This window comes from Streptococcus sp. OMI750 (assembly GCF_047463895.1).
Lineage (GTDB): Bacteria > Bacillota > Bacilli > Lactobacillales > Streptococcaceae > Streptococcus.
The window spans coordinates 230,687-287,932 of the sequence record NZ_JASHCZ010000002.1 but is presented as its reverse complement, the minus strand read 5'-3'; the positions used below and the strand labels follow the sequence as shown (position 1 = coordinate 287,932).

The following is a 57,246-nucleotide window of genomic DNA, read 5'->3' as shown; positions in this document are numbered from 1 at the left end:
AGATCAAGAGCGATTGGCTAAAGCTCAAATGAAAGAAGGGGGAGTGAAGCAGTTGCAAATTATAGATGCCGGAGATGGATCCTCCCAAAGCATTGATGAAAATTAAGGATAGGAGAAGTTTCCCAAAGTTGTGAACTTCTTCATCTGCAAAGATAGTGGTGACATTGCGATAGATGTCTCGACATTCTTGAAGGAAAGAAACTTTCTTACTCGAATCCACTTGAATCGGTTCGTGGGTCAGTTGACTGCGTCGGATGAAAAGACAAGTGGAAGACAGGAGAAAGGTCAGGGCATTGATCGAAGCAACAAGTGCAAAGTTATGGTGACTGATAGCTAAAAGCCAGACTCCCAGCGCTTGACCTGAAATGGAACAAACCATACTAAGCAGTTGATTGAAGGAATAGGCTTCCATCAGATCCTCGCTAGGGATGTTCTTCTGCATAATGGGAAGTTGCAATCCCCCGCGATAATCACTTAAACAATCTGACACAATATTCAAGAAGCAAACGATCGAAAAGGCCAGGTAACCCAGAATCTTCGTCATCAGTGCAATGATGACGAAAAGGATAGCTTGCAGAAAGCCCATTCGGATCAGCCAGTCAGCTTTTTTAGCGGTGTGATCGGCCTTCATTCCGATGAAAATGGTGAAAAGACCTGGGATGAAAACAATGAGATTGGCGATCCCAACTGCCAGACTAGGGTGAGGCATGCTAGCCGCGAAGACCACAAAGACAAGGTTGTAAATCGCAGCACCAATGGTATTCAAAAAACGTGAAAGACTGAGTAAGGCAAAGATATGATTGCGAAATAAGAGTTTCATAAGCTTTCCTCCTTATGCTTAGCAGATAAAATAACTTCTCTTAAATGTTGCAAGGTCTGCTTGAGAAGAGACAGTTTCTCTTCTTCCGTCAGTTCTAATTTTTCCTCTTTAACATAAAAACTAGTCTGTTTAAGGAAATAATGAAGGAGATGATTCTTTAGTCTGCTTATCATGCTGGGACCTCTTTCTTTTCTTGATGATCCTATTGTAACCCCTAAAAGCAAGAAAAATTACATGTTGCATATTTTCAACAAAAAGAGGCTGGGACAAAAGTCCTAGCCTCTTAATTGTTTTTGGATTGTCGAGCAAGACGCAGTGGTTGAGTGGGCTCTACTACGCTGATTTCATCAGCTTTTACGGCCCTACTCAACTGTGCGGAGGTGGGACGACGAAATCGAATTCTAGATTTCTGTCCCACTCTCTTTTCAGGCTTCCTTAATCAGTTCTTGCAGGCCCTGTTTGTAGTAGTTGGCACTGTCCTTACAATCCAGAATAGAGAGGACCTGAATGGCCTGTTCCATCTTTTCAAGACCAGTTTCTTTTTCTCCCTTTCGATAAAGAAATTCCCCTTTGGCATAGAGATAAACCGTCCGAAGGTAGGCTTCGTTTTCAGAGTAAAAGTGGTCCTTGATCAGCTGATCAAAATAAGATGCATCTTCAAATTTATTTGAACTAATGGACAGAAAGAAACCATTGAGAAATATAGAATTGAGGGCAGGACGAGAAGAGTCTAGGAGAAGCTTGAAATCATCTCTTTGGACCAACTCCTCTGTATACTGTCGATAGAGCTGACTAGAGAAAAGTGGAGAGGTCAGTGAAAAAAGGCTTAACTCAAAATTTCCCCAGACCATGACAGAGAAGAGGTAGTCATAGAGGAAATCTAGTTCCTCTTGGCTAGCAGCCAACTCCACCTCAGGATAGAAGGCAAGCATTTGAGCCTTGAGAATAATGCTGGCTAAGAAGTCTTCTTTTTTGTGATCTTTCTGATAGGCTAGCTGGTAGCTTTGGTACAAGGCTTGATCATGTTCCAAGCTCATGTTTTCATAGTGCTCTTTCAACAATTTGGGAATAAAGGAGTGCTGGTCGATCCCTGCTAGATGGGAAAACTCACTGAGGCTGGTTTTGATTTGTTGAAGGGCATGAAAAAACCGTTGCGTAGTGAGGTCATTTTCCCCTCTTTCAAATCGAGATAGCATGGAGCGCGAAAATTCGCCTCCAGTTGCTTCCTCTAAAGAGATGTGGCGACTTTCACGTATTTGCCGAAAAACTGCTCCGATTTCTTTCATGCCTTCTCCTCTTTTAGCTGGTATTTTTCAACCAATTGCTCAACAGTCTTCCCCTTGCTTAACCAATCGACCAGACGATCTAATCGACGAATTTCCTGCATCAAAGGATCTTGAATTGTTTCAATTTGCACGTCACAAACTTTCCCAGTAATCAGTGTTCGATTGGGGTGATAGGCGGGAGCTTGGCGAAAGAAATCTCCGTAGCTTCCATCACGCCTTTTCCATTCTTTTAGTTCCGCCAGAGAATAGCCTGTTAATCGCGAGGTAATTTGGTCAAGGCTGGTCTCTGCTCCACCCTTTCGTAAGACTTTTTGGACTAAAGCTGTATATACAGTTGAAAATGGTAAATCGTAAACTCTTGCCATCAGATCTCCTTTATCTTTTTTCATGATTATAACAAATTTTTGAGGAGACTTCTTGGTTGAGGGACAGCTTCATGATATACTAATAGTATCTAGAAGATTTGAGGACAAAAGAATGAACTTATACACACAAGAAATCCGTAAAAACCCTAAAGGACTAGCTTTTGATCAAGAATTGGATTTGCTAAAGGAATTGCAAAAGCGCAATCCAGAAATTCTTGATTTAAAGGATGTGACAGCGACAGGGCGAGTAGCCTATGATACAGGTCTCTATGTCTTGGATTACCAATTGACCTATACCATCGTCCTTGCCTCTAGCCGCAGCATGGAACCCGTTGAGCTTCAAGAGAGCTATCCTGTGACAGAGGTGTTCGCTGAGGACGTACAGTCAGAGGCAGATATCGAAGCTCTTGAGGAAGATCTGATCCTTCCCATTGAAGGGGGCAGAATTGATCTGAGTGAAAGCGTGGCAGATAATATCCTGCTCAATATTCCTCTTAAGGTTCTCACTCCGGAAGAAGAGTCCGGACAAGGCTTTATCGAGGGCAATGATTGGAAAATCATGACAGAGGAAGAGTACCAGGAAGCTCAAGCTCTTAAGAAGGAAGAAAATAGTCCCTTTGCTGGTCTCCAAGGTTTATTTGAGGAAGAATAGGCTAGAGATGACATATTAAAAATCTAAACATAAATACAGGTCTTTTCTTTGAGGAAAGGCCTTCTTTTGGTATACTAGGATTTATAAACAACAGAGGGGAGACCTCTGAAAAAGGAGAAAAGTATGGATACATTATTTATTCCAGGCTGGTTGATAACAGGTCTCATTGTTACTGTCATTATTGTAGTTTTGCTTGTAAAAGGCTACGTGAACGCTAAACCAAACGAAGTTGTTGTTATTACAGGTCTTCGGAAGCAACGCCATTTGCGTGGTAAAGCTGGTTTTATGATTCCCTTCGTAGAACAACGTTCTTACCTTGATATTGAGCAATTCTCTACAGATGTTCGGACATCTGAAGCAGTCCCAACACTTGACTTCATTAACGTCCGTGCCGATGCAGCTGTTAAGTTGAAAATCGGGACAACCGATGAGATGATTGCGCGTGCTGCAGAAAACTTCTTGAACTGGAATACGACGGATATTTCTAACTCTGTTCAAGATGTCTTGGAAGGGAACTTGCGGGAAGTCATCGGTCAAATGGAGCTCCGTAAGATGGTCAATGACCGTCAAGAGTTTGCTTCAAAGGTGCAAGACAACGTAGCGCCAGACTTAGCTAAAATGGGTCTGGAAGTCATCGCCTTTACGGTTCAATCCTTCTCAGATGAAGGGGGAGTCATCGATAATCTCGGTATCGAAAATGTTGAAACCATCAAGAAGGATGCCTTGATTGCTAAAGCCAAAGCAGAACGCGAACGCAAAGAAGTAGAAGCGGAACAAGATAAGCTAGCCAACGACAAACGCGTCGCAGCCGATCTTGAAATTGCGCAAAAACAAAATGAGTTGAAACTCAAACAAGCAGCCCTTAAACAAGAAGCAGATATTGCTCAAGCCAAGGCAGATGCTGCGAAGGGGATTGAGGCGGAAGTGCAACGTCGTGAACAAGAGCGTGTAGCAGCGGAAGCCAACATCATGAAACAAGAGAAAGAAGCGGAAGTTAAGGAACGCGAAGTTAAGGTTCGTGAGCAAGAATTGGATGCCAACATCCGTAAGCAAGCCGAAGCTGAAAAGTATGCACGTCAACAAGCAGCGGAAGCTGAATTGATTGAACGCCAACGCAAGGCCGAAGCTGAACTCTTCGAAACTCAAAAAGAAGCCGAAGCTCGTAAAGCCCAAGCTGAAGCAGAGAAATTTGCTCAATTGCAAGAGGCAGAAGCCATCGAAGCCAAAGGTCGTGCCGAAGCTGAAGCCATTCGCTTGAAACTAGAAGCCGAAGCCAAAGGTTTGGACCAAAAAGCCGAAGCGATGAAGAAAATGCAAGAAGCAGCCATTACCGAAATGGTGGTGGACAAGTTGCCTGAAATTGCGCGTGCTGTTGCTGAACCATTGACCAAGGTGGATAAGATTACCATGTATGGTGAAGGAAACGCCTCTAAGATGGTGGGCGATATCATGCAAAGTATCGATCAAGTCTCTCAAGGAGCTGGATTCGATATTCGTCAATTGTTAGCAGGAGCTCTTGGGGTCAATATGACAGTCAATAAACTTAAAGAAGGAGAACAACCTGTCATTGAAGCCTCTGAAATAGCTTCTAAAGAAGATTAATACGATCAACAGGAAGTGTCTGAGAACGGTATCTCGGGCACTTTTGTTTTTAAGATCAAATGATATGTCTGCTCTTCCCTTCTTTTGGAGAAGGAGATAAGCTATTTTCTGCTTTCTTTTAAGGACGAAAAATGGTAGAATATAGGCAAACTATAAAGAGGAGTGTCACATGACTAAAGCAAACTTTGGTGTTGTTGGTATGGCCGTAATGGGTCGTAACCTTGCCCTTAATATTGAATCTCGTGGCTATACAGTTGCCATTTATAACCGTAGTAAAGAAAAAACAGAAGATGTTGTTGCTTGCCATCCTGATAAGAACTTTGTGCCAAGCTATGATATCGAAAGCTTCGTAAACTCAATCGAAAAACCACGTCGTATCATGCTCATGGTTCAAGCAGGACCTGGTACAGACGCAACCATCCAAGCCCTTCTTCCACACTTGGACAAAGGTGATATCTTGATTGACGGAGGAAACACGTTCTACAAAGATACTATCCGTCGTAACGAAGAATTGGCAAACTCTGGTATCAACTTTATTGGTACAGGTGTTTCTGGTGGTGAAAAAGGTGCCCTTGAAGGTCCTTCTATCATGCCTGGTGGACAAAAAGAAGCTTATGAATTGGTAGCAGATGTTCTTGAAGAAATCTCTGCAAAAGCACCAGAAGATGGAAAACCATGTGTGACTTACATCGGTCCTGATGGAGCTGGTCACTATGTGAAAATGGTCCACAATGGTATTGAGTATGGGGACATGCAATTGATCGCAGAAAGCTATGATTTGATGCAACACTTGCTTGGCCTTTCAGCTCAAGACATGGCTGAAATCTTTACGGAGTGGAACAAGGGCGAATTGGATAGCTACTTGATCGAAATCACTGCGGATATCCTTGGACGCAAAGACGACGAAGGTCAAGATGGTCCAATCGTTGACTACATCTTGGATGCTGCAGGAAACAAGGGAACAGGTAAATGGACTAGCCAATCAGCTCTTGACCTTGGTGTGCCATTGTCACTCATCACTGAGTCAGTATTTGCACGTTACATTTCTACTTATAAAGAAGAACGTGTACACGCTAGCAAGGTGCTTCCAAAACCAGCTGCTTTCAAATTTGAAGGAGACAAGGCTGAATTGATTGAAAAGATCCGCCAAGCCCTTTATTTCTCAAAAATCATCTCTTACGCACAAGGTTTTGCCCAATTGCGTGTCGCTTCTAAAGAAAATAACTGGAACTTGCCATTTGCAGATATCGCATCTATCTGGCGCGATGGATGTATCATCCGTTCTCGTTTCTTGCAAAAGATTACAGATGCTTACAACCGCGATGCAGATCTTGCTAACCTTCTTTTGGATGAGTACTTCTTAGATGTAACAGCTAAGTACCAACAATCTGTTCGTGATATCGTAGCTCTTGCTGTTCAAGCAGGTGTACCAGTACCAACCTTCTCAGCAGCCATCACTTACTTTGATAGCTACCGTTCAGCGGATCTTCCAGCGAACTTGATCCAAGCGCAACGTGACTACTTTGGTGCCCACACTTACCAACGGAAAGACAAAGAAGGTACCTTCCACTATTCTTGGTACGACGAAAAATAATCTTGGCTTATGGTCAAACGAGTCCTACTAGTAGAAAATGAGAAGCAAATCGCTCGCTTCATTAATTTGGAACTTCAAAAAGAAGGCTATCAAGTTGATGTGGTCGAGGATGGGAAAACGGGTCTGACCTTGATTGCTACCACCAAATATGATCTGATCTTGTTCAATTATGATTTGTCAGACATGTCTGGTGAAGCCTTTGCTCAGGAGATCAGTCAGATTCGCCCTGCTTCGGTTTTGATTGTTTTGGATAGTCGGGAAAAGATTGCCGAACACGAAGAGAGTATTGAGCGGTTTGCCGTTTCCTATATGGTCAAACCCTTTGTGATCAGTGATTTAGTCGATAAAATCACAGCTATATTTAGAGGTCGTGATTATATTGACCAACACTGTAGCCAGATGAAAATTCCAACCTCTTATCGGAATTTGCGGATCGATGTCGAACACCACACCGTCTATCGAGGAAAAGACATGATTAGTCTGACGCGAAGAGAATACGATCTTCTAGCGACTCTGATGGGAAACAAGGGAGTGGTGACTCGTGAGCAATTGCTAGAGAGCGTTTGGAAGTACGAGAGTAAGGGGGAGACCAATATTGTCGACGTCTATATCCGTTATCTTCGTGGGAAAATAGATCTCCCAGGACAAAAGAGCTATATTAAGACCGTTCGTGGGATTGGCTATGCCATGCAAGACGAACTAGAATGAAACATTCGAATCCTTTAAGGGTTCGAATGTTTTTATGTTTCAAAGAAATCGTTTGCGTTAAAAATTATCGAAAAAAGAAAGATTGCGAAAGATTTTGTGTTTGAAATTTAATATAAAGAGAAAAAATTCAAGAAAAATGTTATGTAAGGCTTTACATTTTTGAAAAATATGGTATACTAGAATCAAATTAAGCGCAAACGTTTTCTTAAAAACAAAGCCTTAAACAATATAAGGAGGTTGAATGATGAACAAAGGATCATTCAAAAGTTTATTTAGCTTTGAATTCTGGCAGAAGTTCGGTAAGGCCTTGATGGTCGTTATCGCTGTAATGCCAGCGGCTGGGTTGATGATTTCAATCGGGAAATCAATCCCTATGATCAACCCGAATTTATCTCCACTTGTTATTACAGGTGGGATTCTCGAACAAATCGGTTGGGGGGTTATCGGAAACCTTCACATCCTGTTTGCACTCGCTATCGGTGGTAGCTGGGCCAAGGAACGTGCAGGGGGTGCCTTTGCAGCTGGTCTCTCTTTCATCTTAATTAACCGTATTACAGGTGCCGTTTTTGGAGTGACATCTGCAATGTTGGCTGATAAAGAAGCTACCGTTCACACAATTTTAGGCGGTTCTGTTAAAGTTGCGGATTATTTCATTAGTGTCCTTGAAGCTCCTGCTCTGAATATGGGTGTCTTTGTAGGGATTATCTCTGGTTTTGTTGGAGCGACTGCCTTCAATAAATACTACAACTACCGTAAACTTCCAGAAGCCCTTTCTTTCTTTAACGGGAAGCGCTTTGTCCCATTCGTTGTTATCGTTCGTTCAGCTCTTACAGCCTTGGTTTTGGCAGCCTTGTGGCCAGTGGTTCAATCAGGAATTAATGGATTCGGTGTCTGGATCGCCAACTCACAATCAACAGCTCCAGTATTGGCACCATTCTTGTTTGGTACCTTGGAACGTCTTCTCTTGCCGTTTGGTCTTCACCACATGTTGACCATTCCAATCAACTATACTCAATTGGGTGGTAGCTACCAAGTTCTTACAGGTGCTGCCAAAGGAACAACTGTATTTGGACAAGATCCACTTTGGTTAGCTTGGGTAACAGACCTTGTTAACTTGAAGAAGGCAGATCCTAGCCAATACCAACACTTGCTTCATGCATACGTACCAGCTCGTTTCAAAGTTGGTCAAATGATTGGATCATTTGGTATCTTGATGGGGATTGTGGTGGCTATCTACCGCAATGTGGACCCAGATAAAAAAGAAAAATACAAAGGGATGCTTGTTGCAACTGCTCTTGCAACCTTCTTGACAGGTGTTACAGAACCAATTGAATACATGTTCATGTTCATTGCAACACCTTTATACCTAATCTATGCCTTTGTTCAAGGAGCTGCCTTTGCAATGGCTGACTTGGTTAACCTTCGTGTCCACTCATTCGGTTCAATCGAATTCTTGACACGTACCCCAATGGCCATCAACGCTGGTTTGGCATTAGATATCTTTAACTTTGTATGGGTAACTGTCCTCTTTGGATGTATCATGTACTTCATTGCCAACTTCATGATTAAGAAATTCAACTATGCGACTCCAGGACGCAATGGTAACTACGAGCAAAATGATGATGCAGCTTCAGGAGAAGGTGAAGCATCTGGTACGGCTACTAGCTCAGCTAGCTCACAAGTCATCAACATCATCAACCTTCTTGGTGGACGTGCCAATATCGTAGATGTTGACGCATGTATGACTCGTCTCCGTGTGACTGTGAAAGACGCAGAAAAAGTTGGAACAGAAGAACAATGGAAAGCTGAAGGTGCAATGGGTCTTGTCATGAAAGGACAAGGGGTTCAAGCCATCTACGGTCCAAAAGCAGACGTCTTGAAGTCAGACATCCAAGACGTACTTGACTCAGGTGAAGTCATTCCTGAAACACTTCCTAGCCAAATGACAGCTGTTCAAAAGGCAGAAGCAACCTTCAAAGGTGTGACGGATGAAGTTCATTCAGTTGCGGATGGTCAAGTCATCAATATTGAAGATGTGAAAGACCCAGTCTTCTCACAAAAAATGATGGGTGACGGATTTGCAGTTGAGCCTGAAAATGGTCATATCGTTTCACCAGTGGCTGGTAAAATTACGAGCGTCTTCCCAACTAAACATGCCCTTGGTTTGTTGACAGATAATGGTTTGGAAGTCTTGGTTCACATTGGTCTAGATACTGTTAGTCTAGAAGGAAAACCATTTGAGGTTAAAGTATCTGAAGGCCAAACAGTGGCTGCAGGAGACCTTTTAGTAGAAGCAGATCTTGATGCGATTCGTGAAGCAGGTCGTGAAACATCTACAGTTGTTGTTTTCACAAATGCAGATGCCATTAAATCAGTTAAGGTCGAACATACAGGCAAATTGGCAGCCAATGCTCCAGTTGCAACAGTAGAATTATAAAGACTACGGCAAAGAAAATGAGGTTGGGGCAGTGCACCCGACCTCTTGCCGTTTCTTGTTTTAAGTAAAAGGAGAAATCAGGGGATGAAATTTTTAACATTAAATTCCCATAGTTGGATGGAGGAGAATGCTCAGCAAAAGTTTGAGACTCTCAAAGAGCAAATTTTAGAAGCTCAATACGATGTGATTTGCTTTCAAGAAGTCAACCAAGAGATGGCTACAGAGGAAATTGCAACCGACGAGTATTATCAAGCCTTGCCATCTTCCGTAGCTATTCACAAGGATCACTTTGTTCGCGTATTGGTTGAGGAGTTGGCTGCTCAAGGTCTTCACTATTACTGGACTTGGGCTTACAACCATATTGGCTATGATCACCTTAATGAAGGGGTAGCTGTTCTTTCACGTCAACCATTAAAGGCAGATGAGATTTTGGTCTCTAATATGGACGATCCAACAGACTACCATACCCGTCGGGTGGCTGTTGCTCACACGAGTGTGGATGGAAAAGAGATCGCTGTTGCTAGTGTCCATCTTTCTTGGTGGGACAAAGGTTTCCAATTTGAGTGGCCACGGATTGAGCAGTATTTTAGCCAAGTAGGCAACCCCTTTATTCTAGCTGGCGATTTCAATAATCCTGCTGGTCAAGAAGGCTATGAAACCATTTTATCAAGTTCTCTAGAGCTACAAGATAGCTTTATTGAAGCCAAAGAAACCAAGGGCACCTATACGGTAGGTCCTGGTATCGATGGCTGGACGGACAATCAAATACCATTGCGGATCGATTATGTCTTTGCAAGTCCGGAATGGGAGATCGAGCGTCTTCACGTCATTTTTGACGGTCAAAACAAACCACATGTCAGTGATCACTATGGTTTAGAAGCAGAATTATCACTTTAAAATGAATTGAGAGTCGATAGGAAAACGATTTTGTTCGAATCGTTCGTCGACTCTTTTTTAATTTTTACATTAGAGGTTGCCATCGGAGCTTCTCTTGTTCTTCTGCTTTCTTTACGATTGATTTTATGGTAAAATGAAGTGTTAAAACAGTTCAAGGAGGTAGCAAATGCGTTGTCCAAAATGTGGTGGAAGTAAGTCTAGTGTGGTGGATAGTCGACAAGCTGAAGACGGGAACACCATACGTCGTCGTCGTGAATGCGAAGAATGCCATTATCGCTTTACTACCTACGAAAGAGTAGAAGAACGAACGCTAGTGGTTGTCAAAAAGGATGGAACGCGCGAGCAATTTTCTCGTGATAAGATCTTTAATGGCATTATCCGTTCGGCTCAAAAACGTCCTGTATCGAGTGATGAAATCGAAGAAATTGTAAACCGGATTGAACAAAAGGTTCGTAGCCAAAGTGATAATGAAATTAACAGTGAGTATATTGGTTCTTTGGTCATGGATGAGTTAGCAGATCTGGATGAGATTACCTATGTTCGTTTTGCCAGTGTTTACCGGAGTTTCAAGGATGTCGGTGAGTTAGAGACGCTCTTGAAGCAAATTACGAAAGGAACCAAGAAGAAAAAGGAAAAATAGATGAAGCCCAATACTCCTTTTGTATTTTTAAAAAATAATATTCTTCCGCCGGCAGGGGCTGCTTTGGAGCAGTATTACCTGCCTATTTTGGAGATGGAAACAGTAACGGTGTATCGCTATTTGCTGGCATCGTATGATCAAGGTGAAAAGCAACATTTGCTTGCACAGATTCTAAACCACATCGATATGGGATTCCCTCAATTGTTATTGGCTTTTGATCGCTTGATTGCCATGGGCTTGATTGATCTCTTTGAGGAGGAAGATGGTCTCACTATCCAGATGCATGCCCCCCTTGAAGCAGAGCAATTTTTTTCAAATGCCGTCTATAAACGCTTGCTGGAAAGAAAGATTGGAGAGAAGGCAGTGGAAGAGCTGCTGCCAGCACGCTCTTTAGGAACTAGACGGCAAGTGTCCTTTTCTCAAGTATTTGGACTAGATGCTGGTGAGGTGACAGTTGTTGCCAGTAAAAAACAGCAGTTTGATATGGACATGTTTAAACGCATGATGGGCCGAGACGGTCTTCGTTTTGCGGATGAAGGGGAAGCGACTCTGGCCCTTTTTGCCATTGCAGAGGAGCAACAATGGACCTGGTATGAAACCTATCTCTTAGCAAAAGAAACGGCAGTAGACCGCACCATTTCTCCAAAAAGAATGAAGCAAAAGCTAGCCCAAGCTAATCAGGAACAACCACGCCTGTCCTATAGCCGTCAGGAAGAAACCATCTTGAGGGAAGCCAAGCAAAAATCTAGCCTGCAATTCTTGGCGGAGATAAAGAAGGCCCGCAAGGCGACCATTACGCAGAGCGAACGCAAGACCCTTTCCAAGTTAGCGGATCTAGGCTTACTGGATGAAGTGATCAATATCATCTTGTTGCTGACCTTTAATAAAACCCAGTCAGCTAATCTCAATGAAAAGTATGCTTTGAAAGTGGGAAATGACTTTTCTTACCAAGGGGTCAACAGTGCGGAAATGGCGATTTTAAAAGTCCGAGAACGCCAGGAGCAGGCTAAGTCTCAAGGAAATAAGGGGACGACAACTGCTCCTGCCAAAGGCAAGCCAAGCAATGTTCCTAAGTGGAGTCAACCGAACTATCAAAATCAAACCAGTCAAAAAGAAAAAGTGGATCTTGCAAAAGAGAAACAACGCCTATTAGAAAAATTAAATCAAGGAGGTGATTAGATGGAAAGTGTAGGTCAAACCCTGTCCCACATGAATCGTGCCCGTCAATTTAACTATGAGGATTTGGTGGCACAGATTTTGGCAGACCAAGAAGTCGCTGCCTTTATTCAAGCTCAGTCTTTGTCTGAGCAGGAAATTCGACGGAGTATTTCAAAATTTAATCAATACATCAGCGAGCGAAACCGTTTTTTACTTGCTGATCCGGATTATATTGCCAAAGGCTATAAACCGATCCTCACCATGAATGAAGGTTATGCAGATGTGGCCTATGAGGAGACACCAGAGTTAATCGAAGCCCAAAAACGGGCTGCGATCAACCAACGTCTCAACTTGATCAATCTCCCTTCAACCTTAAAAGAAGCGAGTCTAGCCAAGGTAGAGCTCGATGATAAGGGACGATTTGTGGCCTTTGAGGAATTGGCTAATTTTGTAGCTCACTATCCTGACTATCAAAAGGGGATCTACCTCTATGGTGATTTTGGAGTAGGAAAGAGCTACATGATGGCGGCTTTGGCCCATGATTTATCAGAAAAACGCCAGGCCTCTACCACTCTACTACATTTCCCAAGTTTTGCTATCGATGTCAAAAATGCCATCAGTTCGGGCTTGGTCAAAGAAACTGTAGATCAGGTGAAAAAAGCCGAAATTTTAATTCTCGATGATATCGGTGCGGAACAGATGTCAGCCTGGGTACGAGACGAAATCTTACAAGTGATTCTGCAGCACCGGATGCAGGAAAATCTTCCGACCTTCTTTACCTCTAATTTTAATTTTGAAGAATTGGAGCGCCATTTTGCAACATCACGCAATGGTGATGAAACCTGGCAGGCCAAACGCGTGATGGAGCGCGTGAAATTTTTAGCTAAGGAAATCCACTTGGAAGGAGTGAATCGTCGATGAATGATACCATCCGTTTAATGCAGTCTCATTTTTCTGTTCGCCGCTTTAAGGAAGAACCGATTAAAGAAGCCGATCTCAAGGAAATCTTATCAGCTGGTCAAATGGCTTCAAGTTGGAAAAACTTTCAGTCTTATTCTGTGATTGTGGTCAAAAGCAAGGAAAAGAAAGAGGCTCTTTACGACTTGCTTCCCCAAGAAGCGATTCGCCAATCAGACGTCTTTCTTCTCTTTGTTGGGGATTTAAACCGTGCTGAAAAAGCTGTCAAACTTCATGAGCAGGATTTCCATCCTGAAGGGGTGGACAACTTACTGATCACCTCAGTGGACGCGGCTCTAGCAGCTCAAAATACGCTATTAGCAGCTGAAAGTCTCGGCTATGGTGGAGTCATTATCGGCATGTTGCGCTACTGTTCAGAAGAAGTCTCAGAACTTTTCCGTCTGCCAGATTATACCTATCCTGTTTTTGGGATTGCTCTTGGAGTACCTAATCAGCAGCATGCGGTGAAACCACGATTACCCTTGGAGCAGATTGCTTTTGAAGAAGAATACCAAGAACAAGACCTATCGGTTGTGACTGCCTATGACAAGGTTCAGGCAGATTATGCTGGAGCGCGTGCAACAGATAGCTGGAGCGAGCGCCTTGCTGCTCAATTTGGGCAACCTGAACAAGAAGAGACCAAAAAACTACTAGAAAAACACAAACTATTATGAAATGAAGAGAGGCGTTCTTGAACTGAAGTCTCGCCTTTCATTAGAAAAGAGGAAATCATGGCCCTACCAACTATTGCGATTGTAGGCCGTCCCAATGTCGGAAAATCTACACTCTTTAACCGGATTGCCGGTGAGCGGATTTCCATCGTTGAGGATGTAGAAGGAGTCACTCGTGACCGCATTTATGCAACAGCTGAGTGGTTGAATCGGAAATTTAGTATCATTGATACAGGGGGAATTGATGACGTAGATGCCCCATTTATGGAGCAAATCAAGCATCAGGCAGAAATCGCCATGGACGAAGCAGATGTGATCGTCTTTGTTGTTTCTGGAAAAGAAGGGATCACGGATGCAGATGAATATGTCACTCGTATCTTGTATAAGACACATAAACCAGTGATTCTTGCAGTCAACAAGGTGGATAACCCAGAGATGCGCAATGATATCTATGACTTTTATGCCTTAGGACTGGGTGAGCCACTACCGGTATCCTCTGTTCACGGGATTGGAACCGGGGATGTGCTCGATGCTATCATCGAAAATCTCCCGAATGAAACAGAAGAAGAAAATCCAGATATCATCAAGTTTAGCTTGATTGGTCGCCCGAATGTTGGGAAATCAAGCTTGATCAATGCCATTCTTGGAGAAGATCGTGTGATTGCTAGCCCAGTAGCTGGAACCACACGGGATGCCATCGATACCCATTTTACCGATGCAGATGGCCAAGAATTTACCATGATCGATACAGCTGGTATGCGCAAGTCTGGTAAAATCTATGAAAACACTGAGAAATATTCTGTTATGCGTGCCATGCGTGCCATCGACCGTTCAGATGTGGTTTTGATGGTCATTAATGCCGAAGAAGGGATTCGGGAGTATGATAAGCGGATCGCTGGCTTTGCTCATGAAGCTGGTAAAGGTATGATCATTGTTGTCAACAAATGGGATACCATTGAAAAAGACAATCATACCATGAAGCAGTGGGAAGATGACATTCGCGATCAATTCCAATACCTTTCTTATGCACCAATTGTCTTTGTCTCTGCCCTGACCAAACAACGCTTGCACAAGTTGCCAGAGATGATCAAGCAGATCAGTGAGAGTCAAAATACGCGGATTCCTTCAGCTGTCTTGAACGATGTGATTATGGATGCCATTGCTATCAATCCAACGCCGACAGATAAAGGAAAACGCCTCAAGATCTTCTATGCGACCCAAGTGGCAACCAAGCCACCAACCTTTGTGGTCTTTGTTAACGAAGAAGAACTCATGCACTTCTCTTACCTCCGTTTCTTGGAGAACCAAATTCGGAAAGCTTTTGTCTTTGAAGGAACCCCGATCCATTTGATTGCGCGGAAACGGAAGTAGGATGAGTGCCTAAGGAAACTAAGAGTAGTAGACTATTTACTGGTCTTGCCATCCTTCACTTTACAGTTAGAAAGTCAAGGCGCCAAGAAGCTACCATGCGTCCTTTGGAAAAGGGGATGAATGGATCATGCTAACTGTGAAAAAGAACTAAAGAGGACTCTTTGTCAACTGCAAGAGACAAAAAGGGTCCTTTTTTATATGAATATCTGAAAGACTAACTAATTAGAAGAAAAAGCCTAGTATGCTTTAATGAATAAAAAAGGAAGGGAAGCAATGTCGAATACGGAATTACTACTGTTTGTTTCTTTGTTATGCTTATTGGCACTTGTGCGTATCGTGAGGAAATTTTTAAAAAATGCTTTGGTCTTTTGGGGCTTGGCCATCCTTTATGGGGCCTCCCTCGTTCTCATCATTTGGGGATAGGTGATCATGGCATCATCCATGACATTTTATGGAGAGATTGTCAAAGAAAGTTATTACTCTCTATTGGTGAAAGGGTTAGCTGTCTTTGGGATTTTTTGGTCTTTCGTCAAATTTTTGTGCTTGGGAAAATTGTACATAACCATCGGGAATGCCTTAATAAAAGGCAATTCGCAAGATCAAGTGGATGACTAGTAGAAAATGTATAGACGTGGAGCATAAAAAAGTAGTCGTGTTATGGTATAATCTAACTAGGTGGTAGGACATCGAGCACCCATTGGTGCGCGGTAGCCTACCACTTTTGAAGTAAAAAAGCACCGGGTGAGGCTTGCTAGATCTTGCCTGCTGAACTCGTAAATTGATAGATACCCTATGGGGTATTTTTTTGTGAACTTTTTAGGAACTTTGAGAAAGCTTTAAGGGGTATCATTGAATAGTAGATGGTTCGAAAACGCCTATTTTAATAAGTTTTATGGCATTAATTTTAACTATACTTTGAAATATGGTATAATAAAGGGATTAATCTAAGGTGGTAAAGATGGCAAAATTAATTCCTGGGAAGGTTCGTTCACAAGGGAGCCTTCTCTATGAAGCTGGGAAAGTTTCCCTTCAGGAAGTAAAAGAAAAATACCTGTATTTTCGAGTCGAAGAAGAAAGCTTGCGTTACAGTTTAGATGACGATGCCGTTTTTTGTAGCTGCGCTTTCTTTCAAAAGAAAAAATTCTGTACGCATTTGGCAGCAGTAGAAGCTTTCTTGAAGAATGATGACAGTGGGAAAGCTGCTCTTACAAGTTTAGAAGAAGATGCTACTGCGACAGAGGAAACCCAGGAGAAAGTCTCCTTTGGCAGTTTATTTTTAGACCAAGTGCTTCCAAAAATTGAGAAAAAAGAAACCCGCTATGTCTTATCAGCCGTTGGACATGAAGACGATTATTCGGGTCAATTTCTGTGGACCCTTCGTATCCGTCGCTTGCCAGATGAGCGCTCCTATGTGATCAGAGATGTCCTTGCCTTTTTGCAGACCCTTCAAAAAGAAGGCCATTATGCCATTGGCAAAAGTTATTATGAACCCATTTCTTACCTCGAATTTGATGGTGCTAGTCAGGATGTGATCAATTTCCTACAAGGTTTGATTACAGATAGTGCTTCAAAAGAGCAAGATTTCTTCCCCAATGCTGGTCGCCATCTCTATTTCCCACCGACTCTCTTTGAAGAAGCTGTAGAATTACTGATGAATTTGGATTCTTTCCTCCTGCAATATAGCTTGTATGATTTTTCTGAAGTCTATTTCCAGGACGTCCATGGGGAGGAAGATCTCTTTCATTTTCAGGTAGAAGACCATGATGATTTTTACGAATTGATCATTACTGAGCCTCAAGTAAAGGTTGTCGATTCTGCTACTTATCTGTTTCGAAATGGTGTCTTCTATCACCTGACGCCCCAACAGCGCACCTTATGGAAGGCCATCCAAGACCTGCCGATGGATCAGGACCGCAAAAAACGCCTGCACTTTGATCCAACAGACCAGACCAAGCTTTCCTATAGTTTAAAAGAATTTAAAAAACTGGGGAAAATAACAGCTCCGACGAGCTTTTTAATCCACGATTTCACTCCAGCATTCCATTTTGATTTGGCGCAGGACCAGACTGTCTTACTGGATGTAGTCTTTCAATACCAGGATCGTGCGGTTACTACGCGCGAGGAACTGCTAAACCTTCCCTATTCCAGTGATTTCGATAAGGAGCAAGAGGTCTTTTCGACTATGCTGGCAGCAGGCTTTACAGATGACTTTTCTTCTCAAAGAAGCCCGTTAGCAAGTGAGCAGATCTATCCTTTCTTTCACCAACAGATTCCGACTTTTGAAACTTTAGGAGAGGTTACCTTATCCGATAGTCTCTTGGATCTTTATCAAGTGGAACGTCCCAAAATTGATGTCAAAACCAATGGCAGTTTACTGGAGATTGGCTTTGATTTTGAAAGTATAGACCCAGCTGAGGTCGACCAGGTCCTAAAAGCTCTAGTAGAGCAAGAAGACTACTTTGTCAGCCATACCGGAAAAGTCCTTGTTTTTGATGAAGAAACTAAGAAAATTAGTCGGGCCTTGGCTGATCTAAGGGCTAAGATGAAGAAGGGTGGCAAATTGCAGACCCGTCGAATTGCAGCTTACCAGCTATCTGATTTGTTAGCAGATCAAGAAAATGTTCATTTTTCTGAAGAATTTAGGAATTTGGCTCATGATCTGACCCATCCGGAAGCATACCAACTTCCTCAGCTAGCGATCCAAGCGACCCTAAGGGATTACCAAGAGACAGGGGTCAAATGGTTCTCCATGCTGAATCATTATGGTTTTGGGGGCATTTTAGCCGACGATATGGGGCTTGGAAAAACCCTGCAGACTATTTCATTTCTAACGAGTATAGCCCAGACTGAAACCAAAATCTTGATTCTAGCGCCATCTAGTCTCATATACAACTGGAAACAGGAATTTGCAAAGTTCGCTCCTCAGATGGAAGTGGCAGTTGTATACGGCCTCAAGCAACATCGAGATGAACTCATTGCAACCAATCCCCAAGTGGTCATTACAAGCTATGCCTCTTTCCGTCAGGATGTAGAGGAATACCAAAAAAATCAATATGAATACTTGATCTTGGATGAAGCTCAGGTCATGAAAAATGCCCAAACCAAGATTGCTCAACACTTACGTGGTTTTGATGTGCCACATGTATTTGCTCTTTCTGGCACACCCATTGAGAACCATGTTGGAGAACTTTGGTCCATTTTCCAAATTGTGCTTCCTGGTCTATTTCCTGCTAAAAAAGAATTTCAAAAATTAAGCCCTGAGACCATTGCCCGTTTTGTAAAACCCTTTGTCATGAGACGGAAAAAAACAGAGGTCCTTCAAGAATTACCAGACTTGATTGAAACCATCTATCACAATGAGTTGGATGAAAGCCAAAAAACCATCTATTTAGCCCAATTAAAGCAAATTCAAGATCGGGTTCGAAGCTCTAGCGAGGAAGAATTAAATCGAAGCAAGGTGGAGATCCTCTCCGGTCTCATGCGTCTTCGCCAAATCTGTGATACCCCAGCCCTCTTTATGGAAGACTATCAAGGAGACAGTGGGAAGTTGGAGAGTCTTCGCGACCTTCTGGTTCAAATCCAGGATGGAGACCATCGGGTCTTGATCTTCTCCCAATTCAGAGGCATGTTGGATATTCTGGAGAAGGAGATTGACCAGCTCGGCATGACCTCCTTTAAAATCACGGGTTCTACTCCCGCAAAAGATCGTCAAGAAATGACCAATGCCTTTAATGCAGGAGAGCGCCATGCTTTTCTCATTTCACTGAAGGCTGGTGGGGTTGGATTGAACCTCACTGGTGCCGATACCGTTATCTTAGTCGATTTGTGGTGGAATCCTGCTGTAGAAGAACAAGCGATTGGCCGGGCCCATCGAATGGGACAAGAACAAAATGTTGAAGTCTACCGCATGATTACGCGTGGGACTATCGAAGAAAAAATTCAAGAGCTCCAAGTTTCAAAACGCCATCTGGTTTCAACGATTCTTGATGGAACGGAAACAAGATCTAGCCTATCTGTAGAGGAAATTCGCGAGATTCTAGGAATTCAGTCGGAATAACTTGAAAAATTCTGTGAATAGTTTATAATTAATGGAGTGTCGAAAGGAAGAAAACATGACAGAAAAATATTTTCCTCAGGTAGGGGATAATGAGTTGATGTTAACGGAGATGCCCCATATGAACCTGTACGATGATTCAGACTTGATTAGTAATATTACAGGCGAATATGTGGATAAAAATTATTTGGAATGGCAACCCATTGCTGAAAATACCAAGCCCAAGCACCCTTACCATCAACCTCTAGAAGAGTCCCTACCCAAAAGACGGCCAGTAAGAAAACCTGATTTTAAAGAGCCGATTGATAAAAAAAGTCCTGCCAATCGTTATGCAGAAGAAGCAAGAGAGCGCGCGCGTGAAGATCTGAAAAAGAAACGCACGGCGCCTTATTTGACAACAGATCCAGCGATCACCACAAACAAGCGGAAGAAACCATTTATTTCAGAACGGAAACCTGGTCAGCCAACAGCACCTTTCCAAAAGGAAAACCCGGGCGAATTGTTGAAATATAGCAAACGCTTGCGTCAGGATCAGTTGATTCTGGCTGAGCTGGAACCTGTAGGAGAAACAGTAGTAGAACCTACCGAAAAGAAAAATAATTATGATTTCTTGAAGACCAGTCAAATTTATAATAAAGACCAACACAAGCTGAAACCACAGCCAATCAAACAAGAATTGGATTTAACCCATCTAGATCAAGAATAAGGAGATAACATGTCTAATACATACCATTTTATTGGAATTAAAGGAGCAGGAATGAGTGCTTTGGCTCTCATGCTTCACCAAATGGGACATACTGTTCAAGGTTCAGATGTTGAGAAGTATTACTTTACGCAACGTGGCTTGGAACAAGCAGGAGTTCAAATTTATCCATTTGACGTGAAAAATTTGGAAGGTGATAAGATCCTCATTGCGGGGAATGCTTTCCGTCCAGAGAATAATGTGGAAATTGCGTATGCAGATGAGCATGGTTTAACCTATAAACGCTACCATGAATTCCTTGGTGAGTTTATGCGTGACTTTGTCAGCATAGGAGTTGCTGGAGCACATGGGAAAACCTCAACGACAGGGATGCTTTCTCACGTTTTATCAAATATTACAGACACGAGTTATTTGATTGGAGATGGGACAGGCCGTGGCTCTGCTGCTGCCAAATACTTTGTTTTTGAATCGGATGAGTATGAGCGTCACTTTATGCCTTACCATCCTGAATACAGCATCATCACCAATATCGACTTTGACCATCCAGACTACTTCACGAGTTTAGAGGATGTATTCAATGCCTTTGACGACTATGCTAAACAAATCAGTAAGGGTCTCTTCATCTATGGGGAAGACAAGGAATTGCGTCGCATCACCTCGTCTGCACCTATCTATTATTATGGATTTGACAAAGAAAATAACGATTTTGTGGCGAACAACCTGCTTCGTTCAACGACTGGTTCAACCTTCAACGTTCATTTTCGTGGAGAAGATTTGGGACAATTCCATATCCCAACTTTTGGTCGCCACAATATCATGAATGCCACAGCTGTCATTGGGTTGCTTCACATTGCAGGATTTGACTTAGATTTAGTCCGCGAGCATTTGAAGACCTTTGCTGGAGTCAAACGTCGCTTCACTGAAAAAGTGGTCAATGGTACGGTGATCATCGATGACTTTGCCCATCATCCAACGGAAATTATTGCAACTTTGGATGCGGCCCGTCAAAAATATCCAAGTAAAGAAATTGTGGCGATTTTCCAACCCCATACCTTTACACGGACGATCGCTCTATTGGATGAATTTGCGGAAGCTTTGAATCAAGCCGATGCCGTTTACTTAGCTCAAATCTATGGTTCTGCGCGTGAAGTGGACCATGGCGATGTGAAGGTTGAAGATTTGGAAGCAAAGATTGTCAAACGGTCGGCTATTATTACAGCTGAAAATGTTTCTCCTCTTCTTGATCATGACAATGCAGTCTATGTCTTTATGGGAGCTGGAGATATTCAAACCTATGAATACTCATTTGAGCGTTTATTATCAAGTTTGACACATAATGTACAATAAGAGATGATGAGTCTGGAATCGCTTGGTTCCAGACTCAAATTTATCTGTCCTATGAAAATCGATGAGAGGAGTGTAGGATGATCATTCGTCCCATTACTTCAGCTGATCAAGAGCGTTTGCTTTTGATTGAAGAAGAACTTCATGACAATGCATGGAAGGAGCCAAAAACCACTCTTGAGCAAGCGCTGAATTCGAAGGTGGCTATTTCTTTGCTTGCAGAGCAGGCTGGGGATATTGTAGCTTACTTGTTGGCGACAGAAGACCAGCAAGTAAAGGGAAACCTAATAGTATTGCGATTAGCAGTTAGACCAGCCTTTCAAGGTCAAGGATATGGTTCCATTTTAATAGCTGCTTTAAAAGACCTAGCTGTTCAAAAAGAAAAGAATGCCATTTGGATTGATTGCTCGGAAGACTTGCTGTCTTATTTTGCCCAGCAAGGATTCCGGGATGAAGGGGAGTCTGCTTTAGGTGTCCATATGGTTTGGGATTGATAGAAGGAGTAGATGATGAAAAAAAAGATTCAAGTGAGACAAGCAAGGATAGAAGATTTAGATGCGGTTGAGCGCATTGAACTCGAAAATTTTTCAGAGGAAGAAGCGATTGAGCGTGAGATTTTAAAAGATCATATTGAAAAGATCCAAACGACTTTTCTAGTAGCCGAGTGCGAGGGTCAGATTTTAGGGTATCTAGAAGGACCTGTTAGACCAGAGCGTTATTTGATCGATGCCTCCTTTACAGAGGTCGAAGATCTCAGTCAGATAGAGAGAGGCTTTATTTCTATTACATGTCTATCCATTGCCAAAGAAGCCCAAGGGCTAGGAGTCGGAACCTTCTTACTTGAAGCGATGAAAGAGATTGCGATGGAGGATGGCCGTGAGGGGATAAATCTGACCTGTCATGATTATTTGATTCCTTATTATGAAAAACAAGGGTTTACCAATGAGGGTCTCTCTGCTTCCCAATATGCGGGTGAAGTTTGGTATAATCTGGTTTGGGAAAACAAAAACCTTGATTAAATAGGTGTTTTAAAGAAGAAAGGCGATTTGTATTGCTTTTCTAAATCTTTTAAGATATAATATTAAGGATTATGATGAGGGAGGTCAATTATTTGACTGATAAATCACAAGAAAGTGAGAAGTTATTAAGCTTCAAAGAACAGATCCTCAGAGATTTAGAAGAGGCCAATGAGCAACTTTTAAAGATTGAAAAAGAGTATGATCTACCGGATCTAGAGGTTGAAACTCCTACTTCAGTAAAAGAGGAGGAAGAAACAACACCACCTCTGAAAGTAGAAGAATCGACTTCAGCTTCCCAAGCAGATCTAGTGGAGCAAGAAGCGGTCCGTCCTACTGTGGAAGAAAAGAGCGAGCCTACAAAGCTGGCTCTTAAAGAACCAAGTCAGAAACCGGTGGAGGAAAACTTAACACGTTCTTCTCGCAACAAACGTCAACAGAAACAAAAGAAACAAAATAAAATCGCCAAACGTATCGTGCGGACAGTGGTCAGCCTCTTGTTGATCGTGATCGTGGCTACCGGGATCTTTGCCGTGACCTATATTCATTCAGCAGTAAAGCCAATGGATAAAAATGCTACAGAATTTGTAACGGTTGAAATTCCCGCAGGTTCAAGTAATCGTGAAATTGGAGCGATCCTTGAGAAAAAAGGACTCGTTAAAAATGGCCAGTTCTTTAACTACTATACCAAGTTTAAAAACTATAGCAATTTCCAGTCAGGCTATTTTAATTTACAAAAGAGCATGGATTTAGAAACCATCATCCAAAAACTGCAGGAAGAGGGAACCAAAACTCCTCAAGCTCCAGTTCTTGGTAAGGTGACGATTCCTGAAGGCTATACCATTGATCAGATTGCAACAGCGATCACATCTGATGTCTCTACGAAGAAGGCAGGCAAGACTCCATTTAAGAAAGAAGATTTCTTGAAGGCTGTCCAAGATGATGCCTTTATTGAGAAGATGGTGGCCAAATATCCAAAACTCTTGGCTAACCTGCCAAGTAAGGACTCTGGTGTTCGTTACCGTTTGGAAGGTTACCTCTTCCCAGCGACTTATAACTATGGGAAAGATACCACAGTAAATGAAATGATTGATCAGATGCTTGCGGCCATGGATCAAAACTTAAGCCCATACTACGAAACACTTGAAAGCAAGAACATCAATGTGAATGAAGTATTGACCCTTGCTTCCTTGGTTGAAAAAGAAGGGGCGACAGACCAGGACCGTAAAGATATCGCTAGTGTCTTCTATAATCGTTTGAACCAAGATATGCCGTTGCAAAGTAACATTGCTATCCTTTATGCAGAAGGCAAACTTGGGCAAAAGACAACCTTAAAAGAAGACGCAACGATCGATACAGAAATAGATTCCCCATACAACATTTATAAGAATACTGGCTTGATGCCTGGCCCAGTGGACAATCCTGGAGTCTCAGCGATTGAAGCAGCAGTAAATCCAAGTAAAACCGATTATTTGTACTTTGTAGCAAATGTCGAAAATGGTGAAGTCTTCTTCGCTAAGACATTTGAAGAACACAATAAAAATGTAGAAGAACACGTCAATAGTAAATTGACACAAGCAAGTTCAAACTAGGAAAAGCATGTGGCGCGTCCACAGCTTTTTCATTCAAATAATAGAAAGAGAAAGAGAAGAATAATGGCAGAAAGAACATACCCAATGACCCTAGCGGAAAAAGAAAAATTGGAACAAGAATTAGAAGAATTGAAATTGGTTCGTCGACCGGAAGTGGTAGAACGAATCAAGATCGCTCGTTCATACGGTGACCTCTCAGAAAACTCTGAGTACGAAGCAGCAAAAGATGAACAAGCTTTTGTTGAAGGTCAAATCTCGAGCTTGGAAACTAAAATCCGCTATGCTGAAATCGTCGATAGCGATGCAGTTGCTGTAGACGAAGTAGCGATCGGAAAAACCGTTACAGTTCAAGAAGTTGGCGAAACAGATGAAGAAGTATACAGCATCGTCGGTTCAGCAGGAGCAGACGCCTTTGCAGGAAAGATCTCGAACGAAAGCCCAATCGGTCATGCTTTGATTGGTAAGAAAACAGGTGATGTGGTCACTGTTGAAACACCAGCTGGAAGTTACCAAGTGAAAATTTTGAACGTAGAAAAAACAGCGTAAATATAAAGAGCAGGCTCTCCTAGGGGGCCTGTTTCAAATTAAAGATAAAGTCCTTTTAGAAACTTTCCTTAAGTGAGTACGGACGTTAGCGAACTTCTACGAAATTCCATGACTTAGTTTTGAACCTAAGGTTTTAAAACTCCCCTAGTGCCTGAAACATAATTGTTTCAGGCACTTTTCTCACGGCGGAAAATTTCGGTATCTGCTCTATGAACCTAATAGTTTATATCATTTTATTTTTTAACATTACTTAGGTAAAAACGGTCTTAAAGCAAGCACTCCTAGAGGGCTTGTTTTTTTGTGCTCTTAATCCCCTTGTGAGGGTGAAACTGTTTCGTTGACTGATTGAAAGGGATCAAAAAAGCACCTGAACTAGAGGATTCAAGTGCTTAAGTAATTCCGCTAGAATTTAGGATCTTGTACTACTTTCTATTGCGTTGTTTTCCTGCATTGCGGTTGTTTTTTGGTTTGTGTTGAATTTGTGTCGTTGTAGTTGGTGTAACGTCTTTTTTCACACGGTGACTGGTCGCTTTTGGAGGGTTGTTTTTGTATTCCTCAGCAACGCGCTTGCGAAGATTTGGACGAATCAAGTAGTTGATGACAAATTGTTGGATAATTTGGATCACCCCACCGACTACCCAGTAAAGCGTCACTCCGGCTGTAGAGATCAATGAGAAGACACCGATCATAATCGGGCTCATCAGCGATGCTTTACGCATGCTTTCTTTTTGGCTTTCATCTTCAATTCCGTGAAGAGAAAGCATACTTTGGATGTAGTAGAGAACCGCTACGATAGCTGCCAGGAGCAGGCTTGGTTTTCCAAGAGCAATGCCAAGGAAACTACTATCTGCTACCCCTTTAGTATGTTGGGCAGCAAAGAAGAGGGCAGAGAAGAATGGCATTTGGATCAAGAGTGGCAAACACCCAACTCCACCAAACATGCTGACCCCATTTTCACGTTGAGCAGCCATTAATTCTTGTTGCGCCAATAGCTTTTCTTCTTGTGTGCTAGCGTTCTTCATGCGCTCTTGGATTGGTCCAAGGATAGGCTTCAAGTAGTTCATCTTTTCAGATTGGTAGGTTGCCTTCCATGATTGGTACAAACCAAGTGGTAAGATGATCAAGCGCACGATCAAGGTGACGATAATAATCCCGATCCCAAAACCTAAGTCGAGGTTGTTGGCAAAGAACTTGATGGCTTCGCCCATTGGACGGCCAAGAAGATTCCAGATTAATCCTGTTGGATTTCCAGTTTTCCGATCGACACTCACGCATCCAGATAAGAAGACAAGCGAGGCTAGTCCCATCGATGCAAATAATGCAAGTTTATTTTTTTTCACAAATCGTTCCTTCTTTTTTAAAATGTTACCTTTCTATTCTACTGTTTTTTTTGAAAATACACAATAGTTCGCTGGCCTTAATTTGTAATTTTGAAGTCCTTATAGTTTTCAAAATTTGCTAGTGTAACATCCAAGTAGGTCACATGCGCAAACGGCGTAGGGCCTTTGCGTATTTCTTGGATGAATTTGGCCATTTGACTGCTAGACTCTGCCTGAGCTAGAATACTAACCGTCCCGTCGTCATTGTTCCAGACACGGCCAGTGATCCCACCGATCTCTAAAGCAAGACTGTAGACTCCCCAGCGAAAACCAACTCCTTGAACCCGTCCTTGGGCAATCATTTTTACCTTTTGCATGTGCATCCTCCTTGACTCGAAGAAATCTATCTGAGGCATGATTTCTTCTTTTTCTTTGTGCTATAATAGGTCTATGAATATTATAACGTCTAAATCCAATAATGTAATCAAAAATGCTAAAAAATTACATCAAAAAAAATATCGGACAGATTCCTATCTCATTGAAGGTTGGCATCTCTTTGAAGAGGCACTAGAAAATCAGGCGATCATTCGTCAGGTCTTTGTTTTAGAAGCTTATTTAGACCGGGTAGAGAATATCCAAAACGTCACTGTCGTGACTTCGGAGATCTTGAGTCTCTTGGCTGATTCGAAGACCCCTCAAGGAATTGTCGCAGAGATCGCTCTGGAGCAGCCAGAACTTCCAGATCAGTTACAAGGTCGTTACCTCTATTTGGAGGATGTCCAAGATCCAGGTAATGTGGGAACCATGATTCGAACAGCAGATGCAGCCGGATTTGATGGTGTCATGATTTCGAAAGCATCCGCAGATCTCTTTAGTCTCAAGACTCTTCGATCCATGCAGGGAAGTCATTTCCATCTTCCTATCTGGAAAATGGACCGAGAAGAACTATTGGAACGAGCTATGCAATCTCATCTAGCAGTTCTTGCAACGACGCTTTCAGAAGCTTCCATCGATTACCGTCAGCTCCCTCAGATTGATCAATTGATTTTGGTAATGGGAAATGAAGGCAAGGGCATCAGTCCAGAAATGGCTACACGAGCCGACCAGCTGGTTCATATTACCATGCCGGGTCGAGCTGAGAGTTTGAATGTTGCAGTAGCTGCTGGAATTTTGATGTTTCATTTAAGGAATTTTTGAGAAAAAGCAGTATACTTAAGTTGAAAAAAGAAATTGGTGGAAATCTTATTGGGAGAGCCTATCAAGGAAAGGTGGTGATCTGATGCAATATCATCGTGACAAAGAATACATGACCTATGTGGGACAGTTGATTCAGCACCCTAAGGTTCAAAAATTAGCCGACATCCCCCATCATATTCATTCCAATCGTTTGGAGCATTCCATTCATGTTAGCTATACTAGTTATAAACTGGCTAAAAAATTTGGCTGGGATGCTAAAAGTACGGCTCGGGGTGGGCTTTTACATGACCTCTTTTACTATGATTGGCGCGAGACTAAGTTTACCAAGAGTCACGCCTGGATCCATCCACGCATTGCCGTGAGAAATGCGCGAAAGATTACAGATCTTAATGCTAAGGAAGAAGATATCATCATTAAACACATGTGGGGGGCTACCCTTGCTCCGCCTCGCTACAAAGAATCCTTCGTGGTGACCATGGTGGATAAATACTGGGCTGTTAAGGAAGCTTCAGAACCTTGGCGTAAAAAGATGGCCAAAAGGAGATTTTTTCATCGAAAAATGTTAAAATCATAGTAAACAAATTTGAAAGGAACTTGTTTATATGTATAATGATTCAGTAATCCAAGAACAAAGTGGATTGAATGCTTTTTATAACAAAATCTATTCATTAGTAGGAATTGGTGTTGGGATTTCAGCCCTTGTGTCTGGCCTGATGATGACAGTCTTTCAAGATTTCTTCGTTCAAATCTTGACAACAGCACCAATGGTTTACTATGCAGCAGTTGTTGTAGAATTGATCTTGGTCTTTGTTGCCAGTGGGAAGGCTGTTAAAAATAGCCCGTCTGCTCTTCCGATCTTCTTGATCTACTCAGCTTTGAATGGCTTTACCTTGAGCTTTATCATTGCTCGCTACATGCAAGCGACGGTTTATAAGGCTTTCTTGGTCAGTGCCTTGATGTTTATTGTCATGGGTGCTATCGGACGCGTCGTGAAAAAAGACCTTTCTGGAATGGGACGTGCCTTGATGGGAGTCTTGATCGGTGTGATCATCGCTTCTGTTGTGAACATGTTCTTGAGAAGTTCTGGTATGGATTATATCTTGAGTATTATCTCTGTCTTCCTCTTTGCAGGATTGACAGCTTGGGATAACCAAAAAATCCGCTATGTCTATGATCAAACCAATGGTCAACCTGCGACAGGCTGGGCAGTGGCCATGGCTTTGGAACTGTATCTTGACTTTATCAACCTCTTTATCAGCCTTCTTCGTATCTTCGGAAGAAACGACTAATCAAAGAGAGATTGAGCTGGGGCAATAGCCTCGGCTTTTTTTGTCTTCCGACTTGTGCTATACTAATAGTGACTAAAGAATAGAAATGAGTACTTATGAAAACACCTTTTGTAACCCGTGAACAATTAGAAAGCCTGACCCAAAAATTTCCTACCCCTTTTCATCTCTATGATGAAGCGGGAATTCGTGAAACGGCTCGTGCCCTCCATCGAGCTTTTGCTTGGAATGAAGGATTTAAAGAATACTTTGCCATCAAGGCGACTCCGAACCCATCGATCCTAAAAATTTTGCAAGAAGAGGGCTGTGGAGTTGACACTGCCAGCTACGTCGAATTGTTAATGGCAGATAAACTTGGCTTTAGTGGAAAAGAGATCATGTTTTCTTCTAACAACACGCCAGCTGATGAATTTGTCTATGCTAGAGAATTAGGAGCGACGATCAATCTGGACGCCTATGAAGACATTGCTTTCTTGAAGTCTGTGACTAGCATCCCCAAGGTTATTTCTTGCCGTTATAATCCTGGTGGAGTTTTTGAACTGGGAACTGATATTATGGACAATCCGGAAGAAGCCAAGTTTGGAATGACCAAGGAGCAATTGATCCAAGCCTTTATCGAGTTGAAAGAACTAGGTGTGGAAGAGTTTGGCATTCACGCTTTGTTAGCTTCTAATACAGTATCCAACGATTACTATCCAGAGCTAGCGCGTCAACTTTTTGAATTGGCAGTGGAAGTCGTCGAGAAAACAGGTGTCCATTTGGGCTTTATCAACCTCTCTGGTGGAGTTGGGGTCAACTACAAGCCAGAGCAAGAACCAAATGATATTGCTATTATTGGGGAAGGCGTGCACCGCGTTTTTGATGAGATTCTCAAACCGGCAGGACTTGGTCATGTAAAAATCTATACAGAGCTTGGCCGCTTTATGCTAGCTTCACACGGTCTTTTGGTAACCAGAGTGACGCATAAAAAGAAAACCTACCGGACCTATGTGGGTGTCGATGCTTCAGCTGTGAACCTTCTGAGACCGGCTATGTACGGTGCTTATCACCATATTACCAATATGGATCGTCCAGATGGACCGACTGAAGTGGTCGATGTCGTGGGAAGTCTCTGTGAAAATAACGATAAATTTGCTAAACAACGAGAACTACCAGTGACGGAGATTGGAGATTTGCTCGTGATCCATGACACCGGAGCCCATGGATTTTCAATGGGGTATCAGTACAATGCCAAGTTACGATCCGCCGAAGTCCTCCTTCAAGAAGATGGGCAGGCCCGTTTGATTCGTCGAGCAGAAAAACCAGAAGATTATCTTGCGACACTCTACGGCTTTGACATTGAAAAATAAGCGATTGTCTGATATAATGATAGTTATGTAAAAATAATGGATCGGAGAAAAATGTATGAATCTCTTTTTGGGAATTTTGTTGATCATTTTAGCTTTCTTTGGTGGGATGGTTGCAGGAATGTTCTTGCTTCGTCGTCAATTTGAAAAAGAATTTGCATCAAACCCACGTTTGAATGTTGAAGCAGTTCGGACTCTTTTGGGTGCGAGTGGCCAACGTCCAAGCGAAGCAAAAGTTCAACAGGTCTATCGCCAAATTGTGAACCAACAAAAATCAGCAATGGCGAAAAACAAGAAAAAATAAGAGTGGGGCAATCTCACGATAATAAATGAGAGGGGCTTGGAGGAATTTCTTAGTCCCTCCTTTTGGAAGGAAGAGATATGGATAACCGACCGATTGGTTTTTTAGATTCTGGAGTAGGGGGCCTGACCGTTGTCCGCGAATTGCTCCGTCAGCTTCCTCACGAAGATGTCGTCTATATTGGAGATTCAGCACGTGCACCTTATGGTCCTAGACCAGCAGATCAAATTCGCGAGTATACTTGGCAGATGGTGAACTTCCTTTTGACCCAAAATGTCAAGATGATTGTCTTAGCTTGTAATACAGCAACTGCAGTTGTTTGGGAAGAAGTCAAGGAAAAACTTGATATTCCTGTTTTGGGAGTGATCTTGCCCGGAGCTTCTGCAGCTATTAAATCAACGACCCATCAAAAAATTGGGGTCATTGGGACACCGATGACGGTTTCTTCTGGAATTTATAAAGAGAAGATTCAAAGTCTGGCACCAGATATGAAAGTCACCAGTTTAGCTTGTCCCAAGTTTGTTCCTTTAGTGGAATCCAACGAGTTGGCATCCAGTGTGACCAAAAAGGTGGTTTACGAAACCCTAAAACCACTAGTTGGGAAGATTGATACCTTGGTCTTGGGATGCACCCATTATCCTCTGTTGAAACCCATTATTCAAAATGTCATGGGACCGGATGTTAAATTGATTGACAGTGGGGCAGAGTGTGTTCGAGATATTTCGGTCTTACTAAACTATTTTGAGCTCAATAAGAGTCGTGAACTCTTAGAGCAAACCCATCGCTTTTATACCACTGCAAATGCTAATAGCTTTGCAGCGATTGCCGAAAAATGGCTAGAACGTTCAGTGAATGTGGAGCACGTGAATTTATGAGTGACAAACTATTTGAATACAAAGATTCCCAAGATTGGTATATTGCCCAATGGGGAGAAGATGCAGACTACAACCAATTTAGTCAAGTTCCTGCGGAAGCTTCCACTCTGTTAGACCAGCTGGAACTTCTCTTTGCCAAGGATCCTGAAGGATTTCCTCTCAATCTATCGGTGATGCGCTATGGATCAGCCTTTCGTTTCCTAACCTTTTTGATGGAAATCTTGAATGAAGTCAAGGGAAGATCTTTTGAAATTATTCAGCGTCAAGGTGCCTTGCTCTTGGTTGAAAAGGGGAAATTGCTCTATTTGCATTTGCCAAGCGATGGGGTGGATTTGGAAGCTTTTTTAGGGCAAGACAAGGTCAAAGATACGATTCTCATTGCGACTCGAAATGAGGGAAAAACCAAAGAATTCCGTAATATGTTTGAAAAGCTAGGTTTTGAAGTAGAGAATCTTAATCAATACCCAGAGCTTCCTGAAGTCGAAGAAACAGGAATGACCTTTGAAGAGAATGCCCGCCTAAAAGCTGAAACGATTGCAGAGCTAACTGGGAAAACAGTCTTAGCGGATGATTCAGGTTTGAAGGTGGATATCTTGGGAGGCTTACCAGGAGTTTGGTCCGCTCGCTTTGCGGGAGTTGGTGCGACAGATGCGGAAAACAATGCGAAATTGTTGCACGAATTAGCCATGGTTTTTGACTTGAAAGATCGTTCAGCTCAGTTCCATACGACCTTGGTAGTTGCAAGACCGGATAAGGAAAGCTTAGTCGTTGAGGCTGATTGGCCTGGCTATATTAATTTTGAGCCCAAAGGGGAACACGGCTTTGGCTATGATCCTCTCTTCTTAGTTGGGGAAACTGGCCGTGCTGCTGCAGAATTAACGCTAGAAGAAAAAAATACACAATCGCATCGTGCTTTAGCTGTTAAAAAGTTATTGGAGGTATTTCCATCATGGCAAAGCAAACAATCATCGTGATGAGTGACTCGCATGGAGACCGTTCCATCGTAGAAGCTATTAAAGACAAATACCAAGGCAAGGTCGATGGGATCTTTCACAATGGGGATTCTGAACTAAAGAGTGACGATCCTGTTTGGGAAGGGATCCACGTTGTCCAAGGGAACATGGATTTTTATGAGGGCTATCCGGAGCGTTTGGTGACCCAACTGGGCCCAACACGGATCATCCAGACCCATGGGCATCTCTTCCAGATCAATTTTAGTTTTCAAAAATTGGATTTGTGGGCCCAAGAGGAGGAAGCAGATATCTGTCTTTACGGCCACCTTCATATCCCGGATGCATGGAAGGAAGGAAGAACCCTCTTTGTGAATCCTGGATCTGTTAGCCAACCTCGTGGTCTGATTCGAGAGTGTTTGTATGCCAAGATAGAGATAACTGATTCGAACTTCAAGGTAGAGTATTATACGCGAGATCATGAATTGTACCCTGAATTGACAAAGGAGTTTAACAGATGATAGCAAAGGAATTCGAACGTTTCTTGCTGGCGCAGGAAGAGACGTTCTTGACTCCTGCCAAAAATTTAGCGGTCTTGATCGATACCCATAATGTGGACCATGCAATCTTGCTCCTGAGCCAGATTAGTTATAGTCGCATTCCGGTGGTAACGGCTGAACGCAAGTTCGTAGGGACGATCTCACTGACAGATATTCTATCCTATCAATTGCAACACGAGATTCCTGAGGAGACGTATGCTTCAATGGATATCGTAAATGTCGCAAAGAAGGAAGTCGGTGTTATTGGCTTGGACTTCAATTTGACGGAAGTCCTTCATAAGTTGGTGGACGACTCCTTCCTATCGGTGGTGGATGAAGAAGGCTATTTCCAAGGGATTATTACACGGAAATCGATTCTGAAAGCCATCAATTCGCTCATGCATGATTTTTCAAATGAATACGAGATGATTCCAAAATGAAAGAATTTATTGCAAGTTTTATTGATCAAAAAGAATTAAGTGAAAATTCTCAGTCCGCCTATTTCTATGATTTGGACCAGTTTGTTGAGTCGATTCATGGAAAAGTGACGCCGACGAATTTGAGAATTTATCAAGCTTCTATCAAAGATTTTAAGCCGGCGGTTCAAAAACGAAAATTATCCGCTGTTAACCAGTTTTTATATTATTTGTATCAAGAACAATTTATTCCTGAATACCATCGTTTGGTCTTGCCGAAAATTCAACCGGTCAAGACCCATGATCGTGAATTGTTGGATTTGGACCATTTTTGGGACGCATCAACCAACCCACAGGGACGTTTGATGGCCTTATTGATTCTGGAGATGGGCTTATTGCCAAGTGAGATCCTTCAAGTCAAGGTTGAAGACATTCAGCTAGACTTTCACGTGATTCGAGTGGGCAAGGATGGCCAAAAACGGGTCTTAAAAGTTCCGGAACCTTTACTGGAAGAGTTGCAACTCTTCCTAGATGGTGTCTATCTCTTTGATAATAAAGGGAAATCCTACTCTCGTCAGTGGGGATTCCGGCAATTAGAAGCCTTCTTGATTGAAAAAGGCAACCAAGATCTTTCGGCGCAATCGATTCGCGAACAATATATTTTGAAACAACGAGAACTCGGTGTGGATCTCTTTAGTATCGCGCGTGAATTGGGTCTAAAAACGATGGTGACATTAGAAAAATATAAATAATGGATATTAAAATTAAAGATTTTGAAGGGCCCTTGGACCTCTTGCTCCACTTGGTTTCTAAGTACCAAATGGATATCTATGAGGTTCCTTTAATTGAAGTGATTGAACAGTATCTGGCCTATCTGGCGACTCTCCAGGCTATGAAGCTAGAAGTAGCAGGTGAGTACATGCTGATGGCTAGTCAACTGACTTTGATCAAGAGCCGACGACTCCTTCCTAAACTAGCAGAGGAGATGGATGACGCGGAGGATCTGGAACAGGATCTCCTCTCACAATTAGAAGAATACCGAACCTATAAACAATTAGGGGAGTTGATGGCCTCTCAGCATGAGGAGCGCGCCCTTTATTATTCAAAACCCAAGATGGAATTGGTCTACGACGATACGGAATTGCTTCACGATCGTACAACGGTGGATCTTTACTTGGCTTTCTCAAAACTATTGACCAAGAAAAAAGAAGAATTCCGTCAGAACCATACGACTATTGTAAAAGATGAATACAAGATTGAGGATTTGATGGACCAGCTGCGTCACCGATTCCAAGATCGCTCACAAGTTCTTTTACAGGACTTATTTATAGAAGCAGCGGATCTCCAAGAGGTCATTACTCTATTTCTTGCAACTCTTGAATTGATCAAGATCCAAGAAGTAACGGTGGTCCAGGATAGGGCTTTTGGAGAAATTTACTTAAATAGGATTGAACATGAGCAAATTAGCTGAAATTGAAGCACTCTTGTTTGTAGCTGGTGAAGAAGGGATTACTGCCAGACAAATCGCAGAGATTCTCTCTATACCTCCCACAGGTGTGGTGCAAAGTTTAGATAAATTAAGCCAAAAATACCAAGAGGACACGGATACGAGTCTGTGTTTGATGGAGACAGCTTCCCGTTATAAACTGGTGACAAAGGCAGACTATGCATCAGTTTTACGAGACTATTCTAGAACTCCAATGAACCAAAGTTTGTCCCGAGCAGCCCTTGAAACCTTGTCGATCATTGCTTATAAACAGCCAATCACCCGTGTAGAGGTCGATGATATTCGGGGAGTCAATTCCAGTGGTGCCATTGCCAAACTACTGTCATTTGATCTGATTCGCGAGGATGGGAAAAAAGAAGTCCTCGGGCGCCCCAATTTATATGTCACGACGGAGTATTTTTTGGATTATATGGGGATCAATCATTTGGATGAATTGCCGAAGGTTGAGGAAGTGGACATTGATCCAGAGGAAGGTCAATTATTTTCAGAGAGAACAGAGGAACTAGATGAGAATTAACAAATATATTGCCCATGCAGGTGTAGCTAGCCGTCGAAAGGCTGAAGAATTGATCAAGCAAGGCTTGGTAACGGTTAATGGCCAAGTCGTACGAGAGCTAGCAACCATCATTAAAACCGGTGATCAGGTTGAGGTTGAGGGCACTCCAATCTATAATGAGGAAAAGGTCTACTATCTTTTAAACAAGCCACGCGGCGTCATCTCTAGTGTATCTGATGATAAGGGGCGGACAACGGTTGTTGACCTCTTGTCTCAAGTCCCTGAACGGATCTATCCAGTAGGACGTTTAGACTGGGATACATCTGGTGTTTTGATTTTGACCAATGATGGCGATTTTACAGATGAGATGATCCACCCCCGCAATGAAATTGATAAGGTCTATGTGGCGCGTGTCAAAGGCATTGCCAACAAGGAAAACTTGCGTCCCTTAACACGAGGGGTGACCATTGATGGCAAGAAAACCAAGCAAGCGACTTACGAGATCTTAAAAGTGGATGTTGAAAAGAACCGTTCAGTGGTTCAGTTGACCATTCATGAAGGGCGCAACCACCAGGTCAAAAAGATGTTTGAAGCTGTAGGACTTTTGGTGGACAAACTATCTCGGACTAGGTTTGGGAACCTGGATGTTACAGGCCTTCGTCCAGGTGAATACCGTCGCTTGAACAAAAAAGAAATTAGCCAGTTGCACAATCTAGCTGTGACTAAATCGAAAAAAGCATGAAAAAAATCCTGATTGCTATGGTTAGAGGCTATCAAAAATGGATCTCTCCGATTTTTCCGCCTTCTTGTCGCTTTCAACCGACCTGTTCCAATTATATGATCCAAGCGATTGAGCGCTTTGGAGCAAAAGGTGTCTTGATGGGGATTGCGAGGATCTTTCGATGCCATCCTGGAAGCCAAGCGGGACCAGATCCCTTACCAGACCACTTTAGTCTGAGACGAAATGAAGAATCAAAATAGGACGATCGTAAATATACAGAAACACCCTTAGAAATTATTTTTCTAAGGGTGTTTCATTGTACAAGAGCTGTCTATCAGCGTTTTGACCATGTTTTAGGGAGGAAGAGAAGAATTATTGGATAGATTTCAAGTCGTCCGGCAATCATGGCTAAGGAAAGTAAGAGTTTTGAAATCGGACTAAAGATGGAGAAGGTTTGACCCGTACCAATCATAGGTCCAATATTGTTGAAACAACTAAAGACAGCACTGACAACCGTCATAAAGTTATTATTGTCTAGACTCACTACAAAGAGTAAGCCGATCATGATAAAACTATATATTGTAAAGTATTTAAGGATCCGGTGTTGGGTGTCCTTATCGAGTACGGTATCATTGACATGTAGGGTCAGAACCCGATTGGGAGACAAGGTTGAAAGCACCTGATTTTTAGCAATTCTCCATAAGGTCAAGAAGCGAATGACTTTTAGCCCACCAGCAGTCGAGCCAGCAGAACCACCGACCACCATCAGCATCAAGAGGATAAACTGTGAGAAAAGAGGCCATTTTTCCGTTGTCCCATAACCAAAACCGGTCGTGGTGATGATATTAGAAACTTGGAAGAAGGAAATCTCAAAGCTCTTCGCAACATTAGCATAAAGGTGAAGGCAATTGTAGGCAATCAATACGCTAGATAGGATTACAATAGTGATGTAGGTCCGCAATTCCTCATCTTTAAAGAAGGCCTTGAATTTTCGGATCATAAGGAAGTAGTAGAGATTAAAGTTAACCCCAAAGACCAAGACCCCGATACTGACCAAATAGGTAATTAGACTACTGTTGTAGTGAGCGATCCCATCATTAAAGACGGTAAAGCCCCCAGTACCAGCTGTCCCCATGGCGATGATAAAACTATCATAAAGGGGCATGTCGGCAAGGAAATAAAGGACGACAAAGAGGAAGAACAAACCCAAGTACAAGAAATACAGGATTTGAGCCGTGCTTTTTAATTTGGAAACCACTTTTCCAAAAACTGGACCAGGAACTTCTGCCTTCATGACTTCCAGGTGGCTGTTCTTGTTGTTGTCCATAATAGCCAGAGCAAAAACCAATACTCCCATCCCTCCGATTAAGTGGGTAAAACTGCGCCAAAAGAGAAGGGAGTGACTAAGGACACTGACATCATCTAAAATCGTTGCCCCTGTTGTTGTAAAGCCCGAGCTAATTTCAAAGAATGCATCGATGATGTTTGGGATTTGTCCGGAAAAAACAAAGGGAAGGGCACCAAAGAAGGACCATAAGATCCAACAGAGGGCCACAATTAGGACTCCTTCCTTGGCATAGATATGAAAGTCTTTGGGTTTTTGAAAACTCCCAAGAAATCCAAGTCCAAGTAAGATGGCCATGGTTGCTCCAATAGAGATAAAGACCTTAGCAGGTTCCTGATAGATCGTAGCTACCGTCAAAGGAACAAGGAGAAGGGCAGCTTCGATTAAGAGGAGTTTGGACAAGAGGTAACGAATCATACTTCTATTCATTTGGCTGACCTCTCAAGTAGATCGTAAATCTTGGTAACATTTTGGATCAAGGTGGTTACGATGATTCGGTCTCCCACCATTAAATGATCATCTCCATTAGGGAAAATAGCCTTGCCATTTCGAATAATCGCAGCGATTAGAACCCCTTTTTTCAATTTCAATTCGGATAGTGGCCCTTGGGTTAGTTTATTATCTTCCTTGATTTGGAATTGTAAGGTTTCGATCCGGCCATTTGCAACATGGTGTAGAGCCTCTAAGTTTGAGAACTGTGCATTGTAGCGTCCACGAATAAAGTGCATGATGGTATCCACAGCAATGCGTTTTGGAGTGACGATACTGGTCATATCCTGATCCCCAATAATCTCTAACAGGCTGGTTCGGTTAACCTTGGTGATGTTCTTTTTGACGCCGATAGAATCTAGGAACATGGAGGTGATGATATTTTCCTCATCAACTCCTGTCAAAGTGGCCACAGCATCGTAGTTGTTGGCACTTTCTTCTAAGAGAATATCCTTAGCAGTCCCGTCTCCATGAACCACATAGAGGTCAGGGAATTCTTGGCTAAAGAATTCAGCTCGTTTGCGATTGACCTCGATGACCTTGAGATCGATCTTTCGACGGACATCTTGGAGAATATTGAGCAAATAGTAGGCAATTTTGCCGGCACCAATCATCATCATGCTCTTAATGACTTGAGGACGGACATTGTTGTGGAAAAGGACGATCTCGATCCGATTTCCTGTCACAAAAATCTTGTCTTGAGGTTGTAAAACAAAGTCTCCGTTTGGAATCGTGAGCTCATTTCCCCGTTCGATAGCACACACAATGACGTTTCCATATTTCTTGCGGAATTGAGACAGGCTCATATTACAGAGATTACTATCTGGTCGGATCTTAAATTCCATCAAGGCTACACGACCATTTGCAAAATGCTCCACAGAAAGCGCATTTGGGAAATCAATAATATTGGCAATGTAACGAGCAGTCAGCAATTCTGGATTGACAACCAGAGAGAAGCCTAGGATATTTTTTTCCTTAAAGTAGGAATTAGAATATTCAGGATTGCGTACCCGGACAATGGTTTCTTTGGCTCCCATTTTTTTGGCCAAAACAGCAGAAACCATATTAACTTCATCGTATTCGGTCATGGAAATGAAGATATCGCAGTTTTCAACATCTGCTTGCTCCAAAATCTTAAAGTTGGCTCCATTTCCTAGAATCCCAATGATGTCAAACCGTTTGGTGATATGGTTTAGAACGGATTCGTCTTTCTCAATTAAAATAACATCGTGGTTTTCAGCAACGAGAGAACGACAAAGGGCTGTTCCAACTTTTCCTCCACCAACAACAATAATTTTCATAGATTACCTCCAGAGTATGTTTCTATCATACTCTATTTTCAAGAAAAATTCATCTTTTTTAAGGACTTTCTATGGGAATTTTACAAGGCAGAGAAAAAGTAGGAAAATTAAAAAAAGAGGAGAATGAAAACGGATTGAAGGCTCTGAAAAAGTTTCTTAAAAAAATCTAAAAAAACTATTGACAGGAGCTTCAAAAGTGTTATACTAAGAAAGTACCTTCGTTGATTTACCTCAAACCTGTTGTGAGTTAAGTTAATGAAGCTGTAACCACGCTGTTTGCTGAGCTTGACTCCGGGCAGTGTGGCTATTTTTTTATCAGAAAGGGATCGAGTATGAATATTGAAGAACTGGACTATCAAGAGGAAGCTGCTCAAAATCACATTGTCTTGTTCCAACCTCAGATTCCACAAAATACGGGAAATATTGCACGAACTTGTGCGGCGACCAATTCTCCTTTGCATATCATTCGCCCCATGGCTTTTCCGATTGACGATCGCAAGATGAAGCGGGCTGGACTAGATTACTGGGACAAGCTGGATGTCCGATTTTATGATAGCCTAGAAGAGTTTATGGAGGCGGCAAGTGATGGGCAGGTGCACTTGGTGTCCAAGTTTGCCAATCAGACCTATTCAGATGTTTCCTATCAGGATGGAAAGTCCCACTATTTTTTATTTGGCCGTGAAGATAAAGGTTTGCCAGAAGACTTTATGCGTCAGCACGAAGAAAAGGTTATTCGCATTCCGATGAATGACAAGCATGTGCGAAGTTTAAATGTTTCTAATACCGTTTGTATGATCATCTACGAAGCACTTCGTCAGCAAGGATTCAAAGGACTTGAGTTAACTCACCAGTATGAGCAAGATAAGCTCAAATAACCAAAGAAAATAAAAAATCCGAATGGTGTAATCTATGACATTACAAAAACTTGCCTTGGCAAGTTTTTTTTGTTATCATAAAAGGGTCTTCAGGGCAGGGTGTAATTCCCGACCGGCGGTGACTTTAACTTGGAAAGTGTTTTTTCCTCATACTTAAAGAAGTCCGCGAGCATAAGCTGATGTGGTGAGACTCCACAACCGACAGTATAGTCTGGATGGGAGAAGACGAGAGACGAATAGACTAAAAGCTATTCTGATCTGTTTAGAGCTGACGCAATGAGACAGGAACCTTGGGGTCTAGGGACTTACTTGCGGGATTTGTCAATGGAGAGCAGCTAAAGTGACTAGATTGTTTTCTAGTTTAAGCTTTGTTTAAATAGTTTAGAATAGAATGATGGGGTAGACGTCTTTCCAGCTTCTCTAATTTTTTAAAAATTGGAGGAACCTGTTATGACAAATACACGTAAACTGACCCTTGTGGCTGTTTTATCCGCTTTATCTTTTATTTTGATGTTCTATCAATTTTCTTTCGTGATAGATTTCTTCAAAATTGATTTAAGTATCATCGCCATCTTATTGGCTTTGGTCTTGTTGGATTTCAAAAGTGCCATTTGGGTGACCTTGATCCGATCTGTTCTTAAATTAGCTCTTAATAATAAGGGACTTGAAACCTTGATCGGGTTACCTATCAATATCATTGCAGTCCTAGTTTTTGTCCTTGCTTTTGCATGGATTTGGAATAAAAGACGGACCAGTGGTCGATTTGTCCTGGCAACGATTGTCGGAACGATCAGCTTGAGTATCACGATGGTATTGGTGAACTATGTCTATGCAATCCCTTTGTATGCTCGTTTTATGAACTATGATATTTCGAAAACACTAGGGCTTGTTCACTATTTAGCTACAATGGTTGCACCGTTTAACCTGATCGAAGGAGTAATTTGGGCCATAGCATTTTGGTTGATCTACACTCTTTTGCAACCGATTTTGAAAAGATATGAAAAATAAACAACAACATTGGGCGAAGGCAAGCTTCGCCCTTCTCATTTTTGTCATTCTAGGGTATGTGATTCGTTTCTACCCGCAACAATTAACTGGCTTTGATAGCAGCATTCAATCTGCTATTCGGGGAGACCTGCCTGCAACAATGACAACCTTCTTTACCAAGGTGACCCATGTCATGGACACAAAGGTTATTGTGATCTGGGTCGGTCTTCTTCTAGCTGTTTTTGCTTATAAGAAATGGTACAGTGAGTCCCTCTTTCTTGGGAGCAATCTGGTTTTGACAGGCCTTTTGGTTCTGCTTCTAAAGAATATCTACCAGAGACCGAGACCAGCCCTTCTTCATCTAGTAGAGGAAAAAGGCTTTTCTTTCCCGAGCGGCCACTCACTGGCATCGACTCTTGTTTTGGGAAGCTTAATCATCATTGTTGGCCAGCATGTAAAAAACAAAACAGCTCGCTATTGTCTTCAAGGCTTGCTGGTTCTGGGAATTGTGACCATTGTGGTCTCCCGGATTTATGTAGGTGTTCACTACCCATCAGATGTTCTTGGTAGTATGATCCTTGGTTTTGCTGTCTTGCAGTTTGAGTACCCTTTGTATGATCGCCTGCGCTTTCAATGGCGATTTACTGGAAAACAAAAGTAACATCTTAAGCAATTAGAGTTGGACTCGTGTTTTGAGTTCGACTCTTTTTTTGCTATAATGAAGGGTATGAAATCCTATAATACCTTGAATGATTATTATCGAAATTTATTTGGAGAAAAGACCTTTAAAGTCCCTATTGATGCTGGCTTTGATTGTCCCAATCGAGACGGAACAGTCGCCCATGGTGGCTGTACTTTTTGTACGGTCTCGGGTTCTGGAGATGCTATTGTGGCCCCAGAAGCTCCGATTCGGGAACAATTTTACAAAGAAATTGATTTTATGCATCGGAAATGGCCAGATGTGAAGAAATATTTGGTTTATTTTCAAAATTTCACCAATACGCACGATAAGGTCGAGATCATTCGAGAGCGGTATGAGCAGGCCATCAATGAGCCAGGGGTTGTAGGAATCAACATTGGTACGCGTCCGGACTCCTTGCCTGATGATACCTTAGCCTACTTAGCAGAGTTGACCGAGCGCATGCATGTGACGATTGAGTTAGGTCTTCAGACCACCTATGAAGCGACTTCAGAATTAATCAATCGGGCTCATAGTTATGACCTCTATGTTGAAACAGTCAAGCATATTCGCAAACAAGTGCCTAAGGCTGAGATCGTCTCCCATTTGATCAATGGCCTTCCTGGGGAGACGCATGAGATGATGGTGGAAAATGTTCGCCGTTGTGTGACTGACAATGAGATTGATGGGATTAAGTTGCACCTCTTGCATTTGATGACCAATACACGCATGCAACGGGACTACCATGAAGGACGCCTTCAACTCATGAGCCAGGAGGAGTATGTCAAGGTTATCTGTGACCAACTAGAGATCATCCCGAGACAGATTGTCATCCACCGGATTACAGGGGATGCGCCACGTGATATGCTAATTGGTCCCATGTGGAGCCTCAACAAATGGGAAGTTTTAAATGCTATTGAAACCGAAATGCGTCGCCGTGGAAGTACCCAAGGATGTAAGCTAGAAGAAAAGGAGAGTGCTGATGTTACGACCGCTTGAAATGGCCCATCAATTTTTAGCAGAAGTGATCACCAAAGAAGATGTGGTGGTGGATGCGACTATGGGAAATGGGTATGATACGGTTTTTTTAGCCAAATTAGCAGGTCAGGTCTATGCCTTTGATATTCAAGAGCAGGCACTTGCAAACACTCAAGAAAAATTGGACAAGTTGGGGCTTCAACATGTCCAGTTGATCTTGGATGGCCACCAGCATGTGGACCAATATGTAGAGACCCTCAAAGCAGCTATTTTCAATCTGGGGTATCTGCCATCTGCGGATAAATCAGTCATCACCCTTCCAGCTACCACTATTGAAGCGATGGAGAAAATCTGTGCTCGCCTACAAAAAGGAGGGCGAATGGCTATGATGATCTATTATGGTCATGAAGGGGGAGACATCGAGCGCGATGCGGTGCTGGACTTTGTCGGCCAGCTCCCACAAAAAGAATATACAGCGACCATCTACCGGACACTGAATCAAGTGAATCAGCCACCGTTTTTGGTGATGATCGAAAAATTAGAAAGCTACCGTCATGGATAAAGAATATTTAAAGAACAAAATTGAAGGGATGAGACATCATTTTGTCGAATCAACCATCCACGAGCGAGAAACAGGTTTTTTTGACGAAGCCCATATGACCAAAAAGATGCTAAAAATAAAAAAGAAATTGGTTTCGCTTGAGATGGAACGCTGTCAAAAGAAGATTGAGCACAAGGATGTAACTAAGACTGACCAAAAGATTGCGGAGTTGAAACAGCAATTTGAGACCTGTTGCCAAGAACGTTAGGGAGGAGTGCTATGGAATTACTCCTTTATGCAGTGATCTTTTCGATGATTTTGATCGCTTCAAATGCTACCAACAAGCTTGTGCCGAGTCTTCCTCTGCCCTTGCTCCAAATCTTACTGGGGATTGGTTGGGCCCTCTTTATCCCAGAAGAAAATTTTCATCTGGATACTGAGCTCTTTCTGGCTTTGGTCATTGGTCCTCTTTTATTTCGGGAGGCAGAAGAAGCAGATATCACTTCCGTCTTAAAGCACTGGCGTATCATTCTCTATTTGATCTTCCCAGTGATTTTTATCTCAACCATTAGTTTGGGTTGGGCTGCCCATTCCTTGTGGGTAAGTCTTCCTTTAGCAGCCTGTATGGCAGTGGGTGCGGCCCTCGGACCTACAGATTTAGTAGCCTTTGCTTCTCTGTCTGAGCGTTTTACCTTTCCAAAGCGGGTTTCGAATATCTTAAAAGGAGAAGGGTTACTAAATGATGCCTCAGGTCTAGTTGCCTTTCGAGTAGCCTTGGCAGCCCTTGCGACCGGAAGTTTCTCCCTTGGAGAGGCAGGCGTTTCCTTAGTAATCTCCATTATTGGAGGATTTGCGGTAGGAATCTTGACGGCCTTTGTGAATCGATGGTTGCAAAAGTTACTTTTGAGTGTTCGTGCCAGTGATATCGCCAGTGAATTGATATTAGAACTCAGTCTTCCTCTGTTGACTTTTTTCTTAGCGGAGGAACTTCATGTATCCGGGATTATCGCCGTGGTTGTTTCCGGGATCCTCAAAGCCAGTCGCTTTAAGCATATTACCCTTTTGGAAGCACGGGTAGATACTGTCAGTCATACTGTCTGGAATACAGTCAACTTTATCTTAAATGGATCGGTCTTTGTGATCTTGGGAATGGAATTGGAAATGATTGCTAAGCCGATCCTAAGCAGCTCGATTTATAATAATCTTCTCTTGCTTCTTTCGGTCTTTGTGTTGACAGCTTTGCTATTTTTGATTCGCTTTGTCATGGTTTATCTCTTTTACTGGTTTCGAACCCTTCGTCTCAAAAAGTCGGTTCGAAATTATCTAAAAGATGCCTTACTGCTGACCTTCTCCGGTGTGAAGGGAACGGTTTCGATTGCGACGATTCTTTTGATCCCAACTAAGATCGAAAAAGAATATCCTATCCTGCTCTTTTTAGTGGCAGGAGTTACCCTTGTTAGCTTTATTACAGGATTGATGGTGCTCCCAAAATTGTCAGAAGACAAGGAAGAAACCAATGATTACCTAATGCAGATCGCGATTTTGAATGATGTTGTCATGGAATTAGAAGCAGAGCTAAAGAATAGTAAGCATAAGGGCCCCTTGTATGCAGCGATTGATAACTACCATGGTCGGATTGAAAATTTGATTTTAAGTCAGGAAAACAAGCTCATCCAAAAGGACTGGGAGCAGTTGAAGCTCTTGATTTTGAGTATTGAAAGTGATGGCTTGGAACAGGCTTATGAAGAAGGGATGATTCGAGAGCGTGGCTACCGCGTCTACCAACGCTATCTTCACAATATGGAACAACGTGTCAATCGCAATCTCTCCTCTCGTCTAACCTATTACCTTTTGGTTTCCTTCCGCCTCTTGCGTTTGCTGGTCCATGAGATCTTAACATTAGGTTCTGGCTTGCGAACTTGGTGGATAATAGAGGATAGGAAGTTAGAAGCCATTGATTATGACCAGATTGCGGCCCTTTATTTGGCCAATACGGAAATCATCATTGAAAGTTTGGAAGACCTCAAGGGTGTTTATCGGAGTAGTCTGATCTCTTACCTGCAAGAATCTCGTCTGAGAGAGACGGCCATTATTACTAGTGGAGCCTTTGTGGAGCGGGTTATTAACCGGGTGAAACCGAACAATATTGATGAAATGTTGCGAGGTTATTATTTAGAGCGCAAGATTATTTTTGAATACGAAGCGCAACACCTGATTACTGCTAAGCAAGCTCGTCGCATGCGCCAAAATGTCAATGAATTAGAAAGCTATTCCCTAAGAGAAAGTGCCAATACTCTCCCATATGATATGATCGAGTATGCACGGAATCGATAAAAAGTAAAAGTGCTAAGATGAGAATCTTAGCACTTTTCAGATTGAAGTCAAAGTCATCTTAAAAACTTTCCTTAGGTGAGTACGGACGTCAGCGAACTTCTACGAAGTTCCATGACTAATTATTGAGCCTAAGGTCTCAATAATTCCGAGTGCTAGAAACAACCGTGTTTCTAGCACTTTTCTCACGGCGGAAAGTTTCAGTAGATGATTGAATAATTCTAACGATTAAATTATTTTATTTTTATAGAATTTATTAGATTTGAACAGAAGAACTGTTTGTCTATACTCTCGAAGTACCAAGATGAGAATCTTAGCACTTTTTGCTTTATTTACTTTCTGTTCAGTGTGCGATTTCTGGTTTGACAAAGAGCCGTTCGTCTCCTAGATCGATAAGAGAAACAGGAGCTTGGTAAAACTGGCTGAGAACATCTGGTGTTAGAATTTGATCTTTTGGTCCTTGATCCACAACTTGTCCATCTTTGAGTAGGAGGACATGAGTCATATCTTTGGTGATTTCTTCGGCATGGTGGGTGACGTAGATCATGGTTGGAGCATGATCCAGTTGTTTGATCTGATGAATGTGATGGAGTAGTTTTTCTCTGGCAAAGAGGTCCAGTCCACTCGAGGCTTCATCAAAGATGATCAGATCTGGCTGATCCATGAGGCTTCGTGCAATGAGGACCGTTTGTTTTTCGCCCTGGGAAAGGTCACGGTATTTGCGGCCGATCAAAGAGCTAGCCCCAATCGACGCCAACATTTCTCGTGCCCAGTTCAGTTCTTCCTCCCCATAAGTAGCATATAAAATACTACTCTTGTATTGACCAGTGAGGACAATTTGCTCCGTTAGGAGATGCTCTGGCAATCTTTCTGAAATAAAGGAGCTAACGATCCCAATGCGCTTTCGTAATTCAGGAATTCCCCCTTCTCCAAAACGAGTTCCAAGGACGGTTATCTGACCGGAACTAGCCCAGTATTCTGACATCAATAGTTTGAGGAGGGTTGATTTTCCTGCCCCATTTAGACCTAAGATGGCCCAGCATTCATTTTCTTTTACTTGCCAGTTGAGCTCTTTTAAAAGAGCTTTTCCATTTCGGATCAAATTGACGTCTTGTAGTTCAATCAAATTATTCATAACTTCATCCTTTTGATTAAAATCCCCTCTATTCTATCATAAAATATGGTAGAATAGGAAGTAGGAGGTAAGGAATGTTTCGAAATAGTAAATTGTTATTCTGGACATGTGAGATTTTATTATTGACGGTGATTTTCTATATTTGGAAATCGATGGGCACCTTGATTTCTCCATTTGTATCCGTTCTGAATACCATCCTCTTACCATTTTTAATTGCAGGTTTTTTATACTATATTACCAATCCAGTTGTGGAATTGTTGGAGAAACACCTTAAAATCAAGCGTGTATTTGGGATTTTGATTACCTTGGTGGTCTTATTTGGCATCGTGGGCTTGGGGATTGTTTATCTCCTCCCCATCTTAATCAATCAGTTAACCAGCTTGATCAACTCGACCCAAGGCCTGTATTGGGAAGTCCAAAGTTTAGTTCGAAAACTCTCGACCAACCCTTTGTTCCAGAATGTGAATATCCAATCGACGATTCAGCAGTTGAATCTCTCTTATGTGGATATCCTACAAAATCTCTTGAATAGTGTGACCAACAGTTTAGGAAGTGTGGTTAACACCATTGTCAATACGGTCTTTATTTTGATCATGACCCCCGTCTTCTTGGTTTATTTCTTGATCGATGGGAAGAAGTTATTGCCCATGCTAGAGCGAACCATTTTACGTAATGACAAACTCAACATCTCAACCCTCTTGGTTAGTTTGAATGAAACGGTCTCCCGCTATATAAGTGGTATTTCAATCGATGCCTTGATCATTGGAACACTAGCCTACATTGGCTATAGTTTTATTGGCTTGAAATACGCTTTGGTCTTTGCCATCTTCTCTGGACTGGCCAACTTGATTCCCTATGTAGGACCAACCATCGGCTTGATTCCAATGATTATCACCTATGCCTTCACAGACATGGATATGATGATCAAAGCAGTCATTTACATGTTGATTATCCAGCAGATCGATGGAAATATTCTTTATCCACGTATTGTTGGAGGCGTCATGAAGGTTCACCCGATCACCATTATGGTTCTTTTGTTGCTCTCTAGCAATATCTACGGAATTATCGGTATGGTTGTCGCCATTCCAGTCTATTCAATAGGAAAAGAAATCGTGAAATTCTTGGCCAATCTATATGATAATCACCGGGCTGCCAAGGAACAGAAGAAAAAAGAAGAATTTGGGATCATCAATAAATCATAGACTCTAACGCCTATATGGGCCTTAGAGTCTTTTTTGTACATTTTTTTGAAAAAATGCCGATAAAAAGTCAACAAGCGCTTTGAAATGTGTTAAAATAAAAGTAATTTTGAAAGAAAAATATGAAAAAGGTGGGGAAAGATGAGACTCCTTTTATCCAAAAAACAGAGACGCCAATTGCAATTGTTGGAAATCTTGATCAAGGAAAAAAGATGGTTCCACTTAAAAGAACTGGCCAAGCAATTAGATTGTACTGAACGCTCGTTAAAAGAGGATTTGTCTAATCTTCGTAGTACGTTTGATGAATTTTTAATTGAATCATCGACCAATGGGATCAAAATTAGTTATGAGGATTCGGTTGGGCTCGAGGTAATTTACCATCACTTTTTTAAAGAATCACAAGCCTTCGCTTTGATTGAATACCTCTTTTTCAACAAGGATGTATCCAATGAGTATATTTGTAGAAAGTTTGATCTGAGTTATCAATCTTTTTATCGCTTAATTCGGACCATTAATCAAAAACTGCAAACAAAATACAATGTAAAGATCGATTTGAAACCTCTCAATCTAGTTGGAGATGAGATTGATGTTCGTTTCTTTTATGCCCAGTATTTTGCGGAGCGTTATTACTACATGGAGTGGCCTTTCCCTGAATTCAAGGAAAATGCTGTGACCGATTTGATCACCTTCTTCTTCAAGCTCTATGGCTATCCCTTGACCTTCTCTGTTATCAAGTCTTATAAAGTTCTCTTGACGGTTTATCTCTCCCGCATCAAGCAAGGCTATTTTATCGACATGCCGACGAACTTTGATGCCTACAAGGAACAGTATCAAGGGGTGACCAATGTCGAAGAAATGTTGCGCTACTTTAGCTTGCAACTAGGTGTAGAGTTGAATGAAAGAGTGCTGGAGCAGTTCTTCATTATCTTTATTCAGGAGAATTTCTATTTTAGTCCAGAAAGCTTGATCGAAGCAGCAGAAACAGATCCTTATGCAAAAGAGTCGACAGCTCTCATCAAAGATATGTTCAAAGATCTATGCTATACCTATGATTTAGAGATTGAAAATCTAGATGAGATGTTGATGCACGTGCATAATACTTCGCATCTAGGTCGTAAGGAATTGTTCTCGGAGTTTCTCTTATTTGATACGAAGACCAATACCAATGAAGATTTCATGAGCATCTTCCCAGCCTTCTATGATGATTTGAGAGATCATTTGATCACCTATATGAAGACGATGAAGCAAGATCTGAATGAAGAAATTATCAAGCACATGATCTATACAGTCTACACACACTGGGAGCGTCTCTTACCGCAATTATTGCGCCGTCGGAAATCGATTAAGGTCTTGATTATCAGTCGTTTTGATGACCACCATGCTAAATCCATGATTGACTTCCTTGATTTCTATTGTACGGATAACTTTGAATTCACACAGATGATCAAGTACAATCTAACAGTGGACGATATCGAAGCTTCGGATGCTGATGTTGTGGTAGCCAACTTTATGATGCCAGAATTAAAGAGAAAACCATTTATCTGTACAAGTAGCCTCTCGTCCCTTGAGTTAGTAGAAAAACTCAACGCTTTCTTTTATGATTTTACCAGTGCAGAACACTAAAATCAGGACTCGTTCCTGATTTTTTGATAGGAAAAAAAGAAAATCAGATAGATGAATGCAGGCTCTCATATTTTGTGGTATAATAAACAATATTATATACTGGAGGATTGTATCCATGGAAGACCCTGGTAGTCAGGAAATTTTACTGGAATTTATTTTATTGATTTTTTTGACATTATTGAACGCCTTTTTCTCGGCGACCGAAATGTCAATGGTATCGTTGAATCGTACTCGAGTGGTACAAAAGGCTGCAGAAGGAGATAAAAAATACATTCGCCTTCTCAGTGTATTGGAACAACCCAACCATTTCTTGTCTACGATTCAGGTAGGGATCACCTTGATCACGATCTTATCTGGGGCGAGTCTTGCAGATAGTCTTGGTCATGTGATTGCTGGTTGGATGGGCAATACAAAAACAGCACTTGCAGCTGGAAGCTTTTTATCTCTTGCATTTTTGACCTATATTTCAATCGTCTTTGGGGAATTATACCCAAAACGAATCGCTATGAACTTGAAAGATGAGTTGGCAGTTCGAACAGCTCCGATTGTCATTTTATTAGGAAAAATTGTCAGTCCCTTTGTTTGGTTGCTTTCAGCATCGACCAACCTCTTGAGCCGCATCACGCCAATGGAATTCGATGATCCGGATGAAAAGATGACGCGGGATGAAATCGAGTATATGCTGACCAATAGTGAGGCTACACTGGATGCAGATGAGATTGAGATGCTCCAAGGGATCTTTTCGCTGGATGAACTGATGGCGCGTGAACTCATGGTCCCACGAACAGATGCCTTCATGGTTGATATCAATGATGATACCAAAGAAATCATTGAAAGTATCCTTAAGCAAAACTTTTCACGGATTCCTGTCTATGATGATGACAAGGACAATGTCATTGGGCTTATTCACACCAAACGTCTCTTGAACGAAGGATTTATCAATGGCTTTGATAATATTGTCTTAAGAAAGATTTTACAAGAACCTTTGTTTGTTCCAGAGACCATTTTTGTGGATGATCTTTTGAAGGAATTGCGCAATACCCAAAATCAAATGGCTATTCTGCTGGATGAATACGGTGGAATGGCTGGATTGGTGACCCTTGAAGACCTCTTGGAAGAGATCGTTGGGGAAATTGACGATGAGACTGACAAAGCAGAAATTGATGTCTTTGAAATTGGAGACAATACCTATGTCGTACAAGGCGCCATGACACTAAATGCTTTTAATGAATACTTTGGTGTTGAGTTGGAAAGTGATGATGTGGATACCATTGCAGGGTATTATTTGACTGAAGTTGGGCGGATTCCATCCTTAAAAGAACGTCTCAGCTGCGAAGTCGTTAGTCAGAAAAAACACTTGATCTTGACCAATGATAAGGTTAAGAGTGGTCGCGTAACGAAGGTAAAAGTCGAAGTCAGTGACCTTGTCGAGGAAGACGAAGAAACAAAATCAAAAGAAGACTAGAAAATAGAGGTTTGGCTGAGTGCCAGCCTCTTTTTTCATGGAAACAAGTAAAAATTTTCAAAAAATTTTAAAAATTTCTGAAATAGCCTTGACAGCCAAAAAAAATTACGGTAAGATAATACCCATAAATAAAGAAAGCAGAAATATAAACATGAAGCAACTAACCAATTCAACTCAAAAATTTTACTTTAGCTACTTTAGATAGTGTTTGTAGACATGATCTCATGGATGCAAACAACCCAAGCAATTTGTTTGTATCTATGTGGCTAAGATTTTTGATGATGGTCCATAGAGCTAGTATCTAAATGGACCAAGGTTTTTGTATCTTGTTGGAGAATTTCAAGCATCCGTTTAGAGAATGATCTAAGCGGATTTTTTATTTATTTTTGCAGTGAAGGAGTTTGAAATGAAAGTAGTCAAAAAATTACTAGCACCTGTCCTAGTTGTAGGACTTCTGTTAACATCATTGGTGACCTTGCACCATCTAAAGGATGCTAAAAAAGAGAATGTGTATCGGATTGGGATTTCCCAGTACATCACTCACAAATCCCTCGATGCAACTCGAAAAGGCTTTATCGAGGAGTTGAAGAAAGAAGGTTATGTGGATGGAAAAAATATTCAGATTGATTTTCAAAATGCTCAAGGGGAGCAGCGAAATCTGAAAAATATTTCCAAACAATTGGCGGAAGAAAGTGATCTCGTCTTTGCGATTGCAACACCATCTGCTCAAAGTTTGGCCAATACTACGAACACAACGCCGGTTGTCTTCTCAGCTGTGACCGATCCATTAGCAGCCAAGTTGGTGAAGAACTTGAAGGAACCAGGGGGCAATATCACTGGGACAAGTGACCAGTCAGAAGATGCGATCGCTACACAGGTGGACTTGATCAAACAAGTGCTTCCAACAGCGAAAACAGTCGGAATTCTTTATACACAAAGCGAGCCCAATTCAGTTGTCCAAAAAGACAATGCGAAGAAGATCCTAGAAGCCAAAGGTTATCAAGTGGTTGAAAAAACAATTCTTGATAGTAACAATGTGAAAGCAGCAGCAGACAGTATCATGTCAGAAGCAGATATTGTCTTTGTACCAACGGATAACATCATCTCTTCAACAATGGAAACCATTAAACAGGTTTCCCTCAGCCACAAGATTCCAGTCTTTGGGGGTTCTACTGAGATGGTGGCTACTGGAGGCTTGTACAACTTTGGTACGGATTATGAAGAATTGGGTAGACAAGCTGCACGGATGGCCATTCGCATCATGAAGGGCGAAAAACCTGAAAAGATCGCAGTTGAAGCGCCTGAAAAATTAGAATTGCACACCAATAAAGAGATGGCCAAAGAGCTAGGAATTGATATCAGTTCATTGAAGGTAGAGAAATAGGAGGTTTGGGATGAATTTCGTTTTATCAAGTTTATCAGAAGGTTTATTGTGGTCGATCATGGCGATCGGTGTTTACTTAACTTTTCGAATTTTAGATATTGCCGATATGACGGCAGAAGGAGCCTTTCCACTTGGAGCAGCGGTTGTGGCTTCACAGATTCAAGCGGGAAGAAATCCCTGGCTGGCGACCTTATTGGCTTTTCTAGCAGGGATGATCGCAGGTTTGATCTCTGGGATTCTTCATACAAAGATGAAAATTCCAGCCCTCTTGACAGGGATTGTCACTTTGACCGGTCTCTACTCTATTAATATCAAAATCATGGGAGGGGTTCCTAACCTTTCTATTGGCGATGCCAGTACGATTTTTAAGAGTGTCATGAAATTAGGTCTGTCTAATGAAGAAGCTGTTTTCTTGATTAGTATTTCCTGCTTGATCATCGTTTGTATCTTGTTGACCCTCTTGATGAAGACGCAACTTGGCTTGGTCTTGCGATCCACTGGTGATAACATTCCGATGAGTGAGGCTAATGGGGTCAATGTGGATAACATGAAGATGTTGGGCTACATGATTTCGAACGGCTTAATCGCGCTTTGTGGGGCTATGTTTGCTCAAAATGATGGTTTCTCAGATGTCACTTCTGGGACAGGGACGATCGTAGTTGGTTTAAGTGCTGTCATTATCGCAGAAGTCCTGGTTCATGAATTAACCATTGGTTGGCGTTTGCTTTCAATCGGGGTCGGGGCTATTGTGTACCGTTTGATTATCTTAAATATTTACGAGATTCCAAATCTTGATCAAAATATGGTCCGTCTCTTCAATGCGATCTTGCTCGCGATTGTCTTGTTCGCTCCTGAGGCGCAAAAACGTCTTCGTGTTCGTGGATTGAAGTTAGGAAATTAGTAGGAGAAAAGTATGGCAACATTATTATCAATTGAAGGCATTCATAAGACATTTGAAGCAGGAACGGTCAATGAAAACCATGTCCTCAAAGGCTTGGACCTCCAAGTAGAGGAGGGGGATTTCATTTCGGTTATCGGTGGGAATGGTGCTGGGAAATCAACACTGATGAACATCTTGGCGGGAAATCTAGTCGTAGATGAAGGGGATATCTTGCTAGAAGGCAACTCTATCAAAAATACGAGTGTTCGTAAGCGTGCCAAAGATATTGCGCGTGTCTTCCAAGATCCTAAGATGGGGACGGCTTCTCGTTTGACCATTGAAGAAAATATGGCCATTGCCCAACGTCGTGGTCAATCTCGTGGTTTGGGCTGGGGGGTTCGGGAGAAAGACCGTGACTTATTCCGTGAAGCCTTGAAGGAATTGAACATTGGTTTAGAGAACCGTCTCAAGGTGGATACCCAATATTTGTCTGGTGGACAACGTCAAGCTTTGACCCTGGTCATGGCAGCCTTGGTCAAACCGAAACTCTTGCTTCTGGATGAACACACCGCAGCGCTCGATCCTAAAACCAGTGAAATGGTCATGGAATTGACCCAAAAGATCGTGGAAAGCCATGATTTAACAACCTTGATGATTACACACGATATGAACCATGCTATCGAATACGGCAACCGCTTGATCATGCTCTATCAAGGTAAGATCGTTGTAGACGTCAAAGGAGAAGAAAAGAAAAACCTAACGGTTGAAGATTTGATGCACCTCTTCCAAAAGAACAGTGGCGAAACTTTGGTGAGTGATGAATTGGTATTGGGATAGAAAAATCTTTATATAGCTGTTTCTACATTGAATGAACCAGTTCCTAAATAAAAAGGGGCATGAAACTGGTTGAAAAAGTTTTTAGCAAGCTAATAGTGAGGTTGGATACCTTTGTCCCAACCTCATTTTTCTCCTAGAATGCAGGACAGTTTATCCAATTATAGAAACTGTACTAGGACAAGGAAAAATTTTGAAAATAACAGATTCTTTTCAAAAAAGAGACCAAATCTCTTAAAAATAGGTGGAATCATGTTATAATAAAACCATAAAACGTTTTCAAGAGAGAAGGACAAGACATGGAAAATGAAACAGTTGACTATGGAAAAGTAACAGGAATGGTACACTCTACAGAAAGCTTCGGTGCAGTGGATGGACCAGGGATCCGTTTTATTGTCTTTCTTCAAGGCTGTCAAATGCGGTGTCAGTATTGCCATAATCCGGATACTTGGGCTATGGAAACCAACAAGTCTCGTGAACGTACGGTGGATGATGTATTGGAAGAAGCCTTGCGTTTCAAAGGCTTTTGGGGTCAAAAAGGTGGAATTACTGTCAGTGGCGGAGAAGCCCTCTTACAGATAGACTTCTTGATTGCCCTCTTCACCAAGGCCCAAGAGTTGGGCATTCATTGTACACTGGATACTTGTGCTCTACCTTTCCGAAATACCCCTCGCTACCTGGAAAAATTTGACAAACTGATGGCAGTGACAGATTTGGTGCTTCTTGATATCAAGGAAATTAACGATGAACGGCACAGATTTGTAACCAGTCAAACGAATAAGAATATTTTGGCTTGTGCCAAGTATTTGTCTGATATTGGCAAGCCCGTTTGGATTCGCCATGTCTTGGTGCCAGGTCTGACAGACCGAGACGACGACTTGATCGAACTTGGGAAATTCGTCAAAACCCTTAAAAATGTTGATAAGTTTGAAATTCTTCCTTACCATACCATGGGTGAGTTCAAATGGCGGGAATTGGGCATTCCTTATTCCCTAGAAGGAGTCAAACCTCCAACAAAAGAACGGGTTCAAAATGCGAAGGACTTGATGGAAACTGAAAGTTATCAAGATTACTTGAAACGAGTTAAAGGATAATGAAGTTAAGACAGTTGGTGCTTCCAGCTGTCTTTTTCTAACGAAATGAACAACTATTCTCTTTCTTTAAACGGAAAAACGTGCTAAAATAGAGTGACTATAGAAATGAAAATGAAGAGGTAGAAACATGTCAAAAATTCTTGTTTTTGGTCACCAAAACCCTGACTCAGATGCCATCGGTTCATCTGTAGCTTTTGCTTATCTTGCAAAAGAAGCTTACGGTTTGGATACAGAAGCGGTGGCTCTTGGAACTCCAAATGAAGAAACAGCTTTCGTCTTGAACTATTTTGGTGTAGAAGCACCGCGCGTGATCACATCTGCTAAAGCAGAAGGTGCAGAGCAAGTCATCTTAACAGACCACAATGAATTCCAACAATCAGTATCAGATATTACTGAAGTTGAAGTTTATGGTGTGGTGGACCACCACCGTGTGGCTAACTTTGAAACTGCCAGCCCACTTTACATGCGTTTGGAACCAGTTGGATCCGCATCTTCTATCGTATACCGTATGTTCAAAGAACATGGTGTAGCTGTTCCAAAAGAAATCGCAGGTTTGATGCTATCAGGTTTGATTTCAGATACTCTTCTTTTGAAATCTCCAACCACTCACCCATCAGATAAAATCATTGCTCCTGAATTGGCTGAATTGGCTGGTGTGAACTTGGAAGAATACGGTCTTGCCATGCTCAAGGCTGGTACAAACTTGGCAAGCAAATCTGCTGAAGAATTGATTGATATCGATGCCAAGACCTTTGAACTCAATGGAAACAATGTTCGTGTGGCTCAAGTGAACACAGTTGATATTGCTGAAGTCTTGGAACGCCAAGCTGAAATCGAAGCAGCTATCCAAGCCGCAAATGCGGCTAACGGCTACTCTGACTTTGTCTTGATGATTACAGACATCGTCAACTCAAACTCAGAAATTTTGGCTCTTGGTGCCAACATGGACAAGGTAGAAGCAGCTTTCAACTTCAAACTTGAAAACAACCATGCTTTCCTTCCAGGTGCTGTTTCACGTAAGAAACAAGTGGTACCACAATTGACTGAAAGCTTTAATGCATAATGATAGATGGGGAAGCCCATTGTTAAAAAGGAGTTTCGGCTCCTTTTTTGCTAGGAGAGAAGTATGTTAGAAAATGGTGATTTGATTTTTGTTAGAGAAGATACGGAAATGGGGCAGGCCATTCAGACTTCGACAGGTAACTACAGCCATGTGGTTATCTTTTTGGACGGTTCCATTTATCATGCCACGGTGGAAGGTGGCGTCCTTGCCCAATCCCCTGAAAATTTCTTTGAAGACGGGAAAGTATATGACCTTTATCGCTACCCGAAAATCGATCTCAAAGAAGTCAAGAAGCGGGCAGAGAGCCTTTTAGGGGCTCCCTACAATGCGTCCTTTTATCCAGATGGAGATGGTTTCTATTGTTCCCAGTTCATCGCTGAATTACTTCCTATTTTTGAGACCATTCCCATGAAGTTTGGAGATGAGGATGAGGAGATTAGTCCGTTCTGGCTGGATTACTACAAGGAACTTGGCCTAGCCGTTCCCCTAGATCAGCCCGGGACCAATCCAAGTCAGTTAGCCCAATCACCACAGCTACAGTTTAAAGAAAGGTATTTGGATGATTTGGATTCATGAAACAACAATCTGAATCTTTGATACAGTTTATAAGAGTTACATCAAACTAAAGAAAAATAATATTTTAAAAATATGTTCTACCTTCGAATACAACTTGTAAAAGTTGTATTTTTTTCTAATATCCTCTGGATGTTTCTTGTTTAGACAGATAAAATATGATATACTTCACAAAAAAACTAACCACTGGTTAGTTTTTGATGGAAATCAAAGGAGGAAGTAAATATGTCTTTCTTGTATCGTTTATTAACACGTACAAAACAAATCAGTCCACATATAAGAAAGTTTGAGTTCGAATTGGGTGTTTTTGTTGTCAGCATATGGCTAGTTGAATCATCTGGTCGCTTTTATGTGATTGATACGGGAATGCGAGGAATGGAGAAGTACGCTGCCCAGTTTTTACTCCCACAAAAAATTGAAGCAATTTTTCTGACCCATGGACATCCAGATCATATCAAAGGTTTGCCCTATCTTAGACAGCACTTTGGGAACATCCCGACTTTAATCAGTGAGAAGGAATTCCCCTATATTTCAGGCAAAGAACCTTTTCCTAATAGAAAAGAGACGGAAAAAGTGATTTTTGATCCGGCTACTTTTATAACTGTTGAAAGTCAAGAAGGTCAAGACTTGATAAGTAGTGCAGGACTAAAACCACTATTTTCTCCTGGTCATTCCCCTGGTCATGTTGTTTATTACCATGAAGAGGATCAAGTTTTAATTGCTGGAGATCTTTTTACAGCTACGAGAAATGGAAAGTTGCGTCCACCAATGAAAGGATATACAGCAGATATGAGACAGGCTTTAGCTAGTGGTGAAAGAATTCTCAAGGATTATTCACAGGCACTTGTTAGTGTTTGTCATGGTAGTGAGGTAAAAGATGCAGTACGAGATTTTGAGGCATCGGATGGGTTTAAAGGGAGTTTGTAATGGCAAAGGATACAAGGTCCAGAATTATCAGAGTAGCAGAGGAAATTTTCCGAAAAGAACCTTACCAGAAGGTGGGAATTAGGCAGATTGCTCAAGCTGCAGGATGTTCACATACAGCTATTTATCAGTATTTTAAAAAGAAAGAGGATATATTATATGCAGTAGCGGAAAAACCGT

Annotated in this window: 60 protein-coding genes and 1 riboswitch (2 of these 61 only partly in view); of the genes, 51 read left to right on the top strand and 9 right to left on the bottom strand. The window is 41.9% G+C overall.

Going from position 1 to position 57,246, the window contains the following annotated elements:
• The 4 genes from QM830_RS05975 to QM830_RS05960 form a co-directional block, all read right to left on the bottom strand.
• A protein-coding gene (locus QM830_RS05975; protein WP_414325963.1) for a transporter crosses the window boundary here: on the bottom strand, window positions 1-820 show its 5' portion. Its footprint begins 401 nt before the window's first position; the window shows 820 of its 1,221 coding nt (coding positions 1-820); it begins with the start codon at window positions 818-820; its stop codon lies beyond the left edge, outside the window.
• On the bottom strand, window positions 817-993 hold the full coding sequence (locus tag QM830_RS05970) for a hypothetical protein (RefSeq protein ID WP_009731534.1): 177 nt from the start codon (window positions 991-993) through the stop codon (window positions 817-819). Before QM830_RS05970 ends, QM830_RS05975 begins: the two co-directional genes overlap by 4 nt.
• 252 nt (window positions 994-1,245) lie before the next feature.
• A complete protein-coding gene (locus tag QM830_RS05965; protein WP_414325962.1) occupies window positions 1,246-2,106 on the bottom strand; it encodes a transcriptional regulator in 861 nt (286 codons plus the stop codon).
• Entirely contained in the window at window positions 2,103-2,474 is a 372-nt protein-coding gene (locus QM830_RS05960; RefSeq protein ID WP_414326073.1) for a DUF2200 family protein, read from the bottom strand. The genes QM830_RS05965 and QM830_RS05960 overlap by 4 nt, the downstream gene beginning before the upstream one ends.
• Window positions 2,475-2,583: 109 nt before the next feature.
• Between QM830_RS05960 and QM830_RS05955 the strand changes: the two genes are divergently transcribed.
• The 19 genes from QM830_RS05955 (at window position 2,584) to greA (ending at window position 24,413) form a co-directional block, all read left to right on the top strand.
• On the top strand, window positions 2,584-3,123 hold the full coding sequence (locus tag QM830_RS05955; protein ID WP_414325961.1) for a YceD family protein: 540 nt from the start codon (window positions 2,584-2,586) through the stop codon (window positions 3,121-3,123).
• A 123-nt stretch (window positions 3,124-3,246) separates the two neighbouring features.
• Window positions 3,247-4,725, top strand: coding sequence for an SPFH domain-containing protein (locus tag QM830_RS05950; RefSeq protein WP_414325960.1), 1,479 nt, complete (start codon window positions 3,247-3,249; stop codon window positions 4,723-4,725).
• A gap of 169 nt (window positions 4,726-4,894) precedes the next feature.
• Window positions 4,895-6,319: an NADP-dependent phosphogluconate dehydrogenase gene (gene gndA, locus QM830_RS05945; RefSeq protein ID WP_009731529.1), complete on the top strand. Its 1,425-nt coding sequence runs from the start codon at window positions 4,895-4,897 to the stop codon at window positions 6,317-6,319.
• A 9-nt stretch (window positions 6,320-6,328) separates the two neighbouring features.
• A complete protein-coding gene (locus tag QM830_RS05940) occupies window positions 6,329-7,027 on the top strand; it encodes a response regulator transcription factor (protein WP_414325959.1) in 699 nt (232 codons plus the stop codon).
• Between the two features lie 241 nt (window positions 7,028-7,268).
• The gene (locus QM830_RS05935) at window positions 7,269-9,464 is read left to right on the top strand and encodes a PTS transporter subunit IIBC (protein ID WP_414325958.1); all 2,196 of its coding nucleotides are present in this window, start codon (window positions 7,269-7,271) and stop codon (window positions 9,462-9,464) included.
• 84 nt (window positions 9,465-9,548) lie between these two features.
• A complete protein-coding gene (locus QM830_RS05930; RefSeq protein ID WP_414325957.1) occupies window positions 9,549-10,361 on the top strand; it encodes an endonuclease/exonuclease/phosphatase family protein in 813 nt (270 codons plus the stop codon).
• A gap of 166 nt (window positions 10,362-10,527) precedes the next feature.
• Window positions 10,528-11,001 (top strand): transcriptional regulator NrdR, encoded by a 474-nt coding sequence (gene nrdR, locus QM830_RS05925; RefSeq protein WP_003005476.1) that lies wholly within the window; start codon window positions 10,528-10,530, stop codon window positions 10,999-11,001.
• On the top strand, window positions 11,002-12,180 hold the full coding sequence (locus tag QM830_RS05920; RefSeq protein ID WP_414325956.1) for a DNA helicase: 1,179 nt from the start codon (window positions 11,002-11,004) through the stop codon (window positions 12,178-12,180).
• Window positions 12,181-13,080: a primosomal protein DnaI gene (gene dnaI, locus QM830_RS05915; RefSeq protein ID WP_414325955.1), complete on the top strand. Its 900-nt coding sequence runs from the start codon at window positions 12,181-12,183 to the stop codon at window positions 13,078-13,080. It abuts the gene before it with no gap.
• Window positions 13,077-13,790 carry a nitroreductase family protein gene (locus QM830_RS05910; protein ID WP_414325954.1) on the top strand — a complete coding sequence of 238 codons (714 nt, stop codon included), beginning with the start codon at window positions 13,077-13,079 and terminating at the stop codon, window positions 13,788-13,790. The genes dnaI and QM830_RS05910 overlap by 4 nt, the downstream gene beginning before the upstream one ends.
• A 57-nt stretch (window positions 13,791-13,847) precedes the next feature.
• Window positions 13,848-15,158, top strand: coding sequence for a ribosome biogenesis GTPase Der (gene der / locus QM830_RS05905; RefSeq protein WP_003005632.1), 1,311 nt, complete (start codon window positions 13,848-13,850; stop codon window positions 15,156-15,158).
• Window positions 15,159-15,587: 429 nt separating this feature from the next.
• On the top strand, window positions 15,588-15,773 hold the full coding sequence (locus QM830_RS05900; RefSeq protein ID WP_414325953.1) for a hypothetical protein: 186 nt from the start codon (window positions 15,588-15,590) through the stop codon (window positions 15,771-15,773).
• Between the two features lie 343 nt (window positions 15,774-16,116).
• Complete coding sequence (locus QM830_RS05895) at window positions 16,117-19,215, top strand: SNF2-related protein (protein ID WP_414325952.1); 3,099 nt, start codon at window positions 16,117-16,119, stop codon at window positions 19,213-19,215.
• A 55-nt stretch (window positions 19,216-19,270) separates the two neighbouring features.
• A complete protein-coding gene (locus QM830_RS05890) occupies window positions 19,271-19,918 on the top strand; it encodes a hypothetical protein (RefSeq protein ID WP_009731520.1) in 648 nt (215 codons plus the stop codon).
• Between the two features lie 9 nt (window positions 19,919-19,927).
• The gene (gene murC, locus QM830_RS05885) at window positions 19,928-21,262 is read left to right on the top strand and encodes a UDP-N-acetylmuramate--L-alanine ligase (protein WP_009731519.1); all 1,335 of its coding nucleotides are present in this window, start codon (window positions 19,928-19,930) and stop codon (window positions 21,260-21,262) included.
• Window positions 21,263-21,339: 77 nt separating this feature from the next.
• Window positions 21,340-21,753: a GNAT family N-acetyltransferase gene (locus QM830_RS05880; RefSeq protein ID WP_009731518.1), complete on the top strand. Its 414-nt coding sequence runs from the start codon at window positions 21,340-21,342 to the stop codon at window positions 21,751-21,753.
• 15 nt (window positions 21,754-21,768) lie between these two features.
• Window positions 21,769-22,278 (top strand): GNAT family N-acetyltransferase, encoded by a 510-nt coding sequence (locus QM830_RS05875; protein WP_009731517.1) that lies wholly within the window; start codon window positions 21,769-21,771, stop codon window positions 22,276-22,278.
• A gap of 74 nt (window positions 22,279-22,352) precedes the next feature.
• Complete coding sequence (gene mltG, locus QM830_RS05870) at window positions 22,353-23,867, top strand: endolytic transglycosylase MltG (RefSeq protein WP_414325951.1); 1,515 nt, start codon at window positions 22,353-22,355, stop codon at window positions 23,865-23,867.
• A gap of 63 nt (window positions 23,868-23,930) precedes the next feature.
• Window positions 23,931-24,413: a transcription elongation factor GreA gene (gene greA / locus QM830_RS05865; protein ID WP_009731515.1), complete on the top strand. Its 483-nt coding sequence runs from the start codon at window positions 23,931-23,933 to the stop codon at window positions 24,411-24,413.
• A 422-nt stretch (window positions 24,414-24,835) separates the two neighbouring features.
• On the opposite strand, the gene yidC is transcribed toward greA, so the two are convergent.
• Both yidC and QM830_RS05855 read right to left on the bottom strand, forming a co-directional pair.
• Complete coding sequence (yidC, locus tag QM830_RS05860; RefSeq protein ID WP_009731514.1) at window positions 24,836-25,753, bottom strand: membrane protein insertase YidC; 918 nt, start codon at window positions 25,751-25,753, stop codon at window positions 24,836-24,838.
• 77 nt (window positions 25,754-25,830) lie between these two features.
• Complete coding sequence (locus tag QM830_RS05855; protein WP_414325950.1) at window positions 25,831-26,109, bottom strand: acylphosphatase; 279 nt, start codon at window positions 26,107-26,109, stop codon at window positions 25,831-25,833.
• Window positions 26,110-26,182: 73 nt separating this feature from the next.
• Here QM830_RS05855 and QM830_RS05850 point away from each other — a divergent pair, with 73 nt between their 5' ends.
• From QM830_RS05850 to yidD, 14 genes are all read left to right on the top strand, one after another.
• Window positions 26,183-26,929: a TrmH family RNA methyltransferase gene (locus QM830_RS05850; protein ID WP_414325949.1), complete on the top strand. Its 747-nt coding sequence runs from the start codon at window positions 26,183-26,185 to the stop codon at window positions 26,927-26,929.
• An 82-nt stretch (window positions 26,930-27,011) separates the two neighbouring features.
• Complete coding sequence (locus QM830_RS05845) at window positions 27,012-27,503, top strand: HDIG domain-containing metalloprotein (RefSeq protein WP_013904023.1); 492 nt, start codon at window positions 27,012-27,014, stop codon at window positions 27,501-27,503.
• Window positions 27,504-27,531: 28 nt separating this feature from the next.
• Complete coding sequence (locus QM830_RS05840) at window positions 27,532-28,218, top strand: Bax inhibitor-1/YccA family protein (RefSeq protein ID WP_003008369.1); 687 nt, start codon at window positions 27,532-27,534, stop codon at window positions 28,216-28,218.
• A 95-nt stretch (window positions 28,219-28,313) separates the two neighbouring features.
• Window positions 28,314-29,564: a diaminopimelate decarboxylase gene (locus QM830_RS05835; RefSeq protein WP_414325948.1), complete on the top strand. Its 1,251-nt coding sequence runs from the start codon at window positions 28,314-28,316 to the stop codon at window positions 29,562-29,564.
• A gap of 55 nt (window positions 29,565-29,619) precedes the next feature.
• Window positions 29,620-29,865, top strand: coding sequence for a YneF family protein (locus tag QM830_RS05830; RefSeq protein WP_003005109.1), 246 nt, complete (start codon window positions 29,620-29,622; stop codon window positions 29,863-29,865).
• Between the two features lie 77 nt (window positions 29,866-29,942).
• The gene (gene racE, locus QM830_RS05825; RefSeq protein ID WP_414325947.1) at window positions 29,943-30,737 is read left to right on the top strand and encodes a glutamate racemase; all 795 of its coding nucleotides are present in this window, start codon (window positions 29,943-29,945) and stop codon (window positions 30,735-30,737) included.
• Window positions 30,734-31,711 carry a nucleoside-triphosphate diphosphatase gene (locus QM830_RS05820; RefSeq protein WP_414325946.1) on the top strand — a complete coding sequence of 326 codons (978 nt, stop codon included), beginning with the start codon at window positions 30,734-30,736 and terminating at the stop codon, window positions 31,709-31,711. The genes racE and QM830_RS05820 overlap by 4 nt, the downstream gene beginning before the upstream one ends.
• Window positions 31,687-32,208, top strand: coding sequence for a metallophosphoesterase (locus tag QM830_RS05815; protein ID WP_414325945.1), 522 nt, complete (start codon window positions 31,687-31,689; stop codon window positions 32,206-32,208). The genes QM830_RS05820 and QM830_RS05815 overlap by 25 nt, the downstream gene beginning before the upstream one ends.
• Window positions 32,205-32,666: a cyclic-di-AMP-binding protein CbpB gene (cbpB, locus tag QM830_RS05810; protein WP_414325944.1), complete on the top strand. Its 462-nt coding sequence runs from the start codon at window positions 32,205-32,207 to the stop codon at window positions 32,664-32,666. Before QM830_RS05815 ends, cbpB begins: the two co-directional genes overlap by 4 nt.
• Window positions 32,663-33,394, top strand: a complete 732-nt coding sequence (gene xerD / locus QM830_RS05805) for a site-specific tyrosine recombinase XerD (protein ID WP_414325943.1) — start codon at window positions 32,663-32,665, stop codon at window positions 33,392-33,394. Before cbpB ends, xerD begins: the two co-directional genes overlap by 4 nt.
• Window positions 33,394-34,113 (top strand): segregation/condensation protein A, encoded by a 720-nt coding sequence (locus QM830_RS05800; protein ID WP_414325942.1) that lies wholly within the window; start codon window positions 33,394-33,396, stop codon window positions 34,111-34,113. The genes xerD and QM830_RS05800 overlap by 1 nt, the downstream gene beginning before the upstream one ends.
• Window positions 34,097-34,666 (top strand): SMC-Scp complex subunit ScpB, encoded by a 570-nt coding sequence (gene scpB, locus QM830_RS05795; protein WP_414325941.1) that lies wholly within the window; start codon window positions 34,097-34,099, stop codon window positions 34,664-34,666. Before QM830_RS05800 ends, scpB begins: the two co-directional genes overlap by 17 nt.
• Entirely contained in the window at window positions 34,656-35,387 is a 732-nt protein-coding gene (locus QM830_RS05790; protein ID WP_414325940.1) for a pseudouridine synthase, read from the top strand. The genes scpB and QM830_RS05790 overlap by 11 nt, the downstream gene beginning before the upstream one ends.
• On the top strand, window positions 35,384-35,626 hold the full coding sequence (yidD, locus tag QM830_RS05785) for a membrane protein insertion efficiency factor YidD (RefSeq protein ID WP_009731502.1): 243 nt from the start codon (window positions 35,384-35,386) through the stop codon (window positions 35,624-35,626). The genes QM830_RS05790 and yidD overlap by 4 nt, the downstream gene beginning before the upstream one ends.
• 74 nt (window positions 35,627-35,700) lie before the next feature.
• Here yidD and QM830_RS05780 read toward each other — a convergent pair whose 3' ends face one another.
• Window positions 35,701-37,140: a TrkH family potassium uptake protein gene (locus tag QM830_RS05780; protein WP_414325939.1), complete on the bottom strand. Its 1,440-nt coding sequence runs from the start codon at window positions 37,138-37,140 to the stop codon at window positions 35,701-35,703.
• A complete protein-coding gene (gene trkA / locus QM830_RS05775) occupies window positions 37,137-38,501 on the bottom strand; it encodes a Trk system potassium transporter TrkA (protein WP_414325938.1) in 1,365 nt (454 codons plus the stop codon). The genes QM830_RS05780 and trkA overlap by 4 nt, the downstream gene beginning before the upstream one ends.
• Before the next feature lie 332 nt (window positions 38,502-38,833).
• Here trkA and QM830_RS05770 point away from each other — a divergent pair, with 332 nt between their 5' ends.
• The 7 genes from QM830_RS05770 to QM830_RS05740 all read left to right on the top strand — a co-directional run bounded on the left by QM830_RS05770 (window position 38,834) and on the right by QM830_RS05740 (window position 44,895).
• The gene (locus QM830_RS05770) at window positions 38,834-39,376 is read left to right on the top strand and encodes a tRNA (cytidine(34)-2'-O)-methyltransferase (RefSeq protein WP_009731498.1); all 543 of its coding nucleotides are present in this window, start codon (window positions 38,834-38,836) and stop codon (window positions 39,374-39,376) included.
• A gap of 81 nt (window positions 39,377-39,457) precedes the next feature.
• Window positions 39,458-39,607: riboswitch (FMN riboswitch) on the top strand.
• Between the two features lie 219 nt (window positions 39,608-39,826).
• On the top strand, window positions 39,827-40,384 hold the full coding sequence (locus tag QM830_RS05765) for an ECF transporter S component (RefSeq protein WP_414325937.1): 558 nt from the start codon (window positions 39,827-39,829) through the stop codon (window positions 40,382-40,384).
• Window positions 40,374-41,024, top strand: coding sequence for a phosphatase PAP2 family protein (locus QM830_RS05760; RefSeq protein WP_414325936.1), 651 nt, complete (start codon window positions 40,374-40,376; stop codon window positions 41,022-41,024). The genes QM830_RS05765 and QM830_RS05760 overlap by 11 nt, the downstream gene beginning before the upstream one ends.
• Window positions 41,025-41,081: 57 nt before the next feature.
• Window positions 41,082-42,041, top strand: a complete 960-nt coding sequence (locus QM830_RS05755; protein ID WP_414325935.1) for a TIGR01212 family radical SAM protein — start codon at window positions 41,082-41,084, stop codon at window positions 42,039-42,041.
• Window positions 42,025-42,582, top strand: coding sequence for a class I SAM-dependent methyltransferase (locus QM830_RS05750; RefSeq protein WP_414325934.1), 558 nt, complete (start codon window positions 42,025-42,027; stop codon window positions 42,580-42,582). The genes QM830_RS05755 and QM830_RS05750 overlap by 17 nt, the downstream gene beginning before the upstream one ends.
• Window positions 42,575-42,829, top strand: coding sequence for a hypothetical protein (locus tag QM830_RS05745; protein WP_003008329.1), 255 nt, complete (start codon window positions 42,575-42,577; stop codon window positions 42,827-42,829). The genes QM830_RS05750 and QM830_RS05745 overlap by 8 nt, the downstream gene beginning before the upstream one ends.
• Before the next feature lie 11 nt (window positions 42,830-42,840).
• Window positions 42,841-44,895 (top strand): cation:proton antiporter, encoded by a 2,055-nt coding sequence (locus tag QM830_RS05740; protein ID WP_414325933.1) that lies wholly within the window; start codon window positions 42,841-42,843, stop codon window positions 44,893-44,895.
• Window positions 44,896-45,235: 340 nt separating this feature from the next.
• On the opposite strand, the gene QM830_RS05735 is transcribed toward QM830_RS05740, so the two are convergent.
• Complete coding sequence (locus QM830_RS05735; RefSeq protein WP_414325932.1) at window positions 45,236-46,027, bottom strand: ABC transporter ATP-binding protein; 792 nt, start codon at window positions 46,025-46,027, stop codon at window positions 45,236-45,238.
• A 74-nt stretch (window positions 46,028-46,101) separates the two neighbouring features.
• On the opposite strand from QM830_RS05735, the gene QM830_RS05730 reads away from it, so the two are divergent.
• From QM830_RS05730 to QM830_RS05680, 11 genes are all read left to right on the top strand, one after another.
• Window positions 46,102-47,229, top strand: coding sequence for an AI-2E family transporter (locus tag QM830_RS05730; protein ID WP_414325931.1), 1,128 nt, complete (start codon window positions 46,102-46,104; stop codon window positions 47,227-47,229).
• Between the two features lie 138 nt (window positions 47,230-47,367).
• Complete coding sequence (locus tag QM830_RS05725; RefSeq protein WP_414325930.1) at window positions 47,368-48,849, top strand: M protein trans-acting positive regulator PRD domain-containing protein; 1,482 nt, start codon at window positions 47,368-47,370, stop codon at window positions 48,847-48,849.
• Between the two features lie 115 nt (window positions 48,850-48,964).
• Window positions 48,965-50,314 carry a hemolysin family protein gene (locus tag QM830_RS05720; protein ID WP_414325929.1) on the top strand — a complete coding sequence of 450 codons (1,350 nt, stop codon included), beginning with the start codon at window positions 48,965-48,967 and terminating at the stop codon, window positions 50,312-50,314.
• 406 nt (window positions 50,315-50,720) lie between these two features.
• Entirely contained in the window at window positions 50,721-51,698 is a 978-nt protein-coding gene (locus QM830_RS05715; RefSeq protein ID WP_414325928.1) for an ABC transporter substrate-binding protein, read from the top strand.
• Window positions 51,699-51,708: 10 nt separating this feature from the next.
• Window positions 51,709-52,599, top strand: a complete 891-nt coding sequence (locus QM830_RS05710) for an ABC transporter permease (protein WP_414325927.1) — start codon at window positions 51,709-51,711, stop codon at window positions 52,597-52,599.
• A gap of 12 nt (window positions 52,600-52,611) precedes the next feature.
• The gene (locus tag QM830_RS05705) at window positions 52,612-53,415 is read left to right on the top strand and encodes an ABC transporter ATP-binding protein (protein ID WP_414325926.1); all 804 of its coding nucleotides are present in this window, start codon (window positions 52,612-52,614) and stop codon (window positions 53,413-53,415) included.
• A gap of 296 nt (window positions 53,416-53,711) precedes the next feature.
• Entirely contained in the window at window positions 53,712-54,506 is a 795-nt protein-coding gene (pflA, locus tag QM830_RS05700; RefSeq protein WP_414325925.1) for a pyruvate formate-lyase-activating protein, read from the top strand.
• Window positions 54,507-54,633: 127 nt separating this feature from the next.
• The gene (locus QM830_RS05695) at window positions 54,634-55,569 is read left to right on the top strand and encodes a manganese-dependent inorganic pyrophosphatase (RefSeq protein WP_414325924.1); all 936 of its coding nucleotides are present in this window, start codon (window positions 54,634-54,636) and stop codon (window positions 55,567-55,569) included.
• A gap of 63 nt (window positions 55,570-55,632) precedes the next feature.
• Window positions 55,633-56,145, top strand: coding sequence for a YiiX/YebB-like N1pC/P60 family cysteine hydrolase (locus tag QM830_RS05690; RefSeq protein WP_070675064.1), 513 nt, complete (start codon window positions 55,633-55,635; stop codon window positions 56,143-56,145).
• Window positions 56,146-56,367: 222 nt separating this feature from the next.
• Window positions 56,368-57,069 carry an MBL fold metallo-hydrolase gene (locus tag QM830_RS05685; RefSeq protein WP_023918823.1) on the top strand — a complete coding sequence of 234 codons (702 nt, stop codon included), beginning with the start codon at window positions 56,368-56,370 and terminating at the stop codon, window positions 57,067-57,069.
• Window positions 57,069-57,246 carry the 5' portion of a TetR/AcrR family transcriptional regulator gene (locus QM830_RS05680; protein WP_070595302.1) on the top strand. The gene runs 401 nt beyond the window's last position, so the window shows 178 of its 579 coding nt (coding positions 1-178); it begins with the start codon at window positions 57,069-57,071; the stop codon falls past the right edge of the window. Before QM830_RS05685 ends, QM830_RS05680 begins: the two co-directional genes overlap by 1 nt.

Excerpts from the sequence above, each read along its gene's own strand:
- QM830_RS05970 (WP_009731534.1), bottom strand. The coding sequence starts at position 993 with ATGATAAGCAGACTAAAGAATCATCTCCTTCATTATTTCCTTAAACAG.
- QM830_RS05965 (WP_414325962.1), bottom strand. The coding sequence starts at position 2,106 with ATGAAAGAAATCGGAGCAGTTTTTCGGCAAATACGTGAAAGTCGCCAC.
- QM830_RS05955 (WP_414325961.1), top strand. The coding sequence starts at position 2,584 with ATGAACTTATACACACAAGAAATCCGTAAAAACCCTAAAGGACTAGCT.
- QM830_RS05950 (WP_414325960.1), top strand. The coding sequence starts at position 3,247 with ATGGATACATTATTTATTCCAGGCTGGTTGATAACAGGTCTCATTGTT.
- gndA (WP_009731529.1), top strand. The coding sequence starts at position 4,895 with ATGACTAAAGCAAACTTTGGTGTTGTTGGTATGGCCGTAATGGGTCGT.
- QM830_RS05940 (WP_414325959.1), top strand. The coding sequence starts at position 6,329 with ATGGTCAAACGAGTCCTACTAGTAGAAAATGAGAAGCAAATCGCTCGC.
- QM830_RS05935 (WP_414325958.1), top strand. The coding sequence starts at position 7,269 with ATGATGAACAAAGGATCATTCAAAAGTTTATTTAGCTTTGAATTCTGG.
- QM830_RS05930 (WP_414325957.1), top strand. The coding sequence starts at position 9,549 with ATGAAATTTTTAACATTAAATTCCCATAGTTGGATGGAGGAGAATGCT.
- nrdR (WP_003005476.1), top strand. The coding sequence starts at position 10,528 with ATGCGTTGTCCAAAATGTGGTGGAAGTAAGTCTAGTGTGGTGGATAGT.
- QM830_RS05920 (WP_414325956.1), top strand. The coding sequence starts at position 11,002 with ATGAAGCCCAATACTCCTTTTGTATTTTTAAAAAATAATATTCTTCCG.
- dnaI (WP_414325955.1), top strand. The coding sequence starts at position 12,181 with ATGGAAAGTGTAGGTCAAACCCTGTCCCACATGAATCGTGCCCGTCAA.
- QM830_RS05910 (WP_414325954.1), top strand. The coding sequence starts at position 13,077 with ATGAATGATACCATCCGTTTAATGCAGTCTCATTTTTCTGTTCGCCGC.
- der (WP_003005632.1), top strand. The coding sequence starts at position 13,848 with ATGGCCCTACCAACTATTGCGATTGTAGGCCGTCCCAATGTCGGAAAA.
- QM830_RS05900 (WP_414325953.1), top strand. The coding sequence starts at position 15,588 with ATGGCATCATCCATGACATTTTATGGAGAGATTGTCAAAGAAAGTTAT.
- QM830_RS05895 (WP_414325952.1), top strand. The coding sequence starts at position 16,117 with ATGGCAAAATTAATTCCTGGGAAGGTTCGTTCACAAGGGAGCCTTCTC.
- QM830_RS05890 (WP_009731520.1), top strand. The coding sequence starts at position 19,271 with ATGACAGAAAAATATTTTCCTCAGGTAGGGGATAATGAGTTGATGTTA.
- murC (WP_009731519.1), top strand. The coding sequence starts at position 19,928 with ATGTCTAATACATACCATTTTATTGGAATTAAAGGAGCAGGAATGAGT.
- QM830_RS05880 (WP_009731518.1), top strand. The coding sequence starts at position 21,340 with ATGATCATTCGTCCCATTACTTCAGCTGATCAAGAGCGTTTGCTTTTG.
- QM830_RS05875 (WP_009731517.1), top strand. The coding sequence starts at position 21,769 with ATGAAAAAAAAGATTCAAGTGAGACAAGCAAGGATAGAAGATTTAGAT.
- mltG (WP_414325951.1), top strand. The coding sequence starts at position 22,353 with ATGAGGGAGGTCAATTATTTGACTGATAAATCACAAGAAAGTGAGAAG.
- greA (WP_009731515.1), top strand. The coding sequence starts at position 23,931 with ATGGCAGAAAGAACATACCCAATGACCCTAGCGGAAAAAGAAAAATTG.
- QM830_RS05855 (WP_414325950.1), bottom strand. The coding sequence starts at position 26,109 with ATGCAAAAGGTAAAAATGATTGCCCAAGGACGGGTTCAAGGAGTTGGT.
- QM830_RS05850 (WP_414325949.1), top strand. The coding sequence starts at position 26,183 with ATGAATATTATAACGTCTAAATCCAATAATGTAATCAAAAATGCTAAA.
- QM830_RS05845 (WP_013904023.1), top strand. The coding sequence starts at position 27,012 with ATGCAATATCATCGTGACAAAGAATACATGACCTATGTGGGACAGTTG.
- QM830_RS05840 (WP_003008369.1), top strand. The coding sequence starts at position 27,532 with ATGTATAATGATTCAGTAATCCAAGAACAAAGTGGATTGAATGCTTTT.
- QM830_RS05835 (WP_414325948.1), top strand. The coding sequence starts at position 28,314 with ATGAAAACACCTTTTGTAACCCGTGAACAATTAGAAAGCCTGACCCAA.
- QM830_RS05830 (WP_003005109.1), top strand. The coding sequence starts at position 29,620 with ATGAATCTCTTTTTGGGAATTTTGTTGATCATTTTAGCTTTCTTTGGT.
- racE (WP_414325947.1), top strand. The coding sequence starts at position 29,943 with ATGGATAACCGACCGATTGGTTTTTTAGATTCTGGAGTAGGGGGCCTG.
- QM830_RS05820 (WP_414325946.1), top strand. The coding sequence starts at position 30,734 with ATGAGTGACAAACTATTTGAATACAAAGATTCCCAAGATTGGTATATT.
- QM830_RS05815 (WP_414325945.1), top strand. The coding sequence starts at position 31,687 with ATGGCAAAGCAAACAATCATCGTGATGAGTGACTCGCATGGAGACCGT.
- cbpB (WP_414325944.1), top strand. The coding sequence starts at position 32,205 with ATGATAGCAAAGGAATTCGAACGTTTCTTGCTGGCGCAGGAAGAGACG.
- xerD (WP_414325943.1), top strand. The coding sequence starts at position 32,663 with ATGAAAGAATTTATTGCAAGTTTTATTGATCAAAAAGAATTAAGTGAA.
- QM830_RS05800 (WP_414325942.1), top strand. The coding sequence starts at position 33,394 with ATGGATATTAAAATTAAAGATTTTGAAGGGCCCTTGGACCTCTTGCTC.
- scpB (WP_414325941.1), top strand. The coding sequence starts at position 34,097 with ATGAGCAAATTAGCTGAAATTGAAGCACTCTTGTTTGTAGCTGGTGAA.
- QM830_RS05790 (WP_414325940.1), top strand. The coding sequence starts at position 34,656 with ATGAGAATTAACAAATATATTGCCCATGCAGGTGTAGCTAGCCGTCGA.
- yidD (WP_009731502.1), top strand. The coding sequence starts at position 35,384 with ATGAAAAAAATCCTGATTGCTATGGTTAGAGGCTATCAAAAATGGATC.
- QM830_RS05780 (WP_414325939.1), bottom strand. The coding sequence starts at position 37,140 with ATGAATAGAAGTATGATTCGTTACCTCTTGTCCAAACTCCTCTTAATC.
- trkA (WP_414325938.1), bottom strand. The coding sequence starts at position 38,501 with ATGAAAATTATTGTTGTTGGTGGAGGAAAAGTTGGAACAGCCCTTTGT.
- QM830_RS05770 (WP_009731498.1), top strand. The coding sequence starts at position 38,834 with ATGAATATTGAAGAACTGGACTATCAAGAGGAAGCTGCTCAAAATCAC.
- QM830_RS05765 (WP_414325937.1), top strand. The coding sequence starts at position 39,827 with ATGACAAATACACGTAAACTGACCCTTGTGGCTGTTTTATCCGCTTTA.
- QM830_RS05760 (WP_414325936.1), top strand. The coding sequence starts at position 40,374 with ATGAAAAATAAACAACAACATTGGGCGAAGGCAAGCTTCGCCCTTCTC.
- QM830_RS05755 (WP_414325935.1), top strand. The coding sequence starts at position 41,082 with ATGAAGGGTATGAAATCCTATAATACCTTGAATGATTATTATCGAAAT.
- QM830_RS05750 (WP_414325934.1), top strand. The coding sequence starts at position 42,025 with ATGTTACGACCGCTTGAAATGGCCCATCAATTTTTAGCAGAAGTGATC.
- QM830_RS05745 (WP_003008329.1), top strand. The coding sequence starts at position 42,575 with ATGGATAAAGAATATTTAAAGAACAAAATTGAAGGGATGAGACATCAT.
- QM830_RS05740 (WP_414325933.1), top strand. The coding sequence starts at position 42,841 with ATGGAATTACTCCTTTATGCAGTGATCTTTTCGATGATTTTGATCGCT.
- QM830_RS05735 (WP_414325932.1), bottom strand. The coding sequence starts at position 46,027 with ATGAATAATTTGATTGAACTACAAGACGTCAATTTGATCCGAAATGGA.
- QM830_RS05730 (WP_414325931.1), top strand. The coding sequence starts at position 46,102 with ATGTTTCGAAATAGTAAATTGTTATTCTGGACATGTGAGATTTTATTA.
- QM830_RS05725 (WP_414325930.1), top strand. The coding sequence starts at position 47,368 with ATGAGACTCCTTTTATCCAAAAAACAGAGACGCCAATTGCAATTGTTG.
- QM830_RS05720 (WP_414325929.1), top strand. The coding sequence starts at position 48,965 with ATGGAAGACCCTGGTAGTCAGGAAATTTTACTGGAATTTATTTTATTG.
- QM830_RS05715 (WP_414325928.1), top strand. The coding sequence starts at position 50,721 with ATGAAAGTAGTCAAAAAATTACTAGCACCTGTCCTAGTTGTAGGACTT.
- QM830_RS05710 (WP_414325927.1), top strand. The coding sequence starts at position 51,709 with ATGAATTTCGTTTTATCAAGTTTATCAGAAGGTTTATTGTGGTCGATC.
- QM830_RS05705 (WP_414325926.1), top strand. The coding sequence starts at position 52,612 with ATGGCAACATTATTATCAATTGAAGGCATTCATAAGACATTTGAAGCA.
- pflA (WP_414325925.1), top strand. The coding sequence starts at position 53,712 with ATGGAAAATGAAACAGTTGACTATGGAAAAGTAACAGGAATGGTACAC.
- QM830_RS05695 (WP_414325924.1), top strand. The coding sequence starts at position 54,634 with ATGTCAAAAATTCTTGTTTTTGGTCACCAAAACCCTGACTCAGATGCC.
- QM830_RS05690 (WP_070675064.1), top strand. The coding sequence starts at position 55,633 with ATGTTAGAAAATGGTGATTTGATTTTTGTTAGAGAAGATACGGAAATG.
- QM830_RS05685 (WP_023918823.1), top strand. The coding sequence starts at position 56,368 with ATGTCTTTCTTGTATCGTTTATTAACACGTACAAAACAAATCAGTCCA.